41 protein-coding genes and 1 pseudogene (1 of these 42 running past the window's edge) are annotated in these 57671 nt (G+C 58.5%); 24 read left to right on the top strand and 18 right to left on the bottom strand.

Features of this window, described 5'->3' with window-relative positions; genetic code table 11:
- The 4 genes in view from AB1772_03060 to hypE are tightly spaced (at most 5 nt apart) and all read left to right on the top strand, a layout consistent with a single transcriptional unit that may run on beyond the window.
- A protein-coding gene (locus AB1772_03060; protein ID MEW5795318.1) for a carbamoyltransferase HypF crosses the window boundary here: on the top strand, nt 1–1270 show its 3' portion. It extends 1169 nt beyond the left edge of the window; 1270 of the gene's 2439 nt are visible here — the last part of the coding sequence; its start codon lies off the left edge, out of view; the stop codon is at nt 1268–1270.
- A 5-nt stretch (nt 1271–1275) separates the two neighbouring features.
- Complete coding sequence (locus AB1772_03055) at nt 1276–1530, top strand: HypC/HybG/HupF family hydrogenase formation chaperone (GenBank protein ID MEW5795317.1); 255 nt, start codon at nt 1276–1278, stop codon at nt 1528–1530.
- Complete coding sequence (gene hypD / locus AB1772_03050; GenBank protein ID MEW5795316.1) at nt 1527–2615, top strand: hydrogenase formation protein HypD; 1089 nt, start codon at nt 1527–1529, stop codon at nt 2613–2615. Before AB1772_03055 ends, hypD begins: the two co-directional genes overlap by 4 nt.
- On the top strand, nt 2612–3625 hold the full coding sequence (gene hypE, locus AB1772_03045; protein MEW5795315.1) for a hydrogenase expression/formation protein HypE: 1014 nt from the start codon (nt 2612–2614) through the stop codon (nt 3623–3625). Before hypD ends, hypE begins: the two co-directional genes overlap by 4 nt.
- Before the next feature lie 294 nt (nt 3626–3919).
- Here the strand turns inward: hypE and hypB are convergent, their stop codons facing one another.
- Nucleotides 3920–4588, bottom strand: a complete 669-nt coding sequence (hypB, locus tag AB1772_03040; protein ID MEW5795314.1) for a hydrogenase nickel incorporation protein HypB — start codon at nt 4586–4588, stop codon at nt 3920–3922.
- A 538-nt stretch (nt 4589–5126) separates the two neighbouring features.
- Between hypB and AB1772_03035 the strand changes: the two genes are divergently transcribed.
- Nucleotides 5127–6638, top strand: coding sequence for a c-type cytochrome (locus tag AB1772_03035; GenBank protein MEW5795313.1), 1512 nt, complete (start codon nt 5127–5129; stop codon nt 6636–6638).
- Nucleotides 6635–7654 carry a hypothetical protein gene (locus AB1772_03030; GenBank protein MEW5795312.1) on the top strand — a complete coding sequence of 340 codons (1020 nt, stop codon included), beginning with the start codon at nt 6635–6637 and terminating at the stop codon, nt 7652–7654. The genes AB1772_03035 and AB1772_03030 overlap by 4 nt, the downstream gene beginning before the upstream one ends.
- Before the next feature lie 254 nt (nt 7655–7908).
- Here the strand turns inward: AB1772_03030 and AB1772_03025 are convergent, their stop codons facing one another.
- Both AB1772_03025 and AB1772_03020 read right to left on the bottom strand, forming a co-directional pair.
- Nucleotides 7909–8571, bottom strand: a complete 663-nt coding sequence (locus tag AB1772_03025) for a thermonuclease family protein (GenBank protein MEW5795311.1) — start codon at nt 8569–8571, stop codon at nt 7909–7911.
- Entirely contained in the window at nt 8555–10963 is a 2409-nt protein-coding gene (locus AB1772_03020; protein MEW5795310.1) for an SMC family ATPase, read from the bottom strand. Before AB1772_03020 ends, AB1772_03025 begins: the two co-directional genes overlap by 17 nt.
- Nucleotides 10964–12134: 1171 nt before the next feature.
- Here AB1772_03020 and AB1772_03015 point away from each other — a divergent pair.
- The gene (locus AB1772_03015; protein MEW5795309.1) at nt 12135–14906 is read left to right on the top strand and encodes a GEVED domain-containing protein; all 2772 of its coding nucleotides are present in this window, start codon (nt 12135–12137) and stop codon (nt 14904–14906) included.
- A 540-nt stretch (nt 14907–15446) separates the two neighbouring features.
- A complete protein-coding gene (amrS, locus tag AB1772_03010) occupies nt 15447–16550 on the top strand; it encodes an AmmeMemoRadiSam system radical SAM enzyme (protein ID MEW5795308.1) in 1104 nt (367 codons plus the stop codon).
- Nucleotides 16551–16623: 73 nt separating this feature from the next.
- On the opposite strand, the gene AB1772_03005 is transcribed toward amrS, so the two are convergent.
- The 3 genes from AB1772_03005 to AB1772_02995 form a co-directional block, all read right to left on the bottom strand.
- Nucleotides 16624–17232 carry a PEP-CTERM sorting domain-containing protein gene (locus AB1772_03005; GenBank protein MEW5795307.1) on the bottom strand — a complete coding sequence of 203 codons (609 nt, stop codon included), beginning with the start codon at nt 17230–17232 and terminating at the stop codon, nt 16624–16626.
- A gap of 209 nt (nt 17233–17441) precedes the next feature.
- The gene (locus AB1772_03000) at nt 17442–17954 is read right to left on the bottom strand and encodes a DinB family protein (GenBank protein ID MEW5795306.1); all 513 of its coding nucleotides are present in this window, start codon (nt 17952–17954) and stop codon (nt 17442–17444) included.
- Nucleotides 17955–17977: 23 nt separating this feature from the next.
- Nucleotides 17978–19798 (bottom strand): M3 family oligoendopeptidase, encoded by a 1821-nt coding sequence (locus AB1772_02995; GenBank protein ID MEW5795305.1) that lies wholly within the window; start codon nt 19796–19798, stop codon nt 17978–17980.
- Between AB1772_02995 and AB1772_02990 the strand changes: the two genes are divergently transcribed.
- From AB1772_02990 to AB1772_02980, 3 genes are all read left to right on the top strand, one after another.
- Nucleotides 19797–20201, top strand: a complete 405-nt coding sequence (locus AB1772_02990) for a Smr/MutS family protein (GenBank protein ID MEW5795304.1) — start codon at nt 19797–19799, stop codon at nt 20199–20201. The genes AB1772_02995 and AB1772_02990 overlap by 2 nt on opposite strands.
- Before the next feature lie 584 nt (nt 20202–20785).
- A complete protein-coding gene (locus AB1772_02985; GenBank protein MEW5795303.1) occupies nt 20786–21415 on the top strand; it encodes a DUF47 family protein in 630 nt (209 codons plus the stop codon).
- Between the two features lie 2 nt (nt 21416–21417).
- On the top strand, nt 21418–22449 hold the full coding sequence (locus tag AB1772_02980; GenBank protein MEW5795302.1) for an inorganic phosphate transporter: 1032 nt from the start codon (nt 21418–21420) through the stop codon (nt 22447–22449).
- An 86-nt stretch (nt 22450–22535) separates the two neighbouring features.
- Here AB1772_02980 and AB1772_02975 read toward each other — a convergent pair whose 3' ends face one another.
- The gene (locus tag AB1772_02975) at nt 22536–23621 is read right to left on the bottom strand and encodes a restriction endonuclease, SacI family (GenBank protein ID MEW5795301.1); all 1086 of its coding nucleotides are present in this window, start codon (nt 23619–23621) and stop codon (nt 22536–22538) included.
- Nucleotides 23622–23633: 12 nt separating this feature from the next.
- On the bottom strand, nt 23634–24419 hold the full coding sequence (locus AB1772_02970; protein ID MEW5795300.1) for a DNA adenine methylase: 786 nt from the start codon (nt 24417–24419) through the stop codon (nt 23634–23636).
- Between the two features lie 762 nt (nt 24420–25181).
- Between AB1772_02970 and AB1772_02965 the strand changes: the two genes are divergently transcribed.
- Nucleotides 25182–27665: a sodium-translocating pyrophosphatase gene (locus AB1772_02965; GenBank protein ID MEW5795299.1), complete on the top strand. Its 2484-nt coding sequence runs from the start codon at nt 25182–25184 to the stop codon at nt 27663–27665.
- Between the two features lie 357 nt (nt 27666–28022).
- Nucleotides 28023–29072 (top strand): IS110 family transposase, encoded by a 1050-nt coding sequence (locus tag AB1772_02960; GenBank protein MEW5795298.1) that lies wholly within the window; start codon nt 28023–28025, stop codon nt 29070–29072.
- 287 nt (nt 29073–29359) lie between these two features.
- Here AB1772_02960 and AB1772_02955 read toward each other — a convergent pair whose 3' ends face one another.
- Genes AB1772_02955 through AB1772_02940 form a run of 4 tightly spaced genes read right to left on the bottom strand, consistent with a single transcriptional unit; the run spans nt 29360 to nt 30752 of the window.
- Nucleotides 29360–29665, bottom strand: a complete 306-nt coding sequence (locus tag AB1772_02955) for a hypothetical protein (protein ID MEW5795297.1) — start codon at nt 29663–29665, stop codon at nt 29360–29362.
- A complete protein-coding gene (locus AB1772_02950; GenBank protein MEW5795296.1) occupies nt 29665–30138 on the bottom strand; it encodes a sulfite exporter TauE/SafE family protein in 474 nt (157 codons plus the stop codon). The genes AB1772_02955 and AB1772_02950 overlap by 1 nt, the downstream gene beginning before the upstream one ends.
- 21 nt (nt 30139–30159) lie before the next feature.
- Complete coding sequence (locus tag AB1772_02945; protein ID MEW5795295.1) at nt 30160–30348, bottom strand: hypothetical protein; 189 nt, start codon at nt 30346–30348, stop codon at nt 30160–30162.
- Nucleotides 30333–30752 carry a TSUP family transporter gene (locus AB1772_02940; protein MEW5795294.1) on the bottom strand — a complete coding sequence of 140 codons (420 nt, stop codon included), beginning with the start codon at nt 30750–30752 and terminating at the stop codon, nt 30333–30335. Before AB1772_02940 ends, AB1772_02945 begins: the two co-directional genes overlap by 16 nt.
- A gap of 535 nt (nt 30753–31287) precedes the next feature.
- Here AB1772_02940 and AB1772_02935 point away from each other — a divergent pair.
- Both AB1772_02935 and AB1772_02930 read left to right on the top strand, forming a co-directional pair.
- Entirely contained in the window at nt 31288–34545 is a 3258-nt protein-coding gene (locus tag AB1772_02935; GenBank protein MEW5795293.1) for an amidohydrolase family protein, read from the top strand.
- A gap of 53 nt (nt 34546–34598) precedes the next feature.
- The gene (locus AB1772_02930) at nt 34599–35945 is read left to right on the top strand and encodes an oligopeptide:H+ symporter (GenBank protein ID MEW5795292.1); all 1347 of its coding nucleotides are present in this window, start codon (nt 34599–34601) and stop codon (nt 35943–35945) included.
- A gap of 91 nt (nt 35946–36036) precedes the next feature.
- Here AB1772_02930 and AB1772_02925 read toward each other — a convergent pair whose 3' ends face one another.
- Nucleotides 36037–36351, bottom strand: a complete 315-nt coding sequence (locus AB1772_02925; protein MEW5795291.1) for a hypothetical protein — start codon at nt 36349–36351, stop codon at nt 36037–36039.
- A gap of 448 nt (nt 36352–36799) precedes the next feature.
- Between AB1772_02925 and AB1772_02920 the strand changes: the two genes are divergently transcribed.
- A complete protein-coding gene (locus AB1772_02920) occupies nt 36800–37093 on the top strand; it encodes a hypothetical protein (GenBank protein ID MEW5795290.1) in 294 nt (97 codons plus the stop codon).
- Nucleotides 37094–37111: 18 nt separating this feature from the next.
- Nucleotides 37112–37639 (top strand): annotated as a pseudogene (locus AB1772_02915) (fatty acid desaturase).
- Here the strand turns inward: AB1772_02915 and AB1772_02910 are convergent.
- The 3 genes from AB1772_02910 to AB1772_02900 form a co-directional block, all read right to left on the bottom strand.
- Nucleotides 37577–37843, bottom strand: coding sequence for a hypothetical protein (locus tag AB1772_02910; GenBank protein MEW5795289.1), 267 nt, complete (start codon nt 37841–37843; stop codon nt 37577–37579). The pseudogene AB1772_02915 and the gene AB1772_02910 overlap by 63 nt on opposite strands.
- 69 nt (nt 37844–37912) lie before the next feature.
- Nucleotides 37913–38356, bottom strand: coding sequence for an SRPBCC family protein (locus AB1772_02905; GenBank protein MEW5795288.1), 444 nt, complete (start codon nt 38354–38356; stop codon nt 37913–37915).
- A 327-nt stretch (nt 38357–38683) separates the two neighbouring features.
- A complete protein-coding gene (locus AB1772_02900) occupies nt 38684–40990 on the bottom strand; it encodes a hypothetical protein (GenBank protein MEW5795287.1) in 2307 nt (768 codons plus the stop codon).
- Between the two features lie 241 nt (nt 40991–41231).
- Between AB1772_02900 and ettA the strand changes: the two genes are divergently transcribed.
- The 7 genes from ettA (at nt 41232) to AB1772_02865 (ending at nt 52420) form a co-directional block, all read left to right on the top strand.
- Entirely contained in the window at nt 41232–42911 is a 1680-nt protein-coding gene (gene ettA / locus AB1772_02895) for an energy-dependent translational throttle protein EttA (protein ID MEW5795286.1), read from the top strand.
- Between the two features lie 303 nt (nt 42912–43214).
- Entirely contained in the window at nt 43215–44639 is a 1425-nt protein-coding gene (locus tag AB1772_02890; protein MEW5795285.1) for an FAD-binding oxidoreductase, read from the top strand.
- A gap of 713 nt (nt 44640–45352) precedes the next feature.
- On the top strand, nt 45353–46279 hold the full coding sequence (locus AB1772_02885) for a hypothetical protein (protein ID MEW5795284.1): 927 nt from the start codon (nt 45353–45355) through the stop codon (nt 46277–46279).
- A 46-nt stretch (nt 46280–46325) separates the two neighbouring features.
- On the top strand, nt 46326–47972 hold the full coding sequence (locus AB1772_02880) for a hypothetical protein (protein MEW5795283.1): 1647 nt from the start codon (nt 46326–46328) through the stop codon (nt 47970–47972).
- Nucleotides 47969–49426: a hypothetical protein gene (locus AB1772_02875; protein ID MEW5795282.1), complete on the top strand. Its 1458-nt coding sequence runs from the start codon at nt 47969–47971 to the stop codon at nt 49424–49426. Before AB1772_02880 ends, AB1772_02875 begins: the two co-directional genes overlap by 4 nt.
- Nucleotides 49426–51048, top strand: a complete 1623-nt coding sequence (locus AB1772_02870; GenBank protein MEW5795281.1) for a hypothetical protein — start codon at nt 49426–49428, stop codon at nt 51046–51048. The genes AB1772_02875 and AB1772_02870 overlap by 1 nt, the downstream gene beginning before the upstream one ends.
- A gap of 37 nt (nt 51049–51085) precedes the next feature.
- Entirely contained in the window at nt 51086–52420 is a 1335-nt protein-coding gene (locus AB1772_02865) for an NAD(P)-binding domain-containing protein (GenBank protein ID MEW5795280.1), read from the top strand.
- 25 nt (nt 52421–52445) lie between these two features.
- Here the strand turns inward: AB1772_02865 and AB1772_02860 are convergent, their stop codons facing one another.
- Both AB1772_02860 and AB1772_02855 read right to left on the bottom strand, forming a co-directional pair.
- Complete coding sequence (locus AB1772_02860) at nt 52446–57029, bottom strand: FlgD immunoglobulin-like domain containing protein (protein ID MEW5795279.1); 4584 nt, start codon at nt 57027–57029, stop codon at nt 52446–52448.
- 414 nt (nt 57030–57443) lie between these two features.
- The coding region (locus AB1772_02855; GenBank protein ID MEW5795278.1) for a hypothetical protein at nt 57444–57671 on the bottom strand (228 nt) is incomplete at its 5' end.

The following is a 57671-nucleotide window of genomic DNA, read 5'->3' as shown; positions in this document are numbered from 1 at the left end:
AGAACCGATCTGTACCGATGAACACGACGCACTGCGAGAACTTGGCGCTATAGCCGATCTCTTTCTCATACATGACCGCCCGATCGCCCGGCCTCTCGATGACTCAGTCGTGCACGTGGTCATGAACCGTCCGTCGATTATTCGCGCCGCGCGTGGGTACGCTCCGGTGAGCGTCAGTATCGACTCTGCCGCGCCGCCTTGCCTGGCCACCGGCGCGCACTTGAAGAACACGATCGCGTTCACATCCGGGGCGCAGATCGTAATCAGCCAGCATATCGGCGACCTCTCCGGACCGAAATCACGTGTGGCCATGCAAGCGGCAATCGATTCATCGCAGAATCTCTACTCAATTAAGTTCCATCTGGCCGCCTGTGATGTGCACCCCGACTATCACTCCACCCAGGTCGCCGGGCGTACTGACGGCGATGCCCTCGCGGTGCAGCATCACTACGCCCACGTGCTGTCGTGCATGACCGAGCATGGCTTGACGCCGCCGGTGCTGGGTGTCTCATGGGACGGCACCGGGCTTGGTACGGACGGCGCCATCTGGGGCGGCGAGTTCCTCCGGATCACGGAGTCCGGTTTCGAGCGGATGGCCCATCTTCGAACTTTTCCTCTCCCCGGCGGCGACAAAGCGATCACGGAACCGAGGCGTTCGGCGCTTGGCGTTCTCTATGAAATCTGGGGCACCGAAGTCGCCAACTGTGGAGATCTGGCGCCCATTCAGCAGTATCCGGAGTCTGACCTCAACGTAATCCTGCGCATAATTGCACAGGACGTCAACACGTTTAAGACGTCGAGTGCGGGGCGCCTGTTCGACGCTCTCGCCTCGCTGCTGGGCCTGGCCCAGGTGAACACTTTCGAGGGCGAAGCCGCCATGCAGGTGCAGTTCGCCGCTGAGCGCAGCCGCTACTGCAACCCCTATCCGTTTACACTCGTGGTTCGCGACGGCGCCGCCATACTCGACTGGGAACCGATGGTGCAGGCGGCAATCGACGAACTGCGCAACAAGACATCGGCTGACACTATCGCCGCGCGCTGCCATAGCACGCTTGTGGAGATGATTGTCGCTGTGGTGAAGTCATCAGACATCAGATCGATCGTACTTACCGGCGGCTGTTTCCAAAATCGACTTCTGCTTGAACGCGCCGCGCAGCGCCTCGTATCATTGGGGAGGCAGGTCTACTGGCATGAGCGGGTTCCGACTAACGACGGCGGTATTTCTCTCGGCCAGGCGGCCGCCCTGGTGAACAAGATACGGAAAGTCTGATCGTTATGTGCCTGGCCGTACCTGGAAAGATCGTGAGCGTGGACAACGCCGATAGTATCGTGCGCAGCGGCCGAGTCGATTTCGGGGGCGTTATCCGAGAGGTCAGCCTGGCTTGTGTGCCCCAGGCCGGGATCGGCGATTACGTGCTGGTGCACGCCGGGTTCGCCCTGAGCGTGGTTGACCCGGAGCAGGCCCGTATTACGCTCGACTACCTGCAGGCTGTCTCCGGGGAAGCCGATTCTGCGCGGGAGCGAAGATGAAGTTTATCGACGAATACCGTGACCGCACGCTGATAGAACACTACCTGCGGGCAATCTCTCGACGGGCGTCTGGTACCTGGACAATTATGGAAGTCTGCGGCGGTCAGACTCACGCTATTCTGAAACATGGTATCGACCGCCGCCTGCCGCACACGATACGCCTCATCCACGGCCCCGGCTGCCCGGTCTGTGTTACGCCGAACGAGACAATCGACCAAGCGATCGAGATCGCCCTTCGTCCGGAAGTTGTCTTTTGCACTTTCGGGGACATGCTGCGCGTGCCCGGCGGCCTGACCGATCTGATGACGGCGCGGGCGCGCGGCGCCGATATCCGCATGGTATACTCGCCGCTCGAAGCAGTCAGCCTTGCCAGGGCTAATCCTGGTCGGCAGGTGGTATTTTTCGCGATCGGTTTCGAGACCACCGTCCCGGTAGTAGCCACCGCGGTCATGCAGGCCGCCGCCGAGCAGCGTCGCAACTTCACGATTCTTGCCGCCCAGGTGCGTATACCGGCGGCGATGACTGTCATATTGGGAACGCAGCCGCGCACAGTCGACGCCTTCCTCGCGCCCGGCCACGTGTGCACGGTCACCGGCGCAGGCGAATACGCTGACATTGTCGGGAAGTATCGCGTGCCTATAGTCATCACCGGCTTTGAACCGGTCGACCTGCTTCAAGGAATATACATGGCGGTCAAGCAGTTGGAACACGGTAAAGCCGAATTGCAGAATCAATACGCCCGTGCCGTCCGTGCAGACGGCAACCGGCTAGCAAAACAACGAATGGAAAGAGCATTTCAACCCACCGATCGCCAATGGCGCGGTCTCGGACTGATACCCGCGAGCGGCCTTGCGCTAAGAGAAGAGTACGCTGATTTCGATGCCGTGCGGCGCTTCGCCCCAGCCACTCGTGCTTCCAATACCAACGATACCTGTTGCGGGCAGGTATTGAGTGGCGCGATGAAGCCCCCCGCATGCCCTGATTTCGGTTCGCGCTGTTCGCCGGACACTCCAATCGGCCCGTGCATGGTCTCGTCCGAGGGCGCCTGTGCCGCGTACTACCGTTATCGGGAGTGCCAGGTGTGAACAACGACTCCCGCATCCTGCTCGCTCACGGCGGCGGCGGCCGCCTGTCCTGGCAGTTAATCCGCGAAATCTTCGTCCCGGCCTTCGGAGACACCGAGTTCGATGCCTCCCACGATGGTGTCATTCTCGAAATGCCTGTAACCCGCCTCGCCTACACTACTGATTCGTTTGTCGTGCGGCCGCTCTTCTTTCCCGGCGGAGATATTGGAAAGCTGGCCGTATGCGGTACCGTTAACGATCTCGCCATGTGCGGTGCTGAACCGCTTTATCTTTCCGCGGGTTTCATTCTCGAAGAAGGCCTGGAAATGGATGTGCTGCGTCGCGTGGTCCAGTCAATGGCCGAAACTGCTCGCCAGGCACGAGTGCGTATTGTCACCGGCGACACCAAAGTAGTCGAACGCGGCCAAGCCGATCAGATGTTCATCAATACCACCGGTGTCGGTTTGGTCGAACACACTCTAAGTATCGGCCCGAAGCAGATCAGGCCGGGCGACCGGGTTATTCTGAGCGGTGATATCGGCCGCCACGGGATTGCAGTCATGGCCTCACGGGAGGGATTGTCGTTCGAGACGACTATTGAGAGCGACTGTGCGCCGCTGAACGAGATAGTCTACCAACTCCTCATGGAAGGTGTCGAAATTCACTGCCTGCGCGACCTGACCCGCGGGGGCATCGCCTCGGCGCTCGTGGAAATTGCCTCAACATCGAGACTGCGCATTGAACTGCGCGAAGACCTCATTCCGGTGAGCGAGCCGGTGGCCGCGGCCTGCGAACTGCTGGGGTTTGATCCGATGTATGTAGCTAACGAGGGTCGATTCATATTGATGCTGCCGGAGGTTGACGTGTCCACGGCGCTTCAGATCATGCACCATCATCCCCTGGGCCGCGACGCGATCATCATCGGTGAAGTCAGCGACACACCAGACGGCCTGGTGACGCTGCGCACGCTCTCCGGCGCCGACCGCGTGGTCGAGATGTTCACCGGCGAGCAACTGCCGCGCATTTGTTAGTCTGTGACATGAATCCTCTGGTGGCCCAGCATTTAGAGGCTGTCTCAAAACCTCGATCTGTTGCGGCAGGTCTTGCTTCGGGCCCGACTCGCTCCGTGGGTCGGGCTCGAAGTGTGACCTGACGCCGTTGATCTGTAGCGGGTTAAGCGCGTCAGTTCACACTCCTTTTGCCTCATTCAACGGTCAAGGCAAAAGGGGCAAGAACTGACGCAACAGTAATGGCGTCTTTTGAGACAGCCTCCGTTGGATGGGGTACCGGATCACAACACGCAAACTTCTCCCCCCAACCGCGCGTCACCGCTTCTTCTTCTCGCCCGATGCCCTTACCAGCCACTCGTACCATACGGGCAGCCCTTCCCCGGTACGGCAAGACAACTCGAGTATCTCCAGACCGCCGTTGATCTGCCACGCGTTCTTCTTCACCCGATCCAGATCAAAATCCGACTGTCCCAGTAAATCGGTTTTGTTGATGATCATCACCGACGCGCGCCGAAACATCGCCGGGTACTTCAGCGGCTTGTCGTCCCCCTCGGTCGTGCTGATTAACACCACCTTCATATCCTCGCCGAGATCATAGCTCGACGGACACACTAAGTTGCCGACATTCTCGACAAAGAGCACGTCACACGCCGATAGGTCCATGCCAGCCATCGCCTGTTGTATCATGCGGGCATCGAGATGGCACGCCCCGCCGGTGACAATCGGCCGCACCAGGCGCGCCCCGGCGGCTTCGAGCCGACGGGCGTCGTTCTCGGTCTGCACGTCGCCTGCGATCCCCACCATCTTCAACCGTCCGCTCAGTTCACGAAAGGTTCGCTCCAGAAGGCTGGTCTTGCCCGACCCGGGCGAACTGACCAGATTAAGCGCCAGAATCCGTTTCTCGGCCAGAAGCTGCCGGATTTCGGCCGCTATTCGGTCGTTTTCCTTCAGCACCTTCTCATTTAAGTCTATGCGCGTGGTCATACGCGTGGGTTTCCTTCGGTAAGATACGATGTAACATACCTGTCGCCGACCCGTCTTGCAAGCGACTCGGAAGCATCACGCGCCCGCTGGTAGCCCACAGCTTGCTGTTGGTTGTTCGCATCTGAACAGAACTTCATTGTCAAAACCACGTCTCAGGCCAACGCGTTCGACTCAGGGGTTTTGACCTGCATTGCTCAACATTGCTGAAGTTGGCGCACGAGGACGTACACCAACCACAATCCCGATTGATCGGCAGGGCTCTGTCCCTGCCGCCCCGGATCACGGCAAGCTCGGATGCCCGCCTATCGCAATTCAGCGGATGGGCCACCTCCCACGCTAATAACATGGGCCTGCCCACGTACCACGCCGGCCCATACACCCGGCCCAGGTTTACCAGCAAAGTCGCCATAATAGACCAATTAAGTCTTGTAACATGCGACTCAATCCAGATGGTCTGCGCAAAGTAATCCACTTTTCCTTGACATCAGTATAGTTTGAATCGTACCATCTCCGAGCAACCTCTTACCGGAGGCGAGAAATGAATTACCCTTTCTGGGATATTGACATCGGTTACGGCTGGCTCATGGGCGGGATCGCCATCGTCCACGTCTTCATCTCGCACTTTGCCATCGGTGGCGGCCTTTACCTGGTTCTGGCCGAAAGCTCTGCGCGTAAACTCAATGACTCCTTTCGCCTGGAGTTTCTTCAGAAATTGAGCAAATTCTTTGTGCTGGTTTCGGTCGTATTCGGCGCCCTGACCGGGGTCGGCATCTGGTTCATAATCGGCCTCATAAATCCGGCGGCCACTGAGGTGCTGATTCACAACTTTGTCTGGGGCTGGGCGACCGAGTGGACATTCTTCGTTGTGGAAATCTCCGCCGCCATACTCTACTTCTATGGCTGGAAGACAATGTCCGCTCGGAACCATCTGATAATCGGATGGATATACTTCATTGCCGCCTGGCTGTCCCTGGTGGTCATCAACGGCATCATCACCTACATGCTCACGCCCGGCGAATGGCTGCAGACCGGGGACTTCTGGGACGGGTTTCTCAACCCGACTTACTGGCCGTCGGTCTGGTTCCGCACAGGGATCTGCATTATGCTCGCGGGGCTGTACGCACTGCTGGTTGCGTCGTTTTTCAAAACCGATCACTCTAAAACATCGCTTGTGCGCTACAACGCCGTGTGGGCGTTGGTTGGCCTGGCCATCATGTTCCCCACCTTTCGTTGGTATTTCAGCAACATCCCGGGAACGATCCGTGAGACCGCCGCCGAGGCGATGCCGGTCGTGACGGCCCGTATTAGTGAAGGCTGGTGGCTGGGCGGGGCTATCGCGATTATGATCATTCTGTTCGGGCTGGCTTTGCCGAGATTTTTCGGGCGGCCAGTCGCTGTTGTCGTCATGATTCTCGGCCTGCTCTGGTTCGGAGAGTTCGAGTGGATGCGCGAGGCTATCCGCAAACCATATGTCGTGCACGGGTACATGTACGGGAGCGGCATCGAAGTGGCCGAGTTGGAATCACTTCGGTCCGACGGCCTGCTGCCGCGGCTTGCTTATCGCACCGGCGACAACGGCGCCGATCTTTTCCGCCGGGCCTGTCGAAGCTGCCACACCATGACCGGCTACAACGCCCTGAAGCCCCGATTCGATGGAACCGACCAGGAGTTCATCGCGGCGATGATCCGTGGGGTCGGGGTGATGCGCGGCAACATGCCGCTCTATCCCGGCACCGAGACCGAATCACAGTTGATCGCGGTGCATATCTACAATCAAGTCGATAAACGTCCGCTGGGCGAAATCTACGGCCTGACTGGAGCGGAGCTTGGTCGTAAGGTCTACGATATTCGCTGCGGCAGTTGTCATGAAGTGGGCGGTTTCAACGACAAGTCGTCATCAATGGTAGGCCTTGGCGACGACGAGTATAACGATCTACTCGACATGGCCAACGATATCTCGGAGGAAATGCCGGCGTTTACGGCGCCCGACGAGGAGCGTGCCGCCCTCATCGAGTATCTGAAGACGCTCTCCCAAGGAGGCTCGCGATGAATGTCCCGTCGCACAACTTCCTGTCGGCCCCCTTATGGCTGATAAACGTCCTGCATATCGTGACCCTGTCACTCCACTTGATCGCGATGAACTTCCTCTTCGGCGGGCTGGCGGTGATCCTGCTTGGTCGCATCAAACAGCGCTGGCAAAATCCGGCCGTGCTTCGCTATGTAAAGCTGCTGCCGACCGCCATGGCGGCGACAATCACACTGGGTGTGGCGCCTCTCCTGTTCCTGCAGTTGGTTTACCATCGACAGGCCTACAGCGCGGGTATCGTCAGCGGCTGGTTCTGGCTGTTCATCATCCCGGTGGTTATTCTGGCCTATTATTTCCTCTATGGTGCAGCGTTTACCAAAACCCCGGAGAAACACAACGGCCGGTACCTGCTGGTCTCCCTGCTTTGTTTTGTGTACGTGTCGCTGGTTTACAGCACGGTGTTTGCGCTCGCGGAGAATCCGGAACTGTGCCGCACCGCGTACGCTGCGAACCCGGGCGGCCTGACGATCAACCCCGATATCGGTAGTTGGATCTTTCGCTGGCTGCACATGATCACCGGCGCTATCACGGTAGGGGGCTTGTTTGTCGGATGGGTAGGCAAGGATGACGATGCCGTTTACCGAACCGGAAAACTGTTCTTCACCTGGGGATTCGCGACCGCATCGGTGTTCGGCATGATCTACCTCTTCACGCTGGGGGAACACCTGCTGGGACTGATGAGAACACCGGCTATCTGGGCGTTGACTGTCGGGATCGTGCTCTCGGCGGGATCTTTACACTTCTTCTATAAGCGGCGTTTTGTCTGGGCCGGGATAATGGTCATGCTCTCGGTCCTAATGATGGTGTACACGCGCCACCATGTCCGGCTGCTGCACTTGGCCGATGAATTCGAACCATCGACCCTGCCCATTCGCACGCAGTGGTCGATCTTCCTGGTGTTTCTGGTCTGTTTCGTTGCGGCGCTCGGCCTGGTCTGGTATATGCTGAAGCTGTTTTTCGCCCGCGAACAGAACCAGTAGCCCCGCCGGCCCACCCGCTTGCGTTTGGGATTGGGTGCGTGGTGGACGTCCTCGTCTACCACGTTCGCTACGCAACACAAAACCTCGGTGTCCCACCCGCTTGCGGGTGGGACTGAGATGCGCCTCGCCCAAAGATTTCCGTGCACGGCGCGCCGACGGCGGGGACTCGTCTGCCCATGTATCGAAGAAAGATCTCGAAGGGGCAGACTGGGAGGTCTGCCGCCCACGATATCAGCCGTCGAACGGCCCCGAACCTACGGCTTGCAATTGCGGCAAGGCGATAGACCGGTCGCCAGACCTTCTTCTCGTGTCGGAAACTCCTGATACCGCCCCGGCTTGAGCTCACCGAGCGAACGACACCCCGGCCGGTGCAGCCGAAACGATCCCTGAGTATTGATATATCGCGGTTCCGGCTCGTGCTGTAGCGACCAGAGCCCGACTCGCCTTTCGATCGCCGACCGCTGCGCCGCCAGCAGCGTACGCACATATTCGCTGTTCAGCTCGTTGTCGTCGAACAGATACACATACCCGTAGCCGCTGTCGATTATCGTCCGATTGACGAATAACGTGTCGATATACATGTATCCCAGCAGCCGACCGTATTTATCGCGCCGCTGGTTGGCGTACTCGACTGAAGCCGTCCGGCGAAGCGCGAGTCGGGACAAGAGCCCGGCAGCCTGATCGTGAAACGGCTCGCTTTTCTCCGGAGTATCGATAGCCAAAAGCCTGAGCCGGTCCCCGCCCTGAAGTTCCATCGTGTCGCCGTCGAGAACCCGCACCACCACAAACCGATCCTCCGGTCCCTTCTCCGGCCCGATCTGTTCCACCAGGCGGAAGACCAGGATGAGCACGGCCACCACGATCACAAACGCGATCGAGACCAGCCGCCTGCGCGCCCGCTTAGACCGCTTCCCCATTTAACCTCACCTCGGACCATCCGCCCGGCTGCGGAACCAGTTCGACCAGCGTTTCCACCTTGTGCTTGAGCTCGTCAAGATGCGTGATTAGCAGCATCTGCGGGAAGCGCGCTTTCAGATTCGCCAAAGACTCGAAAATCAGGTCCCGGCGGCCCGCGTCCTGCGAACCGAAAACTTCATCTAATATAATGAAGGAGCTATCCAGCCCGGCCGACTCGGTCAACGCGAGCGAAATCGCCAGCCGAAGGCAGAGCGACGCCAGGTCCTTCTCGCCGCCGGAGAACCGGTCGATACCGAAGTATTCGCCGTTGTCCATGACCTGCAGATTGTAGTCTTCGTCAAGCTCCACCAGCGAGTACCTCCCGCCGCTCATCTCGACCATCAACTGGCTGGACAGCTCCGCCAGGCGGGGCCGAATACGGCTGATCGTGTATTTACGAAAATCGCCAAACAGGTTGACCAGCTTTTCGGCGTAGTACTGGTTGTCGCGGCTTTCCTCGAGCTGCTTGCCGATCTCCGCCAGTCGCGCGAGCTCTGCCTCTTTATGCGCGATATCCCGCCGCGTTATCTCAAGTTTGGTGACGATCTCCTGGTGCGCTCGATTCGCCTCATCTAACCGTAGTTGGGCCTCTCTCTGGCGATTCGCCGCCTCATCGTACGCCCGTTGATCGAATCCGATTGCCTGCAATTCCTGCTCGAGTTGCGCGACCTCCGCTTTCGCCTGCGACGCCTGCTCGGACGTCTTCGCAACCGATTCGACTAGTTCCGGCAGCGCCTTCAGCTCGCCCCTGAGTCCGACTACCTCAGTATTGATCGCCTCGAGCTTCTTCACCTTTTCGAACACCTCGCGATGCCGCACCGGATCAAACGCGGTATCCCCCAGCGCCGCCATCTGACCTTCGAGTTTGGTGATCTGCGACGTGAGTCTGCGACTCTGCTCGGCCAGCCGGTCGGCCTGTTCCTGCAGCCCCTTCAATCTGACCTCGTTTTCGCCACGCCGGCGGTCGAGCTGCTGCAGTCGGTCGAACTCTTTCTTCAGCGCAGCGCCCCTGTCAAGATGGGCCTGCAGATTCTGTCTGTGCTGGGCGCATGCTTCTTCGAGCGCCTCGAGTTCTTCCGCCAGGTGTTTCTGAATCTGTGGGAGATCGTCGCCGAACGGCCGATGGCACCTTTCGCAAACCGCGTCTGGCCCCACCTGCTTAATCGACTCCAACTGCTCGCGCAACTGGCCAGCTGTCTTCTCGTCGGCGGCAAGCAACGCCTTCTGGTTGGACCACTGCCTCCGCGCTTCCTCGAGATCGGCGCTGACATATTCAATCAGTGCCGCCAGATCAGAAGGGATTTCCTTCAAGAATTGCTCGACCACGTCGAGCGCCTTCCGAGCCTCGGCCACGTCCTGCTCGGTCTTGCTAAGTTCGCGCTTGTGCACGGCCACCTGCTCGTCCAGCGCTGCCCGCTGTGCCGCGGCTTCCCGACGGCGATTGAGGTTTTCGAGTTCGGCGCGAAGATTTTCCAGCGGGGCAAGCTCCGGCTCGAGGGCCGCCAACCAGTCTTTGGCAGCGGCCAGTTTTGTCTCGCGCGCCCGAAGCTCACCCAGTGCCCTCGCCAGATGCTCCGCGCTCTGGCGCGCCGCCGCCAATTGCGGCTGAAGCCGGGAGCACGCCGTTTGTTTCGCGTCGTGCTCCCGAGAGTGAGCCTGTGCCTGGGCATGTTCCCGCTCGGCCCGGTCGCGTGCTCCCAACGCGCCAACCTGCTGCTGTTCAAGCACACCAGCATGCTCCCGAAGCGCTTTCAGCTCGTCTTCTACCCGGTCGACCATCGCCACCTGCGGGCCGAGTATCTGGGCCGCCTGCTCGGACGCCTTGCGGTCGTCCTTGACCAGCTTGATCGCCCGATCCAGCCTGTCGATACCCAGCATCCCCGCCAGAAAGTCCCGCCGCTCGCCGGGGGTCTTATCTGCCAACGCATTCAGCTCCTGCTGCCGCGCCAGAAACGAAGTTCGGAAGCCGTGCCAATCCAGACCCAGCAACTGAGTGACGTACTTTTCGGTATCTACCGTCCCGGCCGATTCGCGCTCTCCGCCGCGGTAGAGCACCACCTCGCTTCGCTCCGTGCGCCCCACCAGACTCCGCTCCAGCCGATAATGCTCCCGCCCGATAGCGAACTCGAGCGCCACCTGGCAGTCGGCGCCCTCCTCGGCGTACGTGGATCGGATTTCCTCCTTGACCGAGCGTGCCACCTTGGTGCCGTAGAGCGCCCAGGCAATCGCCTCGACAATACTTGACTTGCCGGCCCCGTTCGGGCCGATGATCCCGATCACCTGGTCGGAGAACTGCAGCCGGGTCTGTCTGAGCACCCTGAAGTTATCGATTGCCAGCGAGTGGAGTCTCATATCCCTGCCCAAGAAGGGTGCGGGAGGGCGGGGGTGTCAAGTTGAAAGCCGGCCCGCACCCCCCCCAGACCGGAAAAAAATGCCAAAATGGTAACAAAATACCCTTGACAAATCAGCCCCCACGCGTATCTTGATTCCTGAGCGTGTTTGAGTTGTCGCTGAGCCCGAGAGCCCAAAGTGGTTTGGTGACGACGACGTAATTACTCTCTTCAGGATCTAAGCTCACTGCTAAAGACACAGCCTTGGTTTAAGGTTGGTGTGTAAGTATTGTCCGGAAGTCAGGTCGGAGTGATGATCTGGCGGAGGACGAGAAGGCACACAGTCCGAAGCCGAGTTTAGCAACTTCTTTCAAAATTCCATCTTCCTGCCCATCACTTTAACTGAGCGATTGCGAGAAGTTTCGCATGACCTCACTTGGAGGAAACGTCAACGATCGATCTGATCATTATGGGTTCGGAAGTTAAGAATTACACGACTAATATGAGCGACGTTACGGCGTCGGCTCTCAACTCCAGTTCCCGGAAGTAGCCCGTATGGACAGGACCAGAGTAGTAGTCTCGACCTTCCCTAGACAATATGAGGCTCCGTCGGGTTGCCGCATGACCGCCCTAACCGGCTGGTTTGGTAATCATGACGCTCTGGCGCAAGGTCCGGGTTATTTTTCAGGGTGGAGACCATACATGTTTTTACGACTATCGTGTTATTCATCGTCGGATTGGCTGACCCGTCAGAGGGTTTCCGATATACCTGCTGCCTGGTCGCGCGGTCAGCGACAGGCGGAACACACCGGTTTCGCGCCCTATTGGGCCGACCCGTCCGTTGCGGGAGCATTCCCGGAATGGTCGCTCGTCGGTCTGGTATGCGCAAGCGGTCGTGCTCCCCGGCAGTCGGTGGCCACTGTACCCTGGAGCACCACCACGCCAGTTGATATTGCTGGGTGGACGGAAGTGGTAATCCAAGAGGGACGCCATGTCCTCTTTGACGTCGATTTCGGCCAATGCGCCGAGGTAAACGCCAGCATCGACTGCGTGCCTTGCGGCGCCGATGGCGGCGCCTGCCGGCTCGAGTGTTGCGGTGGCGAAACCTCTGGCATCAACACCTGCGGGTGTCCCGGCCGGTCCGATTCGGATAACAGCAGATTTAGTTGTCTAAGCTTTAACGAGGTAACGAAATGACCAATCTAAGAAAGAGCTATGTTCCGGTTTTTGCTGTCTTGGCTCTGGCCTTTTGTATCATGATGATAGGTCAGGCCGCGGCAGATTCCAGAAAACTGGGACTCTCACGCATAACTGAGGACGAGTTCGGTGTTCCGCTTCCGTCCGAGGACGTTGTGGTCAAGGAAGCAGTGAAAGTGCGCGAGGGTGACCGCTTGGCGACCGACGGTCAGAGCTACCAGGGTGCCGTTCGTGGCGAACGCCCCAAAGCTGCTCTGTCCGCGAACGGCGGCGGCGACACCTACGCCCTGGCTACTGTGATCCCGGCGGTGCCGTACAGCGACATGGGTACGACCGTCGGCTTCGCCTATGACTACAACTCGTCGGAAGCCTGCCGGGCTGCGTCTGGCGGTGCTCATGGTGCCCCAGACGTCGTGTATTCCTACACGGCGGCTAGTGACGGGATGCTGTTTGTTTCGACCTGCCAGCCTGGCACTCTGCTCGATAGCAGAGTGTGGGTCGTCGAGTCAGTCAGCCTCACTGAAGTGGGCTGCAATGACGACGGCTGCCCGAGCTATGCCTCTGAACTGACCGCGCCTGTAAGCTCCGGCCTAACGTACTTCATCGTCATAGGCGGCTGGAACGCAGCCCAGGCGGACGTTTACGAACTTTTCGTAGACTTGTTCGCTCCGGGTACGGTTTGCGAGGCACCGCTCCCAATCCAGCTCCCGACTTCGAACATTCCCGAGACTGCCAGTTGGCCGGTCGATATGACCCTGGGCTTCTGCGGCTACCCGGATGCCACCGGTCTGAATGCTGGTGCATTCTACTATGAATTCACCGCTCTGGCGACTGGATTCTATACGTTTGAATTCTGCGATGACGGCACCGTGCCGAACACCGGCTTCCTGGGTATAGCCACTGGCGTCGTCTGCTACGCAGGCGCCACCTGCTACGGCTATACCGCCACCCCGGGTGAGGAATGTGCCGATGTCGGCCCATTCACCTGCGGCGCGGTTCTTCTTGCCGGTCAGACCACCATAATCGAGATCTTCGATTGGTGCGATGGCATGCAGGGCACGTTGACCGCTTCAGTGGCGGAGCTACCACTGTACAACGACGACTGCGCTGACGCTGAAGACCTCCTTGTCGGCACGGTAACCGACCACTTCGTTCACAACGTGAACGCCACTCGTGACGGCCCCGGAGTCGACCTGTGCGCCACCGCAGACCCGTCTGAGATTTGCGCTGACGTCTGGTACGTCTGGGAAGCCGATGCCGACGGTTATGCTCGGATCAGCTTCTGCGACGGCTCGGCCGATCACCGCTGCATGGTGTATGCCGGTGACGAGTGCCTCTCGGTCAATCCGAGAGAGTCGATAGCCAGCGGCTGTTCTGATGACGGTTGCGGTGTCGGCGGTGGCCCGCCGTTCGCCGAAGTACCCTGTCAGACCGGCGATCGGTTCTTGATTCGTATGGGCGGCTGGTTTATCGAGGGCGATCCTGACTACGGCGATTGCTCCGCATTCGGTATGGGCGTCGGCGAGCTGGATATCGAAGTCTTCCCGACCTCGATTCGTCCGGCCAACGACGGCTGCTCCGGCCTGGTGCCGGCGGTGGTTGCCGGCGATGGCTCCCTGACGTCCTTCACGGCTCAGACTACCGCCTGGGGCGGTTGGGACTGCCTCCCGACGCTGCCCCGCCCGTACGAGGTGAACGTCTGGTACGCCATCTCCACGGCCTACTGCGCTGATACCCTCGAGGTCAACATGTGCGGTACGATTGATGGCTCGCTCTACAACATACCCACGTCGTACGTGCCGATGTTTACCGGCTGCCCGTGCGACGGCGCCTATGTGACGTTCTACCCCGCTGTCAGAATCTTGTCGACCACGAGATGCCAGGCGTTTGGCTTCCCGACCACTCATGACAGGCAGTTTGCCTGGGTCTACCGGGCAGTGATTCCCGGTGATTATTACTGGGGTGCGGACCGGTACTCAATCGGCGGTAACGCCACGGGTGATCCTACCCCCTGGCACGTCGATGAATTCCGGGTGAACTTCAGGGCGATAGCAGCGCCTTGCGTGTACTGCGCGGCGTCCGGCAACCCGAACTCCTGCCCGCCCGTGGCTGGAGCTACCTGGATTGACCGTGTCACCTTTGCTGCGATTCAGAACCCTGCCCCGCCGGCCACCAGCGGCTGTATGGCCTATCAGGACTTCACCGCTGTGACGGGCGGCAAGGTTTATCGCGGCTTCGACTACACCCTGACCGTGCGTTACGGCCGGACGGGCGGCGGCGCCCTTGGCTCCGGTGACTCGATGGACGTCTGGGTCGACTGGAACCAGAACTCCGGTTTCGCGGCCAATCAGACCGAGACCTTCGAGCGCACCACCCTTAGCCGTGTCGGTCCCGACATGGTCGGTACGGTCAGCGTGCCCATGGCGGCTCAAGGCCCTGGCGGCGGCGCAACTGGTACCACCATAATGCGCGTCCGCATCGCCAACGCTGCTGACGGCGGCAACGCTCCGTGCGGCAACAAGACCTGGGGTGAAGTCGAAGACTACCTGCTGCAGGTCTATGATCTGGAGTGCGGTGACTTCAACATCGATGGCAACGTTGATGCTACTGACATCGCGTTCCTGTGGGCCTGGTACCAGGGTGCCGGCCCGGCTCCTGATTTCTATCAGAGAGCTGACATCGACGGTGACGGCTTCATCACTCTTGCTGACGTCGTCGCGCTGGTGGAAGCTGCCTACAACGGTGGCCCGCTGAACTGCATGCCGTAAGGCGTTCGGTTCCTCCGGCGTAGTGATGCCGGATGAGCGCAGAACCGAAGTCGTTCTGTGAATCAGCAACCCCCCGGTTTCGACCGGGGGGTTGTTTTATTATGCCGGTTTCGAACGGGGACTCGACCGGTGGCCCACCCGCTTGCGGGCGGGGGGTGAGACAACTGTAGGGCAGAATCCTGGGATTGTTCGCGTCAGCGAGCAATCGGCCATTCTGCCAATCGAGGTGGCCCACCCCTTGGGGAGTGTTTCCGTGGGCGGCAGACGTCCTCATTTCCGTGGGCGGCAGACGTCCTGAGGCTGTCCCATAGGTTGATTTGGGACGGCCTCTCCTCGTCTGCCCCTTGAAGCGACACCGGGCAGACCGGGAGGTCTGCGGTGCACCATAATGAGTCGTCTGCCGCGCACGCCAATGAGGGCTCCACCCCGCCCGAACACCTGCTCTTGACGTTTCGCCCCGCGCATACGTATCATAGGTAGAAGGACGGCAACTCGCGATCCCACCTGCGCCGGCGGCCCAAGCGCCGGAGGTCAGCCGTTATGGATGGAATCAAAGACACTGCCGATGATCGTCTGGTACCGGCCCGATACTGGTCCCGTCTCGATGACGGCCGGCTGCGGTGCGATCTCTGCCCTCGCGCCTGTCAGTTGAAAGACGGACAGCGCGGCGTCTGCTTTGTCCGCATGAGGCAGGGCGAGCAGATGCTGCTCACCACTTTCGGCCGCTCCACCGGCTTTTGTGTCGATCCCATCGAGAAAAAACCGCTCAATCACTTCTATCCCGGCAGCGCGGTGCTTTCGTTCGGCACCGCCGGCTGCAATCTCAAGTGCAAGTTCTGCCAGAACTGGGATATCAGCACTGCCCGCGATGTCGATCACCGCGCCGAGGAAGCCACGCCGGAGATGATCGCCCAGGCCGCGCGCAGCCTGGGCTGCCGCTCGGTCGCGTTCACGTACAACGATCCGGTTGTTTTCCTGGAATACGCGGTCGAAGTCGCCCGGGCCTGTCATCGGTTGGGGGTCATGACGGTTGCCGTCACCGCCGGTTACATCACGGCCGAGGCGCGCCCGGAGTTTTTCAGCGTCATGGATGCTGCCAATGTCGACCTGAAAGCGTTCACCGAAACGTTCTACCACAAGCTCTCCGGCGGACATCTGCAGCCGGTTCTGGATACACTGGTTTATCTCAAGCATGAAACCAATGTCTGGTTCGAGCTGACCAACCTGGTGATCCCGGGCGAGAATGACACCGACGAGGAGTTTGACGCCATGACCAGATGGGTGGTCAAGGAGCTCGGTCCCGATGTGCCGATACATTTCACCGCGTTTCATCCGGACTGGAAGCTGATGGACCACCCGCCCACGCCGCCGTCGACATTGTCACGCGCGCGGCGGATCGCGCTGGCCAACGGCGTCCGCTACGCGTATACCGGGAACGTTCATGATACGGATGGCGGGACCACTTCGTGTCATCAGTGCGGGGCGGCGTTGGTGGAGCGCGACTGGTACCACCTGCTGGGATGGAATCTCGATTTGGGCGGGCGATGCCGTCAATGCGGGGCGGCTTGCGCCGGACGGTTCGATCCGAAGCCGGGCAACTGGGGAGCGCGACGGCTTCCGGTCCGCCCGGCCGATTTCGTGTAAACCTCCGAGTGGCAACCAAAAAAAAGCGGCCGACCCGGGGGTCGACCGCTCATTAACTTCTATTGCTTGCGCTTTAGGCGTGATGGACCTTGCGATAAACTACTCCCGCCACCAGACCCAGACCCAGCAGGATCACTCCGGCCGGCTCCGGCACTGCGGAGTAAGCGTAGGTGTAATCCATCATAAGCACTGCCTCGTCGAGCCGTAGGTTAGCCTCGGCTGCGAAAACCTGCACTCCCAGGGAACCGCCGTTCCAGAACCCGGCCTGATCGACACTCGCAAGATCATAAATGCTGTTGTCATGCCAACGGTACTCAAGCGGGTCCCAATCCCAAGTATCCTCGATCGCGATCCGGTTGCCGCGAATATCCACGTATTCGCCGTCGATTTTGAGCTTGGCTCGGGTTACCGCATCGGGCGGAACCTGCAATCCGGGCGGAAGGGTATGCTGCCAGGCCAGCGACTGATCCAAACCGATCTCGTTGCCGATCCAGACGCCGTCGTAATAGGAATCCGGCTGGCTCTGGTAGAAATCAACCGTAGACACGTACATGTAGGTGTGGTTATCGAACGCGACATAGACGTCACGCGTGATGGTCTCGGTCATCAGGGGCACAGCGACCGCAGCCAGAGGCATGGCGAGTACTATAACGGTGGGGAGTAGCAACTTTGTCCTGAACACAACGAAGTCCAATCTTGGCTAATAGGTATACTTTGCTGGCTGGAAAGTACGCAAGATCAATGCCAACAGCCAGTGCGCTGTGGCACAACAACTTACTGCAACGCAACAATCGCTGTCGGGATGTCTTTGTTCATGCTTTGAGCAACTATATGCAGATACCTTCACAATCATGACATTTCCCGGTTTCTAATTGCCGTCATCTTTGTGGATCACAAAAGGTAATCCCCGCGAATCAGGGCCGAGATTTTTGCCAGGTGGTGGTCGTCATGTTCGGCCACGAAAAACGCCCCGTCGATCACCCGCATCGGCTGATTCAGCCTCGGGTAAAGGGCCGATTGTCCCGCTCCTTCGATTCCGAACGCCTCAAACTCGGCCACCAGTTTCGCCCGTTCGGCCCGAAAGGCATTGAGGATATTCCCGATAGAGTTGGCATTGTGGTTGGCCTCGGTAGTTGGGCGGTTTCTAATATCAGCGGGGCGGAGGACCTTGAGGCCGTTTCGGTAATCCGCCAAGCGCCCATGCCAGAGCGGTTCGAGATCCAGCAGATGGCCGACCTGCTCTTGGACCGACCATTTGTCGCCGGGTTTGCGTGTGAGAATATCCGGTGGCAGTCCGGCGAGTTTTTCTTCAAGCCTGGCCGGAGTGCCGCGGAGCCGTTCCAGGACGTTGGGGAACATCTCGACCGGCAGGCTGAATTCGAACTTGCGGTTGATCCAGAGCATAGCGACCACTCAGTCGTCAGTGACTACCTCACGTTTACGCCGGTCAGTTTGACAAACTCCGCCACATCCGCCAGCGCACGGTCGATGGCCGACTGCCAGAAGTCCTCGGTCTTCAAATCGACACCCAAATGCTTTCGGGCGACATCATCAGTGGACATACTACCGGTATCTTCAAGAAGCGCCACATACTTCTTCGCGAACGACGGTCCCTCCTTGCGCGCGCGATCATACACTCCCGTGGCGAACAGGTACCCCACCATGTAGGGATAATTATAAAACGGACGGTCGGTCAGGAAGAAGTGAAGCTTCGAGGCCCAGAAGAGCGGATGATACCCGGATTCGTCGAGCAGTCTGCCATACGCCTGTTTCTGCGCCTGTACCATGAGCTCGTTAAGCTGGTTGCGGCTGAGTACTCCCTTCCGGCGCTCATCGTAGAATGCACAATCAAACAAATACCGGCAATGTATGTCACACATGAGCACGTACGCCGACTGGAGTTTCTGATCGAGATACATCAGTTTCTCGCCGCGCTCGTCGGTCGATTGCAGGGCAGCGTCGGTTACCAGGAGTTCGTTGAAAATCGACGCCGTTTCGGCGAGCGGCATCGGGTATAACGTTGCAAAGAACGGCCGCTCCCTGAGCACGTGGTTGTGGTAGGCATGGCCCAGTTCGTGCGCCAGAGTCAGCAAGTTGTCATAGCTGCCGGCGTAGGTCATGAAGACACGGGTCTGCCGAAGCGGCCCGGTGCCGGTGCAGAACGCGCCCGCCCGCTTGCCGGGGCGGTCTTCGGCCTCGATCCACCGCTTCTCCGCAGCCGAACGGCAGAATTCGGAGAGCGCCGGCGAGAACGATCGGGTGTTGTCCACCACGAACTGAATGGCCTCGTCGAACGCGTAGATCCGTTCGGACGCACCCACCGGTGCGAATTCGTCGTACCAGGTGTACTTGTCGATTCCCAGCAGCGCCTTCTTGGCCTCGATATAAGGCAGCAGCTTCTGATTCTCCCGCGCGACCACGGCCCACATGGTGTCGAGAGCTTCGCGTGACATCCGCGCCTGCAGGAGCGGCTCGAACAGGACCGAGTCCCATTTACGCGCTTTGTACAGCGACAGACGGAACCCGGCCATCGAGTTGAGAATCATCGCGGCCAGGTCGCCGACCGAATCCCAGGCGCCGGTCAGTTTCTCGAACGCCAGCCTGCGCACGTTCCGGTCCGGGTCGGCTATCTTGGTGGCCAACTGGCCCATCGATATTCTGCGGGTCTGGCCGTCAACCGGAAACTCCGCCCTCAATTCTCCGGCCAGCTTGTCGTACAGGCGGTTCCAGGCATGATATCCGCTCACGGCGAGATCAAGCGCCAGCGTCTCCTGCTCGACCGGCATCTTGGACTTGGCTTCCTCGCGCAGTTCGTCGAGAAAGAACCGTATCGGGCTTAACTTCTCGGACGTAACAAGCTTCTCCCAGGCCGCGTCGGTTTGCTCAAGCGAGTGCGCCTCGAGAGCCGATTTCAACTTGTTCCATTCGGCGAACAACTCGTCGGCCACCGACTCGGCGGCAACAGCGCCCGAGTCGCTCACGTCCTGCGCTCCCAACATACCGGCAAACGACTTCACCAGTTTGGCATTCTCCAGGATTTCCTGCAGAAGCAGCATGAAGTCCCGCCATTTCTCTTCCGAGTCTGGCCCCAGCTTTTCGGGCAACTGCTGCAGCTGCCGTCCGGCGTCAGCTAAAAGGCTGCGGACTTTCTCGCAGAAGGCTTTGAACTGGGGCGAGCTGGAGCCGCCGGGGAAGATGGAATCGAGGTCCCAGCGCGGCGCCGGTGGGATTCTGACGGTGGTCGACATGGTCGTACTCCTGAAGGTCCAGTTGCACAATCTGTGTTCAGTCAGCTATATACAGCCGGGCGGGCGCAGAATCAAGTGCCGTGGGCTGTGTGAGAAACAAGCGGATAGCGAGTATCAGATGACCACCGATTTCGATCAGCCCGTTGAGTATCCGATCGACGGGACCCTCGATTTGCACCAGTTTTCTCCAAAAGAAACTCGGGAGGTTGTGATGAGCTATATCGACGAGTGTCTGAAACGCGGCATTTTCAATATCCGCATCGTGCACGGCAAGGGCAGGGGTGTGCAGCGAGAGATAGTGCACGGTGTTTTGAAACAGCACCCGAGCGTGGCTTCGTATCGCCATGAGCCAGGTACTGGCGGCGGCTGGGGTGCGACTGTGGTCGATCTGAAACCGAGCTAAGTCTGGTTCGTGACCGAACCGCCGAACTTCGATCGGCAGGCCTCCGCGCCTGCCGCGCGCGTAGGGCAGAATCCCTGGGTTGCTCGCGTCAGTGAGCAACCGGTGATTCTGCCATGAATGCCTATAGCAGAAACCGTCTGTGGGCTACCCGTTCGTGGTTGGCGTACGACCCTGTGCTCCAACTTGAATGCGAACATCCCACAGCAGGCCGTGGGCTACCGGTTGGTATTTCGCGCCTGGCGTACCTCCCGGTGCGCCAGGTCTTGGGGCCAACCGAATATATTGCGACTCATGAGGCCGTGGTGGACAAGAATATCTACCACGCACAAGAGTTGAGTCAGCGCCTAAGCAGGGCGCCCCAGCCCGACACGAGCAAGTCCAGGTCTATCGGACAGAGTCGCCCGACAGCACGCAGTGCGAGTGGCTTCTTCCGCAGTCCAATCGCCCCAGCCAAACCGATTGATTATTTCCCGAAAATGCCGTTGACCGCCGCTTGGTCATGTGTTACGCTTGGGGGACCCAAAGGTGTCGAAGCCAGGGCCACGACAGAGTAGACGGTCAGAGCAACTTGCTGCGGAGCTGATATGTTCAGGCAACTACTGCCCAAAACCACTAATTTCTTCAAGTTTTTCGAAGATCACTCCCGGTTGTCGGTGGAGGCCTGCCGGCATCTGGACGCTATTTGCAACGACTCGCACGAGCTGCATGTGCGAGCCAGCCGGATTAAAGCGATCGAGCACGAGGCGGATTTTATCACCCATACCTGTATCGACGCGCTTCACCGCACGTTTATAACCCCGATTGACCGCGCCGATATCCATCGGCTCATCACGCGGCAGGATGATATCATAGATTCGGTCGACGCAACCGCGTCGCGGATGATGCTCTATGACATGACCGACATGCGTCCCGAGGTCAAGCTGCTCACCGCCGGGTTGGTGCGGGCATCGTCCGATCTTGCGGAGGCGGTCCAGGGCCTGCACCGGATGAAGAAACAGGGGGAGGAAATCGAGCGCCTGTGCCGCGCCGTGTACGATGCTGAAAAGGAAGGTGATCAGGTGCTCAGGGCCGCCCTGGCCCGGCTCTTCAAAGAAGAGCGCGAGGCGGTGGTGCTGATCAGATGGAAAGAGGTGTTTGAACGCCTCGAAAAGGCCAGCGACCGATGTGAGGAGGTCGCCAATATCGTCCAAGGTATCGTGATCGAGGCCTCCTGATCTTGGATCCGCTCTGGCTGATCATAATTGCGACGGTTGCGATTGCGCTGCTGTTCGATCTGATAAACGGGTTTCACGACGCTGCCAATTCTATTGCCACGGTCGTATCCACGCGGGTGCTTAGCCCGCGTGTGGCGGTCTGGTGGGCGGCCTTTTTCAATTTCGTAGCGATGTTCGTTTTCGCTCCGCATGTCGCGGACACGATTGCCAAAATCGTCAAGATCGATGGCAGTGATTCGTTCTACGTTTATGTCGTTCTGGCGGGACTTATCGGAGCTATAGTCTGGGATTTGATCACCTGGTGGGTAGGCCTGCCGACAAGTTCCTCACACGCGCTGATCGGCGGTGTGGCGGGAGCCGGTCTGGCTTATGGGGGTGTGCACGTGATTCGCTGGGAGAATATCTGGAAAGCCGCGAAGTTCATTCCGCTTGCGCCACTGATCGGCCTGGTGGTTGGCTTTGCTATCATGATTGCCGTGTACTGGATCTTCCGCCAGTGGCGTCCGTCTGACATAGATAAGTTGTTTCGTAAAGGACAGCTCGTGTCGGCGGCGCTTTATTCGCTGGGACACGGCGGTAACGACGCTCAAAAGACCATGGGTATTATCATGGCGCTGCTGATCGCTGGTGGTGTTTTCAGCCCCGAGACGGAACTTTCTCTGGCGAATCCGCGCACGTTGTGGATCATACTTTCGTGTCACCTGGCGATGGGTCTCGGCACGGCCTTTGGCGGTTGGCGGATCGTCAAAACGATGGGGATGAAGATCACCAAGCTCAAGCCGGTGGGAGGATTCTGCGCCGAGACGGCCGGCGCGGCCACCCTCTTTATGGCCACCAACATGGGGATTCCGGTCTCCACAACGCACACGATCACCGGCGCCATCGTCGGCGTGGGTGCGACCAACAAACTATCTGGCATTAAATGGGGTGTGGCCGGAAGAATTGTCTGGGCCTGGGTGCTAACGATCCCGGCGAGCGCGCTGATTGCCGCGGGATGTTTCTATATTATTAAGGCGTTGCACGCGGGCTTCTGAATATGGCTTGACTAGTCAAGTACGTCGGTGGCGAGATCATAGAAGGCATCATGCGTGGCCCGGTCCAAGAGTCGTCAACACTGAGGTTAGGTCACAAGTCTCGATATCTGTTCGTTCCAAGCGACTTTGAGAGTAGAGGGAAAATCGGGAGCCTCAATGAATCCCACCAGAGTCCTACTGAAACATTTCCTTCCGCGGCTACCTAAGGTAGCTAGACTCATGATCAACCAATGTCTTATTTCTAAGAAGTTTACTTCGTGGCCCTGAGAAAAGTACTTACGAGCAAGAGACTTAGCCTCGCCCGTAACTCCCCCGGGTTTAATCAAGAATAGATAGTCTTCGATCTCAAGAGGGGCTATTTTGGTTGTGAAAGTGGCCACAATTCTTGGGCGGTCAACCTCCCGTTCAGTTACTTCGGCGGACATAAGTACTCGCCCATTTTCAGAAATCGTAATGTCGCCACCAACTCCTGCCGCTGCATCTGCAACATTTATGCCTTGAAAATCGATCTGCCAAGTCAAGTGGTAGTGCTCTTTGATCGCGGTGAAGGCAGAAAGCGCCAAGAGAGCGGGAAAGCGACCGCCACTCGGCTTACTAAGAAGTCCTTCGAACAATTCGTCGTATTGTTCAAGACTGATCCGCTGTAATCTAGTGACTGTGACAGCGGATTGCTCCCTTATGCGAACGAACATATGGAGGGTCGCGCGCAGCTGGAGATTGAGCTGTTTCTTGCTCGTCGATGAAGCCACGATATCGAGAAGTGATCTGAGTGCGTCATAACCTGTTTTGTCTCGGAGGCCGGTTCGGGTGCTTGCATCAAACCTTACGTTGCGTCGGAATACACTCAAGTACGGGCCGCGCGAACATGGAATCTGATTGTCATGAAGAAACGGGTTAACCACTCGTTCGTCCAGCGTTCTGCCGCTAAAAGCATTAGGACCTTGCTCCGCATATGGTAGGAGTATATTTATGCTACCGTCTATCAACTTCGCCAAGACACATCCGAGGAGAACCTCTCTGTAAGCCTGTGTATGGGAGGTGAATACGGCTTGTAGATGTGTTTGAATGTCGTTCGGAATCGAGAGAGCAACTCCGTCAATGATCTCTTTCGTGATACTCCTGAGGTTTGAGTCCAAGATACGACGGGCTCTCATGTAATCAACGCCGGGCATAACTTCCTGCGACTAGAAATTTGTCCAAAGAACTTCCTGTCGCAGAGCTTTGGTTGAGTGGCATTGTTTCGGGGGAGCATCACTGCGACACCAATTCCTGTATAACTGGTCCAGGAGATCGCATCGATAGCCGGATACAGCCACCATCCCCTTGCATCGCATGAGCAGTTCTGCGAGTTTAGTGTGCTCGTCATCTGACATTTCGTAACGATACGCCTTTGTGTCGCCACGCGAGCAGTGTACATAGGGAGGGTCACAGTAGAAGAGTGCCCCTGGGGCATCATATAACCTGATTATCTCAAGGGCCGGTCTGTTTTCGATTTGCACTCTCAGTAATCTCTCTGCAATATCAGCCAGACTGTCGACACTGCCCAACCAACGCGAGACCGCCCCCGACATGCCAGCCCGGCTTGTGTTTCTGCAGTTTGCCCACCGACCTAAAGATGCGGTCTGTGCGAGGCCAGTTCGTGCTTGCCTTGCTCTTACAAAGAACTTTCTCGCGCGCTCGAGCGACGACACGCGCTCGTTGGTGCTTTCCAGGGAGAGAGCGAATTCTTCGCGGGAGAAAGGCGTCAAGCCGATAGCCTCAATCAACTTAGTCTTCTTTGCTCGCAACACGCGAAAAAAGTTCACAACTTCACCATCAAGATCGTTGTATGTCTCCACTGGTGAAGGAGCTCTATTCAGGAGAACCGCAGCTGATCCGCCAAACGGTTCACAGTAGTGATGGCATTCCGGTAACAACGGCAGCAACCATCCCAGGTGGTTGAATTTTCCGCCGTACCAACCAAATGCTATGAGCCGCTTACTGTAAGATCGCGAGTTTCTTGTTACAGGTGAAGTCGCAGACCGCTTCGCTCTAGTCTGTGTGACCGTTACGTCCGCGAATACCTGCGTTTGTGCCAAGAGAGCTGTTTTTTCATTGTCCGATCGTCTTGTCATATGACCCCACAATGCTTGAATAACGGTAACAAGTCAAGTTTTCTTGCACTGTTCTTGCTGGGCACCCTTCCTCATTTGTCCTCTCTCTCTGTGGCCCGTTTACGGATTCCCCGCCAAGTTCAAAACACAGAATCTTCGGTAGTAAAATAAGACTTCTTCTAGATTGGCGAAGTCACTTTTGTGCCTTATTACAAAGGCATCTAACATTACTTCTTTGCTTCGACCGGAGAAGGGCAGCCGTGCCAACCACTGTGCTATGCTTCTGTCGGAAGGCCTTGGGGGCGTTCCAGATTGCCAGACGGGCTTAGGCACTTGCTTGGCGGCCAAAGAGTTTGTGAAAATAGTCACAGGTCGGGGGGTGCAGCCAGGTCAATGGTTTTTCCAGCAATCTCGTTGCGAGACATTGGGAAAGTCCAAGTAACAAATCCTCTTTGCACCATATATCACGCAATAAAGTGTTGCTTTTCTCTGGGACCTGTAGTAAACTTGGCCCACTCTGCCCGGAGCGTTCGGGCAATGGCGCCAATTGAAACGATGATGGTTTTACCAGAACTTGTCACCGGCTGAACAACCCCGCGTGGCGGTGTGGTACACGGAACTTAGTTAAGGAGAGTATCTATGAGCAGGTTGGGACTTGGACATCAGTTGTCGCGATGGTCATCGCTGGCGCGGCTGGCGCTGCCGGTCGTGCTGCTGATGGCGATCGCGTCCAGCAGCCAGGCCAGCGAGGCCGACATCGTGGTCCCCGATCTCAGCCAGGTCAGCTTCTTCGGGATGACCGGCTATAACTTACTGCTGACCGGCTTTGTGGTCTGTATTCTCGGCATGGTGTTCGGCTGGTTTGCCTACACCGGCCTGAAGAAGCTGCCGGTGCACAAATCGATGCGGGAAATCTCCGAGCTGATCTACGAAACCTGCAAGACCTACCTGCTGAACCAGGGTCGGTTTATCCTGATCCTGTGGGCCTTTATCGCCATAATCATGGTGGTTTACTTCGGCTGGCTCAGGCCGGTTGGATTTGGCAACCTGCTTATCATCATCCTGTTCAGCTTGATTGGTATCGGCGGAAGCTACTCAGTCGCCTGGTTTGGTATTCGCATTAACACGTTTGCCAATTCCCGCTCGGCGTTCGCATCCCTGGGCGGAGTGGCCTACCCGACCTATGCCATCCCCCTCCGGGCCGGTATTAGCGTGGGAACGCTGCTGATCTCCATCGAGCTTATCATAATGCTGGCCATTCTGGTCTTCGTGCCCGGCAATCTCGCCGGTTACTGCTTCATTGGATTCGCCGTAGGTGAGTCTCTCGGCGCTGCCGCGCTTCGTATCGCCGGCGGTATCTTCACCAAGATCGCTGATATCGGCTCCGATCTGATGAAGATCGTTTTCAACATCAAGGAAGACGATGCCCGCAACCCCGGCGTCATTGCCGACTGCACCGGCGACAATGCCGGCGATTCGGTCGGTCCCACGGCCGACGGTTTCGAGACCTACGGCGTTACGGGCGTGGCCCTGATCACGTTTATCCTGCTTGCGGTGTTGAATCCGACCATCCAGGTGCAACTGCTCGTCTGGATATTTGTCATGCGTATCATGATGATCGCCACGAGTATCGTCTCCTACTGGATCAACAACGCCATCGCCAAGGCAAAATACAGCAATCTGCCAAGTTTCAATTTTGAAACCCCGCTGACCACGCTGGTGTGGATCACGTCGATTATCTCGATCATCATGACCTACCTGATCTCCTACCTGATGCTGCCGGACCTTGGCGACGGTTCCCTCTGGTGGAAGCTCGCTTCAATTATCTCCTGCGGCACACTGGCCGGGGCGGTGATTCCGGAACTGGTCAAGGTGTTTACGTCGACCAAGTCCCGCCACGTCAAGGAAGTGGTAACCGCGGCACGCGAGGGCGGAGCGTCGCTCGATATCCTCTCCGGCTTCGTGGCCGGTAACTTCAGCGCCTACTGGATGGGGCTGACCATTGTCGCCCTCATGTCGATCGCCTGGGGTGTCAGTACCTGGGGGCTGGGCGATATCATGGCCGCCGCGCCGGTGTTCGCGTTCGGCCTGGTGGCATTCGGTTTTCTCGGCATGGGCCCGGTGACAATCGCTGTCGATTCGTACGGACCGGTGACCGACAACGCCCAGTCGGTATATGAGTTGTCTACGATTGAAACGCTTCCCGGCATCAAGGATGAAATCAAGAGAGATTACGGCTTCACGCCTGACTTCGAGAAGGCCAAGCTCTGCCTGGAGGAAAACGACGGCGCCGGGAACACGTTTAAGGCGACCGCCAAACCGGTGCTTATCGGCACCGCGGTGGTCGGGGCGACCACGCTCATTTTCTCGATCCTGCTCTTGTTGTCTCAACGTGCGGCGGGCATTACCCATGGCCAAATGGATATCCCTGGGATGGACCAAATGCTGCAAGCGAACGGTCACTTTTTCTCGCTGATCAACGCGCCCTTCCTGCTGGGTCTGATTGCCGGCGGCGCGATTATCTACTGGTTCACCGGCGCCTCGACACAGGCCGTTTCAACAGGCGCATACCGGGCGGTTGAATTCATCAAAGCCAACATTCGCCTCGATTCCGGCGCGGAGAAAGCGTCGGTCAAAGACAGCAAGCGAGTGGTGGCGATCTGCACCCAGTACGCTCAGAAGGGGATGTTCAACATATTCATCACGGTGTTCTTCACGACTCTGGCGTTCGCCTGTGTGGATGAGTACTTCTTTGTCGGATACTTGATTTCGATCGCAGCTTTCGGTCTCTACCAGGCGATTTTCATGGCCAATGCCGGCGGCGCCTGGGACAATGCTAAGAAGATTGTCGAGACGGAACTGCGCGAAAAGGGTACGCCGCTTCATGCGGCTACCGTTGTGGGCGATACTGTAGGCGATCCGTTCAAAGACACGTCGTCGGTAGCCATGAACCCGGTGATTAAGTTCACGACGTTGTTTGGCGTGCTGGCGGTGGAACTGGCGATAGAGTTGCCGAACACGACCCGGCTGTTTCTTGCGTTGGTGTTCTTCCTGATTTCAGTAGCCTTTGTATATCGCTCGTTCTATTACATGCGTATCAAGGGCAGCGAAAAGACGGCGTAGCTCCAATTTAGTCGCTGTCAGCGAGCCCCCGCGATCCATCGCGGGGGTTTTTTTATCGTTCTGTGGCAGCATCTCCACCTGACACGAACGAGAGGCCTCGTCCACGACCACCTCCACTCAAAAAGAATCTGGGTGGCCCACCCATTGGAGTCTGTCTCAAAAGTCTCAAAACGTTGCGGCCGAGCCTGGCCCCGACCGGATCCGGGGTCCTCGTCCACCACCAATCGGCGTCAGGTCACACTTCGAACCCGACCCGCGGAGCGAGTCGTGCTCGGAGCACGACCTGATTATATGAAAGCGCGCCTCCCTGACAGAAGGTACCTTTCTGTTGGTGAATTGAGAATAAGGAGGCGCGTGATGAGAATAGCCTTTGACAGCCACAAACGCTACACTTTTTGTTCGGTGGCGGATGATCGAGGTAAGGTGATAGCGGAAGCGCGGATTGAGCATGAGCAGGGAGCGTTGCGGCGTTACTTGATGCAGTTTCCATCGGGTGAGCCGGTGGCAGTAGAAGCGATGGGTTCGTGGTATTGGATTGTGGATGAGATTGAAGCTGCTGGCATGGAGGCTTGTTTGGTGTCGGCGCAGAAGGCGAAGTTGATGTTGGGGTGTGCCAACAAGACGGATCGGTTGGATGCACGGGGGTTGAACTTATTAGCTCAGGCGGGGACGTTACCGACGGTGTGGATACCGCCCGGGGAGTTGCGGGATAAACGGGACTTGACGCGGACGCGGATGATGTTGCGACGAACGGAGACGCGGTTTAAGGCCCGGATTCACGCGGCGCTGGCTCGGTATGCTTTGGGTCTGACCGAGGTTAGTGACATTTTTGCCAAGGGGAACCGCCCGTCGTTGCGGAAACAGATTGAAGGGTTGCCGGAGCAGACGCGCTATACGACGCTGGTCCAGCTGGACTATGTGGACCATCTGGAAGGCGAGATTGACCGGCTGGAGGAGCGGATTAAGACGGTGTTTGGCGGGAGCGCGACTTTGTCGCTGGTGCAAACCATGCCGGGGATTGGCCCGGTACTGGGACTGGTGATCACCCTGGAGGTCGGCGACATAGGACGTTTTCCCTCGGCGGCGCAGTACGCTTCCTATGCCGGCACAACCCCCCGGGTCCACGCTTCCGGAGGGAAAGTGCGCTACGGGCGGCTGCGTTCGGATGTCAACCACTACCTGAAGTGGGTTTACTGTGAAGCCGCCAACGTTGTTTCCCGGTGGCGGGAAAACTGGCCCGAGCGACACGTGTGCCGTCTATACAACCGGCTGCGGGCCAGGAAAGGCCACGCCAAAGCCGTTGGTGCAGTAGCACGGCACCTCGCCGAGGCCACCTGGTGGATCTTAACCAAGGAGGAAGCCTATCGCGAACCGGCGATCCGGCGCAAAACGTCAACCGGGGTATAAGCGCGTTTGCGTCATGAGTCCCTCGAGACTCGCGACCTGATTGCGACATACCCTTGGAAAAAAAATCATGCCGCGACGACGGCGAATAGATAACTCCGGCGTTTCAGCCCGACGCCCATCGCCAGGCTTCATGCAAATATGCCTTGACAACCGGCGCGCTTTCATAGATGACGCACAGATCGAGGTTTTGAGACAGCCTCATTGGGATGGGATCGAGACTCCTCACGCGCGAGATTGTCTGTCCAAGTGTGTGGGCCATCTCGCGGCGCCTATTGCCAGAAGCGTGCCTACCCCTTCTTCCTCAGCTCCGTCTGATGACTGAGGTTCATCACGCGTATCGCGACCAGCCTGCCGTTGTCATCATGGTATGCCACGCGCACAAGGTCATCGACCAGGGGCGCAGCGCCGAGGTCAGCGTCGCTCAGGTCGAACGTCAATATCAGGCCCGGCTGCCGCTCGTCTTCGATTTGCATGCTCCCGGCCGCCGTGTCAGACGCGATAACTTTTCCCTGCGCCACCAGGGCTGAGTCAACACAGCCGACCATGACCAGTGCCGCAACGGCGAAAACCGTCGGCAGAAACTTCTTGCTCATCACTCATCCTCCCGACCGAACACCGACCGGCTGCGATTGCGCGCCTCCGCTCGCTCTTTCAAAACCCCCCGGACCAGAAGCGAGATGATCACCAGACTGATGGCTATACCCGCGGTCAGAATCAGTATCGATGAGGGCGTTTGCAGTTCGAGCCGTTTGAGCAGCACCGAGGCACAGGCGATGTATATCGTCACGGCGAAAAGCAGCCGGATGGAATAGTCGCGCACGTACTTGACCGCGATTGTTCCCAGCTGCGCACCCACCGCCGCCCCGAGCAGCATCCACATCGCCGCCAGCAGGTCCACGCGCCCCTTGATGCCGTAGGTAAACGCCCCGTACGCGCCGGTGATCATCACCTCAAACAGGTCCGTGCCCACTGCTACCAAAGTAGGACAACCCACAAGATAGGTCAATGCCGGCATCCTGATGAAACCACACCCCACGCCGAGCACGCTCGCGACTATACCGGTCACTAGCCCAACCGGTACCGGCAGTCACATCGAACAGCGAATGCCGGAGGTCTTGAAGTTGATCATCGGCGGGATGTTGATCCGGTGCAGCCGCTGGGCGATTGTGAGATCACCAGTGTGGTGCACTGGCTGGCTGCTGTTGGCCCGTTTCTTGCGCGCGACATGCTTCAGATAATCATAAAGTACGTAGCTGCCGATCAGGAAGAGAAACACAAGTAGGTTTTGCGTATTACCGATTCCGCCAAACCCAGCCGTTCCAGGTACATTACCAGTTTCGCGCCCAGCTCCATGCCCAAAGTGGTGCCGATTATCATCGACACCGCCTGGGCGACGTCGACATTGCCAAACTTGCTGTAGCGGATAGTCGAGGCAATCGACTTCCCGCCCATGCGTGCGAGATCGGTGCCGATCGCGTATGGCATCGGAAACCCGAAGATATTCAGCGCCGGGGTGACGATAGTCAGCCCGAACAGAAACAGACTACTGTTATAGATGTCAGCGATCCACTTGAACAACCCGGCGGTCATGGCCCGCGTGTCGGCCACGTTATAGATCTTGGTCGCGGCCTTGCCGCCGCCCGCGGCGAGCGCGGAGCCTGTTATCAGCAGGGCCATCATGAAGCTCACCACGGCACACACCCGGACGCGAATTCGGCCGACCTGCCGTGTACAGTTTGTGAAATATCTCACGAACGCACGCTCCTTGTCGAATCTGAAAACAGGTCTTGAATTCTGCGGATACGCAGAGAGCACTTGGAATTCACAACCACACCAGTCGAATTATGATGCCGCCGATTGCACGGCGCCGTTATCGCCCTTTCATAGTTCGTTTTCGACGCCGAAATGGCAAGACTGTTTCGCCGTAACCTCAAGGGCGGGAACAAGGAAGGGCAGATGGGACGGTTCCGGGATGAGGCTGTGCCGGCGTCGCTGTCAAGCGACAATGTCATTGGCAGATCGCTTGGTGCATCCAATCCCCAGCACGAAAAAAGCATTTCACATTGAAACGGTGCGGCCTTGCTTCATGGTAGTTGTTTTTCGCGGGTCAGTGCCGTATTTTGTGACCCAAGATCACCAGAAACCTGCCTTTCTGAGCACACGACGAACATTGCTCCGTCGGGCAACAAGGACCTGATTCGCGAGGACCGACTCCATGCAAAGGCCGCTACCGCGCACTATCCTCGGACTCACCGCACTCCTAACTGTCGCCATTCACGCAGCATCAGCAGACACGATTCCGCCGACGCCAGAAGACTCCGCCAAGACCAAATGGGATGTCAGTGTCCCCCACGTGCCAAGCGACACCATCGAATTCGAAGCCAATGAGGGTACCTGGATCACGGTCGACGTGTCGCCCGACGGCCGTGAGATCGTGTTCGACATCCTGGGTGATATCTACAAAATGCCGATCACCGGCGGCGAGGCGACATTGTTGTCCGGCGGTCTGCCGTATGAGGTCCAGCCCCGCTTCAGCCCCGACGGCCGGAAGATCGCATTCACCAGCGATCGCGGCGGCGGCGACAATATTTGGATCATGAACACGGACGGCACCGACCGAACGCAAATCACGAAAGAGGATTTCCGCCTGCTGAATAATCCGGCATGGCATCCCAGCGGTGAGTATCTGGTCGCGCGCAAGCACTTCACCAGCCGACGCAGCATTGGAGCCGGCGAAATGTGGATGTACCGCGTGCCCGACGGTGGCGGCGGCGTGCAATTGACCAAGCGCAAGAACGAGCAGCAGGATGCCAATGAACCGGTGTTCTCGCCCGACGGACGGTATCTCTACTGGGCCGAGGACATGTCGAGCGGCGAGTATTTCGAGTACAACAAAGATCCGCACGGCACGATCTATGTCATCCGCCGTCTCGATCTGAAAACCAACGAAATCCGTGACATAATCCGCGTCAACGGCGGCGCCTGTCGCCCGCAGGTCAGCCCCGATGGCAAAACACTCGCGTTCGTTCGCCGGGTGCGTGGCCACTCGGTGCTGGCGCTGTTCGATCTGACGAGCAACCAGATCAGGCATCTGTGGGATGGACTCGACGAAGACCAGCAGGAAATCTGGGCGCTGTTCGGCGTCTATCCCGGTTTTGACTGGACCCCCGACGGCAAGAACATAGTCATCTGGGCCAAGGGTAAAGTATGGCGAGTGGATGTGGCCACCGGTACACCGTCAGAGATTCCGTTCCGCGTCAAGGTAAACCAGGTTGTCGCCCAAGCGCTGCGATTCCCGCAGACTGTCAGCGCGGACACATTCCCGGTCAAGGTCATCCGCTGGCCGCAAGTAACGCCGTCCGGAAACACGGCTGTCTTTCAGGCGCTCGGTTACCTGTATCGTAAGCCGCTTCTCGATGGCGCACCGGTCAGAATCACGCGCCAGACCGACCACTTTGAATTCGCCCCGGCCCTGTCGGCAAGCGGGAAGGAAGTCGTCTTCACGACATGGAACGATCTCAGCGGCGGCACGATTCGAATTCTCAATCTCGATACCGGCAGGGAGCGCCTCCTGGTGTCTGCTCCCGGCCACTACGTGTCCGCGCAGTTCTCACCTGACGGCCAATGGGTGGTGTATCATCGCGGTACGGGCGACGGTTTCCGCGGACGTGCGTGGGAAAACGACCCCGGCATCTACATTGTCGAAGCCGCCGGCAAGAGCGCGCCCCGCTTTGTTACCCGCGACGGCTCACTCCCGCGCTTTTCGAAAGACGGCAAGCGAATCTACCTGAACTCCAACGAGGGTGAAAAGACAACCCTGGTGAGTGTCGACCTGCTCGGTTCGGACCGCCGCGTGCACGCGCTCTCCGAGCGCGCGACCGAGGTCTTCTTGTCTCCCGATGAAAACTGGCTCGCGTTCGAGGAACTGTGGCACACTTATGTGACGCCGTTTCCGCATGTCTCCACACCGGTGGAGGTCGGCCCGGAGATGAAAAACCTGCCGGTGCGCAAGCTCTCCACCGATGGCGGCACCTACCTGAACTGGTCGTCGGACAGCAAGACTATCCGTTGGAGCCTTGGTCCGGAGCTGTTCAGCGCCGAGTTGGCGGAACTGTACTCGCCGGACACAACCAGGCAGTACAAACCTGCGACTGCGACTCTCGGCTGGGACGAGAAAGCTGACATCCCCAACACTGATCTGTATCTCGTGGGAGCGAAGGTCCTACCCATGCATGACCTGTCAATAATCGAAAACGGCGTTGTGCATGTGAAGAATAATCGTATCGAAGCGGTCGGCCCGCGCGATCAAATCACGATTCCGGCCGGGGCGAGAGTGATCGATGTCTCCGGTAAAACGCTGATGCCGGGCCTGATCGACATTCATGCCCACCCCTGGTCAAGCAATCAGGGAACCTACGCTCAACAAAACTGGTCCTACCTGGCCAACCTGGCGTTCGGTGTCACCACCATGCACGACCCCAGCAACAACACCGAAATGATTTTCGCCCCGGCCGAGCTCCAGAGGCACGGATCTATGCTCGCGCCGCGCATATTCAGCACCGGCACGATACTCTACGGCGCGGAGGGGAATTTCAAGACGGTCATCAACAAATACGAGGACGCGGTCAGCGCCATAAAAAGAACCATCGCCTGGGGCGCAATATCGGTCAAGAGCTACAATCAGCCGCGACGCAATCAGCGCCAGATGGTAATCAAAGCCGGTCACGAACTGAAGACCATGGTCGTTCCCGAAGGCGGCGCCACCATGAATCATATGATGACCATGCTGCTCGACGGCCACACCACGCTGGAGCATCCGGTGCCGGTGGCCCCGGTGTATGACCCGGAACTGCGCCTGCTGGGCAGATTCGGCACCGGCTACACCCCCACCCTCATTGTCGGCTACGGCGGTCTCTGGGGTGAAAACTACTGGTACCAGCACAGCAACGTGTGGGAAAACCAGCGGCTCTCTCGCTTTGTGCCGCGATGGATGGTGGATCCCCGGTCGATTCGCCGAACCATGGCGCCTGATTCCCAATACCACCATTTCGCACTGGCGCGCACGGCTACTGAGATGCTGCGCCGGGGCGGTAATGTCGAGCTCGGCGCGCACGGCCAGCTTCAGGGCCTGGGCGCCCACTGGGAGCTCTGGATGCTGCAACAGGGTGGGATGACTAATCATGAGGCGCTTCGCTGTGCCACCTGGATGGGAGCGCGCTGTATCGGACTCGATCACGAGCTGGGAAGTATCCAGCCCGGCCTGCTGGCTGATCTGATCGTGATCGACGGCGATCCCACATTAGACATAAGGCTTTCCGAGAACGTCTTGTATACGATGTTCAATGGGCGCCTGTACGATGCCGCCACGCTGGAGCAGCTCGAGCCGGAGCGCAAACCGCTTCCCGCCGGTCCAAACCTCGAAAACGTAGTCGGTGAAGATATCGGACATTCCTGTGTAGGCCCGGTAGAATAGCGCGGCGACAAACAGCAATTCGAAAATAACGTATTTGTGCGGAGACATAGACCATGGCTGAAACCACAGCAACTTTAGATGCCGCCAAGCGGGTCGATCCCGATTACAATCGTCACCCTCACGGATTCTGGTTCATCTTCTGGGGCGAGCTGGCTGAGCGGGCAAGTTTCTATGGTATGAGAACGCTGCTGCTGCTCTACATGATCAACCGGCTCGGTTATTCCGACGCCAACAGCGGCACGGTGACCCAGTTATTCACCGCCTTTTGTTACATCCTGCCGATAGTCGGCGGATATATCGCGGATCAGTGGCTGGGCAAGTTCAAAACGATCATCTACTTCGCCATTCCCTACTTGCTGGGACACATAATCCTCGGAACATTCAACAACGAGGTCGGCCTGTACACCGCGCTCTTCCTGCTGGCGGGAGGGTCCGGCACGATCAAGCCTAACATCAGCACACTCATGGGGCTCATGTACCAGAAGGCGGGCAAGTCGCACCTGATGACTCAGGCGTTTTCCTGGTTTTACATGGCGATCAATATCGGCGCCGCCGCCACAACCTTCACGCTACCGTTCATTCGCGATCACTATGGCTACAGCGCGGCGTTCATGGCCCCGACGATTCTCATGGCGGTGGCCCTCGCCGTGTTCTACATGGGGAAAAAACACTACCCGGTTGAGGAGATCAAACGGGGCAAGGACCGCCCGATCAAGACCCACGAACAGAAGATCGAGGACCGTCGGGTACTGGTGCGGCTCTCCGGTCTCTTCTTGATGATAGTTTTCTTCTGGTCGATTTTCGATCAGGCGCAGTCTACCTGGACGCTGTTTGCCCGCGATTATATGAATCTCGACATCAGCGTTTTGTCGTGGAAATGGCACATACCGCCCGATGCCATCCAGAGCATCAATCCGGTCCTGATCGTCCTCATGACGCCGCTGTTTGCGTGGCTTTGGGGAAAGTCGGACCGCAGCGAGAAATTCCGCCTCTCGTCGCCCATGAAAATGCTCCTCGGCTTCATCCTGGTAGTGCTGTGCATGGGCACCATGTCGATAGCCGGCTACCTGGGCGTGCAGTCCCGGATTACTATCCTCTGGGAGGTGGGAGCTTACATACTGATCACCATGGCGGAATTGTGCATATCGGTGGTCGGTTTGCAGTTGGCTTTCGAGGAAGCGCCCGAAAGGATGAAATCGATGATCACGGGTATATACCTGTTCACCGTGTTCCTGGGCAATATCCTGGCCGCCTGGTTTGCCCGCCTCTACACCGCCATGTCGCCCGGCAGCTACTTCGGCGCGATGACTATCATGATTGCGGTCGTGGCGGTCATATTCTATTTCATCGGGCGTAAGTTCGACCACCGGGTCGCCAGTGGGGCGCCTCGGACGGCATAGCGACCGAGACATAATAGGAAGATGTCTGGTTGTCTGACCGAGCGTCGTGCGGGCCGCGGACTCGGATTCGCGTTGCGGAGGATTGCTTCAGTTAACTCAAAATCCCGCGTGCGATCAGGTACGGCAGGATGATGTACAGCAGCGTATCGCGTATCAGATAGTAGATGACAATTGCCCCGACCAGCTTCCAGCCGTGGCGTTTGACAAGATAACGGAAACGCGCTGCTACCTTGCCGCCGAAGGAGCGCTCCGCGTTACCCGGAAGCGGCTCGCGCAAATCGCGGCGAAACTGGGATATTAGTTCCCGAAACCGATGCCAGGGGCGGCGAGTGGGTACAACCGCCTCCTCAGTGACGGTACGGTTTTCTATTGATATCGAATCATCGCCCACAGGTTTCATGCCCATCCACAATCATGTGTTGACTGTTCTCGTTCATTGTCTGTATCTAAATGAAAACAGCATCGTTTTGTTCCCTGTGAGAATAATGGACCGAACCAGTCGTGTCAAGCGGTGTTGCCCTGTCTGGGGGCGGCATGGCATCGGGGAGTCATGAAAAACGCCTTCCCGCTGATGTAATCAGGAGATTCGTCGATTCGCCGGCAGATTCCGGGACCTTAATGACGCTTTCGGTGTTTACTAAACAGAAGGCGGTCACTCGACTTCGATTCGCACGAAGCGATCCATTCGACCGGGCCGTCACCGGCAACCAATTCTAATCTCTCTTCTCCCTGCTCACCCCGGATGTTTTGTAGACTTTCCATAGACACGAATAACTCAGTGTGTTTCTGCCGCCGGCGCGGGATAGTCATCCGCGCCCACCCGGCCACCCAAATTCCAGTAAAGGACCTTCAGGATGAATAAAGCATATCAGGATGAAGCTACGCTCACCACTGATTTCAGCGTTTTGCGCCGAGAAATCGCGGTTTATCAGCGGCCGAGCCGTCTAAAGAGCAGTTGGCAACTGGGCACCACGCTAATCGCCTATGCCGCCCTGTGGGTGCTGATCTGGTTCGTGCTTCAGTACTCCATCTGGCTCACTTTGCCGCTGATTCTGCTGGCTGCCGGTTTTCTCATCAGGATGTCCATAATCTTTCATGATTGTGGCCACGGTTCGTTCTTTCGTTCACAGCGAGCCAATCATATCTAGGGAGTAGTCACCGACGTACTGACCTTCACCCCATTCAATTACTGGCGTGCCAATCACGCCCGTCACCACGGCACCTCTGGTAGCCTTGACAAGCGCGGGCAGGCGGATGTCTGGACTATGACCGTAACCGAGTACAAAAACGCGTCACTGAAAACACGGCTCCAGTACCGGATGTATCGCAATCCGGTAGTAATGTTCGGACTGGGGCCTCTTTTCGTATTCCTGGTCACCAATCGCGTGCCGCGAAGCGGATCCGGGAGGAAGGATCGCATGAGCGTCCACGGCACCAATACTGCGATAGCGGGCCTTGCCGCCCTGCTGATTTTGGCTGTCGGCATAAAGGCCTACCTCTTCATACAAGGCACTATCGTATACACAGGTGTGATGGCTGGAATCCGGTTGTTTTACGTTCAGCACAAGTTTGAAGGGGTCTACTGGGCCGACAGCAAGGATTGGGATTTCGTTCAGGCATCCGTAAAAGGCTCATCGTTCTACAAGCTGCCCGCAGTTCTTCGATGGTTCACCGGCAATATCGGATATCACCATGTTCATCATCTCAATCCGCGTATCCCCAATTACAATCTGCCTAAATGCCACCAAACTCTCCCCTTGCTGAGTGAGACCAAGCCGATCAAGTTGTTCTCCAGCTTCAAGTCGCTGCGCTACCGCCTCTGGGATGAGCGAAATAACAAGTTGGTGGGATTCCGGAGCATTCGCACCGGAACTGACTGCGGCAAGGTTGACGCTCATCGGCTCACACCCCGCCCAACAGGCGGGGCTGTAGCCGACCCCGTTTTTGTCACGTCATCTGGAACGGCATCAAGCCGGAAGAGCGGGCAACTCCAGGCTCCGCTTCATGTCTACCAGCAGCGCCACATAAATGCCGTGGCAAAACGGATAAACGGTAGCATCGTTCTTCTCCCAACTCGACGAGAACTGTACACGGGTGCCGTTCCCGGTGATCGCCGGCTCCACCGTGACTCGCCCGACATAAGAATCAACATCGGCTTTAGATACCGGCGATGGTCCATCGTCGATACTGTAGGCAAACGTGCGGCGCTCGTCGTCCAGTTCCAGAAGGGTCTCCCTAAAAGCTCCGTTGAGCACACGTTTGGATCCAGGTTGATCCCCTGGAATGTCGCCGACCGCCTCAATATCGGTAATTACATTAGGCGCCCAGCTCATATCATGGAAGTTACGGATCGACTTCCACACTCGCTCTATCGGCGCCTTTATTACGGTCCATTGGTTTGATTGTCCCACGCTGGTCTCCTTTCAAGGTACGCAGCGGTTAGTGTAAGACGCGGTTCGGATAGTCCGCAGTCTGTTGAGTCTTTTGGTATAACACCAAAACCGAGATATACATAAACATTTCTGGTCAAATTTCATGAACTCACTTACGGTCTCGGCGGGAGTCATTTCTTATCGGCCGCCTGACTCCGGAACTCAGCGCGCAGTCGTAGCTTACGTCCCATCGGCATTTCCGCCTAAGTGTCGATTTACCTCCGGCTGAGACTGTCGATACTCACGTCCCGGACCTACTCAGTCACGGAACGACTGTAATTGTCGAATGCGTGTACCGTAACCCAATCAATCGGTGGCCGCCAGAGTTGTCCTCTCCCGGATCGCCTGATGATTCTCGTAACCTCTCCTCACACCGTTCACCATAAAGTCGAACTTGACGTCTTTGTCCCGCGGATCCGAGGCTTTCACCACCAGTTTCGACGCCGTCAGCTTATCGACATACAGCATCGCCCGCACGGGACCACGCGGAGTCACCTGAGCCGTCAGGCCATCGCCGTTCGTTACCAGCGCGAAATCCTCCGGCAAGTCGATCTCGGCGACACCGTCTCGTAGCACGGCGCTCCCGCGGGTGTACGTGCCGGCCTCGTTACCCTCCAGCGCCACATAGATTATCTCCTTTGAATCGTCCCCGGGATGTGCCTGCACGAATGCTTTCGGGCCGAGTACCGTGAGGGCACCCGTGACAGTCAGATCAGAATTCACCTGAACGGGCTGGGCGAATGTCGACAACCCATCACAAGCTAGCCTGGTGCCCGTTGCTACAAGTAGTTCAGGCGAGGGCGCCATGGTCAAAGACAGATCAGTGGTAGCGTCGTCGTTGATATCCCACGTTGCCGAGTTGCGACAAACCACTGACCCGGTGCAGGTGAGCGTCCCGGAGACACTGAGCGTACTGCTGCAGGTGGTCGCGCCCGCGACGCTGCAACTGCTCCCGAAACTGGCGCCGTTGTCGCAGACAAATCCGGCGCTGCCGGTCACCCAGACACGCGCGCCGCCGGACGAGGTCACCGCGAAGTCGAGCGCGCCGTCGTCATCGATATCGCACAGCGCCAGGTGACCGCTCGGGTTGTCCAGATCGAGCGCCACCGCCCGATTCGACGATGGCCGGGTCAGGCTGATCGCGGTGGGGTTGGCGGCGAATTCCCTCGCGGTCGGCCCGGTCAGTTGAATGCCTTCGGCGGTGTACACCGCCGATGTTCCCGAAACATCCGGAACTAACACAAGCCCGCTGGTGCGGCTCAGCGTCACTGTAGTACTGGAGCTCAGGTCAACCAGGCTGACGTCATCGGCCGTACATATGAGCCTCTGATTTCCACCGCTCTTGATCAACTCCAGGTCATCGGCGGTGAGACTCCCCAGCGAATTCCCCGCACCGGTGATTTGCACACCATCCGAGCGTACTCGCGCCGTCTCCGCGATCGTGCCGTCGCGAAGATACAGTGTCCCACGGGTCGAACTGCTCGCCCCCAACTCAACCAAGTCGGTGGCGCCGCTCGTCACGGACAACCCCCTGCCAACAGTGAGCGGTGTGGCCAGTCGTACGGTTTCTGTCCCGTTATCAATGGTCACACTGCCAAAATCAGAGGAAATTCCCGTCTCATCCAGGGTCAGTGTCTGGGCTCCAGCTCCGGTAAATGTCAAGGTCCCACTTGAGATCGACACCAAACGCGGATCGGTAAACTGCACAAAGCCTCCGACATCAAGGCCATCCACCGAAACATCCGGGGACAGCGATAACACTCCCGCCTCTACCCTGATTCTGGCCGTATCAGTGCCGGAAATGAAGCGCATCTCGTCGGGCAAAAGCTCGCCTAAGGTCCCGCACGGCTCACACACCGTCCGCAGCTTCCCTGCCTCGGCCATGGTGTAGAAGAGTTGGTTAAATACGTCATCAGCGATAAGCACATACGGCTCCCCAGCCGGCGGCAGCGGCGGCAGTGCCGAAATCAGATCAACGCTCTGGCAGATGAGGTGCCCTTGACCCGTGCACATCGCCTCGGCCCCGCTGGCGTAGTAGATACAGAACCGATCGGCTGCCATCTCAGCCGAATCCTTGTCGCCCGCGCCACGATCAGCGATTATCGAGACCGACAAATCGGTCAGCCTCAACCGCTCCTCAACCCAGGGCGTGACAATGGATTCGCCGCTGAGCAAAATCGATCCCGGGGCCGACGTGAAATCGCCCAGCACTCGTGGGGTCACCATGCTGTAGGGAACCGAAGCCAGCGCGATTCGTGGATCCAGCTCAGGATCGGTGTCGATCGTGATTCCCAGCCATCTGTTGGGGCCATCGAACAATCCGTCGGGAAGCGGTACCTCGCTACCGATTACGAGACTCAGAAGTCCCGACTCTATCGTGATCGGCGGATGGGGCTCCGTGTACAGAAGGTTGGTGAGCGATATCGACGTCGGGTCGTCCCAGATCCGAATAGTGACGTCGACTGTCCCGTCGATAGGGTTGCCGGAGGCGTCAGTGACCAGCCCTTGATACGAAATCAGCGCCGGCACGCCTGCGGCCGTCAGGCTACCGACAGTCGCTAGCGACCAGGCAACCATTGCCCCCACAACTACCAAAGTCCTTGTGTGACACATGGTTAAACTCCTTTAATGTTAAGTTCTGCCGACGCGGCAAGGCGCGCTGACGGCTTCGAATCGGCTTTGCGTTAGGCGTATTAACTCCGAGGATATACGGAGGGAACTTGGCATGATGGAGAAAAATCGTGCGGCTCCCCGGACCACCCCGGACCTGCCTTTACCATCTCCGCTTGCCGATTTTGTCGCGGTATGTTAGTCTTGCACCCACGAAAATCCACAATCCCTGGAGAGTCAGACCATGGCCGAGAAATTCATCTTCCACATGTACCGCGTGAACAAGTTCTACGGTCAAAAGCAGGTATTGAAGGATATCAACCTGGGATTCTTTCCCGGCGCGAAAATCGGCATAGTCGGCGAAAACGGCTCCGGCAAAACCACGGTACTGCGCATCATGGCCGGCCGCGACAATGAGTTCCAGGGCGAGGCCTTCATCACGCCCGGCTACCGTGCCGGGATGGTCGAGCAGGAGCCGGAGCTTGACCCAAACCTGACTGTGCGGCAGACAATCGAGTCGGCTTTCGGTGAGATCAAGGGATTGCTCGACGAATACAATCGCCTCGCCGACAGCCTGGCCACACCGCTGGACGACGATCAGATGCAGAAGGCAATGGATCGGATGGGGGTGCTGCAGGACAAAATTGACACGATGGATGGCTGGAATCTCGATCAGTCACTGAAAATCGCCAGCGATGCGCTCTGTCTGCCTGATGACGACCGTCTGGTGGGAACTCTCTCCGGCGGTGAGCGGCGGCGCGTGGCCCTCTGCAAAGCGCTTCTGGAACGACCCGACCTGCTGCTGCTCGACGAGCCAACCAATCATCTCGATCCCGAAACTATCAACTGGCTCGAGGAGCAGCTCAAGGCGTATCCGGGGACGGTCATCATTGTCACTCACGACCGCTACTTTCTCGACAATATTACCGGCTGGATACTCGAACTCGACAGCGGCCAAGGAGTACCGTGGGAAGGGAACTACACATCGTGGCTGGAACAGAAACTGGCCAAGCTGGCCGCGGCAGAGAAGAAAGACACCCCCCGGAGTGAGGCTTTGAAACGCGAGTTGTCCTGGATACGGATGAGTCGCGGCGAGCGCAACGAACTGTCCCGCGCTCGCATTCGAGAGTACGAGCAACTGGTGGCGCGCGAGACCGCCGCGCAAAAGGGAGACGGCACGACCATTCAGATCGCACCCGGTCCGGAGCTGGGGAACCAGGTGATAGAGTTCCATGACGTTGCCATGGGCTACGATCACCAACCGCTCTTTGAACACGTGACCTTCAATGTTCCGAGGTCGGCGGTGGTCGGGTTGGTCGGGCCTAACGGCTCAGGTAAGACGACCCTGTTCAAGTTGATTACCGGGGATCTCAAGCCCGTAGAGGGAAAAACGGTAATTGGATCGACCGTGAGGCTCTCGGTAGTCGGCCAGGAGCGTGATGATCTGGGCGACGAGCTAACGCTGATAAGCGAAGTCGGCGGCGGGCTGGAAGAGGTCACGGTTGGTAACCGTACCATGCCGATTAGGCAATACCTGGCGCTGTTTGGCTTCAAAGGGGCGGCCCAGCAGAAGAAATCGAGCGAGCTTTCCGGCGGCGAGCGCAATCGCTGTCACCTTGCCAAAGTGCTCAAGACTGGCGGCAACGTGCTGTTGCTTGATGAGCCGACTAACGATCTCGATGTCAATACGCTGCGCATGCTCGAGGAAGCGATCATGCAGTTTTCCGGCTGTGTGCTGGTCATAAGTCACGACCGGTTCTTCCTCGACCGAGTCTGCACCCACCTGCTGGTTTTCGAGGGCGAAGGCCGGGTGCGGTGGTACGAGGGGAACTTCTCGTCGTACCAGGAGTGGCGCAGCCGCGAGCTTGGCGACCGCCTTTTCGAAAACCGCCGCAACCGGTATCGGACACTGGTGAGAGCGTGAGATAATGTTGCGCGACGCGACACCTGGTCAAGCGGGCGGCCAATCGTCAGCCGTTGGAAAAAAACTCTCACGGAATACTGGGCTCAAATAAACCAGTTGGTCACCACCGTATAGTTTCTGCAAGTTACGAGCGGAGCTTCGCCCGTTTCCTTCGGTGGTCCGTACTCGCGGTTGCCCTGCCGAGCACGCACCCGCTAGCATACCTGCGATGTGGTGGGTCGAGGTGTAGTTCGTTATAACCGCGCCCGCGTCTCTTACTCCCACGCAAACCAAACAACGAGTTTTTATTCAAGCGAGGATCACATGAGCGCAATGACCATTAACCAGGCGAAGGGCGGCTCGATAAAAGTAGAAGTCGCCGCTGTCGAGAAGTTACGGGGCTCCTTCCGGGGCAAAATCATGCAGCCGGGCGAGCCGGGCTATGACGACGCCCGCGCGATCTGGAACGCGATGATCGACTGCAGGCCGGCGCTGATCGCCCGGTGCGCCGGTGTGGCCGACATTCGTAAGGCGGTGGAATTCGCCGCTCAACACGGCCTTCTGACAGCTGTTCGCGGCGGCGGCCACAACATTGCCGGTAATGCGATATGCGACAACGGCATGGTGATAGACCTTTCCGGCATGAGATCGGTACGTATTGACCCGGAAGCACGCGTGGCTCATGTCGAACCGGGCGCTACGCTGGGCGACTTCGATCGTGAGGCCCAGGCGTTCGGGCTGGCCACGCCGCTCGGGATCAACTCAACTACCGGTGTCGCAGGCTTGACCCTCGGCGCCGGATTCGGATGGCTGTCTCGCAAGCATGGCATGACTATCGACAACCTGCTGGCGGCCGATGTCGTTACTGCCGACGGCCGGTTTCTTCGTGCATCTGAGAAGGAAAACTCGGACCTCTTCTGGGCTTTGCGTGGCGGCAGCGGCAATTTTGGTATCGTCACGAGATTCGAGTTCCGCCTTCATCCGCTGGGACCCGAAGTATTCTGCGGTCTCGTAGTGTATCCGCTTGCCGAGGCTGACTCCGCCCTGAAGAAGTATCGGGAGTTCGCGAAGAAGCTGAGCGATGACACCGCCGTGTGGGTGGTTCTCCGCCAGGCGCCGCCGTTGCCGTTTCTGCGCGACGATGTTCACGGCAAGGAAGTGCTGGTGTTCGCGCTCTTCCACGCCGGCAATGCCGAGCAGGGCCTGAAAGCAATTGACCCGGTACGCAAGTTCGGTTCGGTACTGGGCGAGTTCATCGGCATGCAGCCCTACACCTCCTGGCAGGGCGCTTTCGACGCCCTGCTCACGCCGGGAGCGCGCAATTACTGGAAGTCGCACAACTTTACGGACATCAACGACGCCGCAATCGACCTCGCTATACGCTATACCGCGAAGCTGCCTACGCCACAGTGCGAGATTTTCTTCGGGCAGATTGGCGGAGCCACCACACGCGTTTCCCCCGACGCCATGGCGTATTCTCACCGCAACGCCATTTACGTGATGAACGTGCACGGGCGTTGGGAGTCCCCGAACGACGACACCCGGTGCATTGAATGGGCGCGGACCTTTTTCCGCGAGATGACTCCTCATGCCACCGGCGGGGTGTACGTAAACTTCCTGACCAGTGACGAGTCGGATCGTATCGGGGCCGCCTACGGTCCACATCTTAAGCGGCTGCAGCAGATCAAGATGAAGTACGATCCGGAGAACTTATTCAGCGTGAATCAGAACATTCGCCCGTCGGCGTAGCTGACGGGCCGCGGCAACACGGGGCGTGACCGGCCCGGTAGCCCACCGGTTCCGCACTCGGTGACCTACCGCGCTTGTACACTCGGTGCCCTATCCCCTTGCGGGTGGGATGGAGATAGCTCCCGCGAAAAGTGCGGTGTCGGGTTCCCCGCCTGATTCTGTGGGCGGCACACGTCCTCGTGTGCCCTATTGTCCGACGCCCCACCCTCCCGGTGGCCCTCCCGCTTGCGGGTGGGATGGAGACCCCTCGCGCAAAAATGACCTCGGTGGCCCACCATTTATGGTGGGACTGAGATGCCTCTCGCACGAAGAGCTGCCCTTCGCCGGCAGATGAGGGCATCTGCCGGGCACAGACACAAAGCCGTCGGCGGATGAGCCTCGGCGCCCCACCAGTTTGCGGGCGCGATGCTTGTGGGCGGCACTCGCCCTCGTTCTGTTGTGGGCGACACATGTCCTCGTGTGCCCCATTGCCCGGCGTCCCAACCGCATCTTGCCCTGGCTCAAAGCGTTAGCGAACTGCGCAATTTTCGATAAGCCACCCTTTCATCTGAATTATCAACCATAGAGGACCGATAATATCCTTGTTGTCGGTCGGGCCGTGCGCGCTCGCCGCTGGGCCAGACCTTACTCCCGGGTTTTAGCTTGTTGTCTTTGGATCACTAACTCTGTTCCTTTGACATCGCCGCTAACGCGGACTGATAGGTAGCCGTAGCGTGATCTCGTCGGACATGATCTCAACCCAGGAGACTGTGGCGCAGGACTCTGCTCGTGACGGCAGGCGACGACTGCTCTGGATCGTGTATTTGCTCTCGTTCGCCATCCTGGTCTGGTTCTTTGTCGAGGGTTTTGACTATTACATGACACCGTACACCGAGCGCCCTCACCACCCGGATTATCGCGGGCTCCGTCCCGCCGGATCGCGCGGTCTCGCCTACGGAATCGCCGGATCGGTCATGATGGTCATGATGCTGGTCTACTCGCTGCGGAAACGCACCCGCCTGCTGGGACGCTCGCTCCCCCTGCGCCCGCTGCTCGACTTCCATATCTATCTGGGCATTATAGGGCCGCTTTTTATCGTCCTGCACACCTCGTTGAAAGTACAAGGACTGGTGGCTGTCAGTTTCTGGTCGATGGTGGCCGTGGCGGCCAGCGGGTTCTTCGGACGTTATCTCTATCTACAGATACCGCGCAACATTGCCGGCAAGGAACTGACTCTGCAGGAAATGGAACAAACCAGCGCCGATACCGCCGGCAACCTCAAAGCGCGCTTCAAGCTCGACGACATCACCCTGGGGCAGGTTGACGCATTGTTCGAAAAGCGGCTCATACCACGGGGCAACGCTACCTTCGCGGCGATTCTCAGTCTCATGATCGATGACCTGATACGCCCTGTGGTTAAGAGCAAACTGCGACGTCAACTGTTAAAGATCGTCTGGCTGCCACGCGATCAGTTTCGCGATCTATTCGAAACGTCGTTCACGCGCGCCCTGCTTCGACGGCGCATTCACCTGTTGGGACAGGTGCAGCGACTGTTTCACTACTGGCACGTGATCCACAAACCGTTCGCCATTATCATGTATTTCATCATGGCGATTCATATCGGTATCGCCATTTGGACCGGGTATGGCTGGATCAGTTAGTCATAATCACATGTGCTTCCGTACAGTGAGTGCAATAGCAGTGCTGATGGTACTCGCACTGCCGCAGACTACCCGGGCGCAACTGTCACCGGGGGATTTACACCAGTCCCATGCCTTCCTGGAGGGAGTGCAGAACTGCAATCGATGTCACGGCACGGATGCGCACTTAATTGCCAACAAATGTCTCGAATGCCACTCGCTTATTCGCGACCGCCTGAACGCCCGCACCGGCCTTCACGGCAGTCAGAACTATCGTGAATGCCAGTTGTGTCATGTCGAGCACCAGGGGCGCGACTTCGATCTGGTATGTTGGAAAAATGGTCATGAAGGTTTCAATCACGCCCACACCGGGTATGCCCTTGACGGCAAGCACGCCTCGCTTGAGTGCCGCGCCTGCCACCGGGAGACGTACATTCCTGACCGGTCAGCTCTCGCGCGCGACAAGATAACGCTGAGCCGAACTTATCTCGGTCTTGATAAGGCCTGCAAAAGCTGCCACTTCGATGAACACCGCGGCCAGGTATCGACTGACTGCGCAAACTGCCACACCACCGCCGCCTGGAAGCCGGCATCCGGGTTCGATCACTCCCTGGCCGGGTATGCGCTGCTGGGGAAACATCTCGAGGTCGCCTGTGACAAGTGTCACCTCGTGCAGGTGGACAGTCGCCCCGAAGACGACGGCCGGTACATGCATCTTAGACCGATCGCCCACGATCTCTGTACCGATTGCCACTTTGACGTTCACAAGGGCAAGCTGGGCAGTAATTGCCGTAACTGCCACAACCCCGACGGCTGGCATGTGACTGATCGCGCGAAATTCGATCACAGCCGCACCCGGTTTCCCCTTCTGGGGCGGCATGCTTCCGTCACCTGCGACAAGTGTCATGCACCGGAGAAAAAGTCTCGCGAGCTTAAGTTCGGAGCCTGTCTCGATTGCCACTCTGACTTCCATCGGGGAGAGTTTGCCTCCCGCCCGGCCAAAGGCGCCTGCGAGGAATGCCACACGGTCGCGGGTTACAGTCCGGCGACATTTCTGATGTCACAGCATGAAAGCACTCAGTATCCGCTCCGTGGCGCGCATCGCGCGGTGCCCTGCCTGGCCTGTCATACGAGCCGGGACGGCGAACAAAAAGCGCTTGTTTATCACTTCAAGTTCAGGTCTACCAGATGCTTGGATTGTCATCGCGATCCCCACCGTGGCGAGGTCAATAAGTACGTAGCCGCCGGCGGTTGCGAAACCTGCCATGGCGTCGAATACTGGGCACTGGTCAGTTTTGATCATAGTCAAACCCGGTTTGCGCTTGACGGAAAACACGCCGCGGTCGCCTGCATCATGTGCCACAGCACGGGGACGCCGGCGCGTGGGGAAACGCATCTGACCTTTGTGGGTGCGTCAAAGCAGTGTCAGGACTGCCACCGCGATGTACATCGAAGCCAATTCGCCGCGTCCCTGACCCACCTGACCGATTGCTCCGGCTGCCATACCTCCCGAAACTGGAAGGCCGAGAAGTTCGATCACAACCGAGGCTCGCGCTTTGCGCTCGACGGAGCTCATAGGCACGTTGCCTGTGGCCGATGTCATGTACCCGCCATGGTCGACGGCGAGCGGTTCGTGGCATACAAGCCGCTCGATACGGCGTGTGTCTCCTGCCATGGAGCGAACCTTTCCCTGGAAAGCGAGAAGAAGTCATGAGTAAAGCCCCCCTTATCCTCATGTTGCTCCTCTCGAGCTTTGTAGGAGTAATCCTCAGCCAGACATCCACGAAAAACCCCCACGGGCAGATCAAGTGGGATTGCCAGAGCTGCCATACGTCGGAATCCTGGACCGAACTGCGCGACACGCTGGCGTTTGACCACGATGAAACCGGTTTCCACCTGACCGGCGCACACGCCTCGGCGCAATGTATCGGTTGTCACAAAGATATGGTGTTCAGTCATGTCGGAGTAGATTGCCAGGATTGCCACACCGACCATCATCAGGGGCAACTCGGACCCAATTGCCGGAGCTGCCACACACCGCGTGACTGGCAAAGCCGCAAGAACGTGCTGGAGCTGCACGCTCAGAAAGGGTTCGCGCTTACGGGGGTACATGCGGTAGCCGACTGCGAGGCCTGTCACCGGGGGCATGACCGCCAGGAGTATGCCGGCGCGACGGTCGACTGCGAGGGTTGCCACGCCGAGGCGTTTGCCGCCGCGACCGAGCCGAATCACCAATTGGCCGGGTTCACCATGCGCTGCGAGCAGTGCCACCACGCGGCATCGGGAACCTGGAATGATGTCACTTACACGCATCCGTCCGGGTTCGCTTTGACCGGCGCCCACAAGCAAATCGAGTGCAAGTCCTGCCATGCCACGACTTTTGCGGGTACGCCGACCAATTGTTACGATTGCCACAGCGCCGACTTTGCAGCTACGACCGACCCGAACCATGTCGAGAGCGGTTTCACTCCGCAGTGCGCGGTTTGTCATTCAACCGCCGGCTGGGAACCGGCGCGGTACGATCACAACGCCACCGGCTTTCCGCTCACCGGAAGGCACCAGACCATCGCCTGTGTCTCGTGCCATGCAACCACATACGCCGGCACGCCGGGCGACTGTTATTCCTGCCACCGGACCGAATACGATGCTACGACAAATCCTAATCACGCGCTTGCGGGATTCAGTCAGGATTGTGCGACCTGTCATACCACTATGGCGTGGCTTCCGGCTACATTTGACCATAACGCCACGCCATTCCCGCTTACCGGCGCGCATATGACGGCCGCCTGTGGATCGTGCCACGCTACCGGGTATGCCGGCACTCCTACCGCCTGCTTTGCCTGCCACCAGACCGAATACGACGCCACCACGAATCCGAACCACGCCGCGGCCAATTTCCCCACCGACTGCACGCCCTGCCACAGCACAACCAACTGGACCACGGTCAACTGGGATCACGACGCGCTGTATTTTCCCATTTACACCGGCGCCCACGCCGGGAAATGGGACGTCTGCTCCGATTGCCACGTCCAGCCGGCAAACTTCGCAGTGTTTGAGTGCACCGGATGTCACCTGCAGTCGGAAACCGACCCCAAGCACTCGGAGGTCAACGATTATCAGTATCTAAGCAGTGCCTGCTACAACTGCCATCCACAGGGGAAACATTGATGAGGAACGGTACGATACTCATCATCGGTGGGGCGGTGTTGCTCGGTCTGTGTGCACCGGTAGCTGGTGCCACGACATTTGAGATCAAATACCTGTCGGCCGAGAATGTCTATCTCGGCGGCGGGCGGGCCGATGGATTAGTGGTGGGTGACAGGCTGGTTACCGTCGATGCCGGCAACTGCCGCACCGAACTCGAGATCGTGTTTGTCGCGGATCATTCGGCATCGTGCGCGAAACTTTCCGACAACTGCACGCCGGCAGTCGGAGACAAAGCTGTGCTGGTCTCCAAGCCCTCCGCCGATACCGCTCCATCAGCCGTCGATACAACGCTGGCCGAGGCCGAACGGGATACAACCGCAATTCCACAGCCGGTGGCTCCGAGAAGCTTTTCCCCTCGCCAGGCTCCGACAATAACCGGCGGGGTTTCGTTGCTTTTCAATCACTGGGCCGATCAGAGCAGCACCAATCTCGGTTTCTCCCAGACCACCGCTCGACTCAACCTCAAGGTCCGCCGCCTGTTCGACCGGGATATTACTTTCAGCCTGCGCACCCGGGGGCGTTATGATCAACGTCAGCGAGCATACTCATCTGCGGTATCTCGTCAGGCATGGGAGAATCGCATATGGGAGTTTTCGCTGAGCTATGATGCTCCCCTGGCTCGGCTGAATTTCGGCGCCGGCCGCATTCTGCCGCGGCGAGTGTCCAGTGTCGGCTACCTCGACGGATTACTGCTCGAAACCCGGGCAACTGAGAATCTGCGTGTCGGTCTGTTCGGCGGCTCGGAGCCTCACTGGGCGTATGCCAATGACCGTGTCTCGGTCAACCGGGCCGGCGTCTATCTCAGCGTGATCAGCCCTACGGGCGGAGGTCTAATTCTGGAACAGAGTATCGCCGCGGTCGGAGAATATCACGCCGGCACAGTGAGCCGCGAGCTATTCGCCTTACAGGGTCGAATTAGTTCCGGCAGCCGGTGGAGTATCTATCATACTGCCGAAGTCGACATAAACCGTCGCTGGCGCAGAGACGCCGCCGGCAAAAGCCTCAGCCTGTCCAGCCTCTACGCCGGAATCAACTACCGCCTGTACAATTCAGTTCGATTTGTAGTCAGCTACGACAATCGCACCAATTATCGCACCTATGAAACCAGAACGGTGGTCGACTCCCTCTTTGACGACCACCTTCGCCAGGGTGTACGCACCCAGGTCGATGTGGCGCTGCCATACCAGGTGCGAGCGTCGATCGGCTACGGCCTGCGCAAACGGTCGGGCGATCCGGACCAGACCAACAGCTATTCCCTCTATCTGAGCCGGGCCGGACTACTCGGCTTCGGCTCGACTATCTCGGTCCACTACGCAGCCTTTCAGGGGCCGTTTGACCGCGGCGACAACTACTCCACCCGCGTGACTCGTTCGGTTTCTCGCAGGTTACAACTGTCGCTCGGCTACGGTGGTTATCGCTACCGGGCGGAATCGTCGGACTCGTACCGTAGAAGCAACTGGTTTGAGATCGGCGCGCAGGCCGATTTGTCGCGGCGGCTGTACTTGGGCGGTTCGGCGGAATTCGACAGCGGCGACGATATCGACGGCACTCGTGTTCAGACCGAGCTCGGCTATCGGTTCTGAGGGCTGAACTCGATTACGGCTCAACGGTAGAAGCGATATGCAGCAGTTTCTCATTTGGCTTGGCGTCATTCTACTCGGTTTGATTATCCTCGTGCCCTATGTCCGGCGCTTTCGCCGCCAGCAGCACACGACTGCCGAAAGAAAGAAAGAGGCGCGGGCCCTGGGGATCGACCGGCCCCGGTCACAGTATCCCATGATCGACCGATCGGTTTGTATCGGCTGCGGGTCGTGTGTGGCGGCCTGCCCGGAGGGCGACGTCCTCGGCGTGGTCTGGGGTGTGGCCGAGGTCATCAACTGGGAGCGGTGTGTCGGCCACGGCTACTGTGAGACCGCCTGCCCGGTGGGAGCGATGAAGGTGGGCCTGGGCGATGTCACCTCCCGCCCCGATATCCCGATCCTGAGCTCCTGCAATGAAACCGGCGTGCCGGGCATATTCATCGCCGGCGAATTGGGCGGCCTATCGCTTATTCGCCATGCGGTCGCTCAGGGCAAGATGGTGGTCGACGAAATCGCCGGACGCCTGCACGGACCGTCGCATGACGACTTGTACGACATAGTCATTGTCGGCGCCGGTCCGGCCGGACTCACCGCGGGACTGGCCGCAACCCAGCACCGGCTCAAGTACATGCTGCTCGATGCCCGTGATGTCGGCGGCACTATCCTGCACTACCCGCGCCAGAAGCTGGTGATGACTCAGCCGGTCGATATTCCGCTCTACGGCCGACTGACCAAAGAGGAGTACTCCAAAGAACTGCTTTTGGACATCTGGCAGGCGATCACCGAGCAGTTCCGACTCAACGTGCGAGCCGGTGAATGTGTCGAGTCAGTCACGTGGAATGGGAGTGCGTTCGACGTGCGCACCGTATCGAATTCGTATCTGGCCCGATACGTGGTGCTGGCGATGGGGCGCCGCGGCACGCCGCGCAAACTCGAGGTCCCCGGCGAGGAACTGGCCAAGGTAACCTATCAGCTAATGGACGCGCAGTCGTATCAGGGCAAGAGAATGCTGGTGGTCGGCGGGGGCGACAGCGCAGTCGAGGCTGCGGTCGGCCTGGCCAGGCAGCCCGGTAATGATGTGACCATATCCTACCGCAAAAGCGGTTTTTTCAGAGTGAAGAAGAAAAACGAAGAAGCCGTCACGCGCATGATCGCCGCCCGCAAACTGAAGGCGCTGTTCGAGTCGCAGGTGGTCGAGATACGGCCTGAATCAGTGCTGCTGGGAACACCGCCAGGTCAGGTCGAGCTACCGAATGACTTTGTCATCGTGCAGATCGGCGGCCTGCCACCATTCGACATGCTCAAGAAAATGGGAATCGCCTTCGGCGGCGACACGCGCAGCTTCCGTGAATTCGACTTTGCCCTGAAAACCTGAGCGCTTCGACCCAAGGGGCCACTCGCTACTTCAACAGCATCATCTTCTTCGTTTCCAGATGTTCGCCGGCGCGGAGCCGGTACAGGTAGATACCGGTCGCCACACGGTCGCCAGATTGATTCAGCCCATCCCACTCCACGCGGTGTACTCCGGCCGCCCTCGGCTCGTCAACGAGGACACGCACGATTTGCCCCAGCAGGTTGAGCACGTCGAGGCGCACGCGCTCGGCTCGCGCCAAGCTGAATTCAATCACGGTCCCGTTGTTGAACGGATTCGGATAGTTCTGCGCCAGACCGATGTGGTCGGGCAACAGCACGCCGCCCGGGCCCTCATCGATCGATGTCAACTGATCGCTTGTAAACGCCGCATAGTAAGAGTGACTGCCCTTGGATATGCTCGTGTAAACAACATTGGCAGAGGTATCTACCCAGCCGCCGACCAACTCCCACCTGCCTTGGCTTATGTTCCACTGATAAACGCGAATCCGATGCTCTTCGTTCTGAGGCGGCGGCGCACTTTCGACACCGGCCGGATTGTACGTGATCGAGAAACCAAGTGGCTCACTGAAAGTGGAATCACCTGAAACAGCCACCGCCTGGACGCCGCTCACCTGCAGTGCACCGCTCACCACGCCGTTCTGCGACGGCGGATACGCGCATGATGTGAGAATGACTGTGCGGTCGCTGACTGCTGAGTCAAGTTCGAGGCGGGTTGTCATGTCCAGGCTGAACATCGTGCGAGCGCCCTCACCTCCCGGTTGTCGCTCGATACGGAACTGAACAGGCACAAAAAACGTCTGGGAGGCGAGGTCCCGAGCGCTAATGAGGAGCTCCCCTTCAGATATATTCGTATCGTTCGGCAAAGTCGCGAGATAATGAAAAAACCCATCTCCATTCATTTGACCGGACCAGACAGTAGCGCTGTCCAACGCAAGAAAGTACGACGGTAACCCAGGGAAATCGAATATATAGTCAAGCCGCAGATCGATGGAGTCCCCTCTCGGCATCAGCGTGAAAAGCATGGGCAGGTTTCCCTGAACCGCAGTGAGGTTCACAACGATGCTGTCACCCATGGAATCGCCTAACCTGATTCCGCCGCTCAACCACTCGACCTGCGACTGAACTGTCGCCACGGCCGGCGCACCGGGTACTTCGATACGAAGTGCCGATGAGGCCAGTATGCTGTCGCCTGTGCGCACACCTAGTACATAGATCCCGCCGTTACTCGACGTCCCACCCTGCGCAATCATTGTTTGCGACGGCATTTTCATGTGATGGACCGCGGCCCGAGGGACCGGCTGTCCGCTGCGCGGATCGCGCACGGTGACGAGCCTATCACGGCCCACGCGCGGCGTGGAAACGACATTGAACTCGATCAGCCGCCCGACATCGTAATCGAGGCTGGTCGCATTGTCGTTGGGGCCGAAGAAGAACGAGCGGGCGGCCAGGCCCGGCTGTTCGGCGGGCTTAATAATCGGCGAATGGACTCCGCCGTATTCCTTCTGCCAAACGAACTCAAAGTGATCCCAGCAGGAGCGGCCGTAAGCGCGCCATTGCTCGTTATTGCGGCAAGCCACATCAATGTACTGCAGCGACCAGGACATTTCGCTGCTCGCTGCGCCGTGGTGGGAATACTGGGAATCCATGAAACCGTACCAGCTCATCGGCGCACAGCGACGGGTGGATACGCGGTACTCATCCAGGAATCCGAGCACATAATGTCCCAATTCATGGGCGATAGTTCGGAAGTTCGTTTCGCCGTCGGGCCGCATCGGCCATTCGATCACAGTCGAATCGACGCTCAGATCCACGCTCCCGAACCAGCGACGGCAGAACAGCACCCGCGCGTTGGCGTCAGTTCTGTAGATGCCGTCCGCTGTAGCCTCCGGCTCCAGCGCATTGGTCGCGTAAATCCGGACGTCGGCCAGACGCCACAGAAGCGAGTTGTTGTATATCCAGACCGTGTCAAGCCGGAGCTGGCCGTCGGTCACGTCGTAGAGGTAATTCGACGCGTTCCGAAAAGCGGCGGACAGATTACTGATATAGGCCTCGTCGGCCTCCCACTGAATGCCCACGATCAGGTTCACCGCAATCGTAGAGTGATTCAGCTTGACGATCTGCAGCGGCTCATCGGTCAGTTCATCGTAAGACATGGCGTACGTGGCCTGGTCGAAAACTGCGTTATCCAGGTACACCGTGAACGCATTGGTAAGTGCCCCGAGCGTATTACGCGCTTTGGGGAGGCTCGCCAGTTTCTTCGACACTTTGATCGAATCCCCTGTCGCGATACCACCCTCGGCGAGGAGCTCGCTTAGATCGATAATGCCGCCGGCGTCAGACATGACGGAGTCGAGAAGCACTTCCGTGAAGCTGGGCCGGTCGTTCGCCACTTTATAGACACTGAACCAGGTGTTGGCAATTGGGGCATCGAAAGCGTCGATCACGATCAGCCGCTTGGCCGGCCAACAGGGGGAGAACTCCGACGTGTTGTCGTCCCAGTCGGTCGCGGTGGCCGTAAAGAACTTGCCGATGAGCGAGACCAGGGATGTGGCCGACTCGAATTCCGCCACTCCATCCGCATTGGTGGTCACCTGGGTGGTCCAGAGCGAGAGCTCCCCCTCGCCGTATCCCGACTGATCACAGCTGTCATTGATATAGAACTCGATCACGTAGCCGGTGGTCGGCTCCGCAACTATGTGACCATAGAAGTACGTCAGGCCAGCCTTATTGAGGACCGAGTCCAGGATCGGAAAATTCACGAGCTTGTTCGGTCCAATGTCAGGATCGAGCGAATCGTTGGGGGTCACACCCGGCGGAAGCAGGTCGATTCCGAGCCCCCCATTGCCGTACATGATATTCCGCCTGATCGTGTTCCCCTCGCCCGAGACAACCAGCACCCCTTCGCGCAGGTTGTAGGCGATCACGTTGGAGAGATCGGGATCGGCGTCGCCAATCCTGTTCTGCGAGCTGTTCTCGATGACAATACCGCCGTAGTTGCCCGCACCCGGGTGGCCTGATACATCCGGACCGATCGTGTTCTGCAGAACAACGGCGCTGTCGGCATTCAAGAGACTTATGCCGTAGCCGTCAAAATTGTTGATCGCCAGCCCCCGGATTTCGCAGTCGTCGGCAGACACCGTCAGGGCTTTGGCCGACAACCCGCCGCCATCGAGCCGTACCCGATGCAGGGTCGGCTGCGTGGTGGCGTCGAGTGTCACCGGCGTAGTTATTTCCGGCAGTTCCGACTGCACACCGATCGACGGTACCCCCGGCACCGGGATACGAAAGATGATAGTGTCTCGGTTGGCCGCCTGGTTCGCGTGCTGAAGAGCCGCTCGCAGCGTGCATTCCTCCTCGCCGATCACATTGTAGCCGCCGCTCCAGCACTTGCCGTCGTTCGGATTCGAGTCCGGCGCGTCGCCCTCCGAGTTCACCACCACGCCGGTGATGTCCGGCATCAACAGGCAGGGATAGAGAAAGAAACCGTTTCTATAGGCGGCGACAATCGAGCCGTTGTCGCTGATACTGAGTGCCGCCACGATATTTCCGTTGAGCGTGGGGCCACCGACTGCGCCGGGAAAATTGGTGACGAGGGTATTCAGATTGTAGGTGGTATCGCCGTCGTAATAGAGGGCCGTGACCTGCGACGAGCCACCTGTTACCCACGCGCCCACAACTTCACCGTGGCCGTTCACACCGTACGCTTCGCTCCAGGCGGTGTTGGCGAAAACTGTCCCGTGGATGTCGATCTTGGAGCCGTCATAATACCGCCAGGCGTGCTTCATGTGAGTGGTTCCCTCGTTGTAGTCCTCGTACCCAACCACATGCCCGGAGTCGCTGATGTCGTAAGCAACAGACGTGTACCCCCCAGCAAAAAGAGGGATTTCGAGCAGGGCGCCGTTCTCTCCAAAGAACGCGCGATACTGCCCGGTATACGGCGATACCCGCAGTTGCGCCGTGCCGCAGATTTGATTGCTGTTGTTGATGCGTACCGGCAGATCGCGGTACCAAACTGAATCGGGCGGATAGCCGGGCAGCGTACCGGCCACCTCGATCAGGCCGTTCACCCAGAGGACCGGCCGGCTGTGATAGCGCATGAAGCCAAGGTCATCGGGGCGCGACCAGGCCGAGTGTCCGGACACGACGCCGGCGTCGTTGATATCGAAAGCGGTTGCCCGTTCGCACATGAGCAGACCGTTGAAGGCAATCCAATGGGCGCTATCGAATGGGAGAAGTTCCGAGACCGCGTCGTCCCAACTGAACCCGTGCACATGATAATTGCTGAAAATGTACCCGGCGATGTGCCCCCGGTCATTTATGCCGAAGGGAATGATATCCCTCCACACCTTGAACGTGTCCGGAGGTGGCGGCAAGGCCGGTTGTGTCAGTCTACCGGCCGACCAGACCCCGGTTCGCGGAGCCAACGAGTATGCTTCGAGCACAACTTGGTATTGATCATTGATTCGTGGGAAGGCGAGCGGGCTGTACCAGGTCGAAAAGACCGCGGTGGTGTCTTTGATGCGATAGACCTTAAACCCCGGCTGCGCCGCTGCAGTTGCCGCCAGCGCACATAGCGCCATCATCATTATGCCGGCCGACTTCACTTGCATACTGGTGACCAATCTGACGATCGGTGGATGTATTTCAACGACAGTTCACGTTTCGGTTCGCAGCGCCACGCCAAATCAACACTGAATAGTCGCCCGATCCGATCCATGTTAGCTACGGGGACATACGCGATGAGACAACGAGGCTGACAGCTATATTTGTACGGCCAGATAGCACTGCGCCTGGTCCTGCCCACCTGAGGCGGAGGAGACCCGAGGCCGGCTGCTGGTGGACGGGCACGATCACCAGCCACGTGTCGTAGCGGGCAGCCCACGGCTCGCTGTGGTGGGACCGCTTGAGCGAATGGAGCTGAAGGCGGGTCCGCTTGGAACCCGCCACGGGTCGCAGAATCGCCAGTCGCTCGCCGCCGCGAGCGACCCGGGCATTTTAGACCCGCCATTGCTGCCCTGCGAGAGTTACTCACAGCTTCTTATGTGCCGTCGCTTCCCCTGTTGCGCCCGCGCTGCCAGCACTCGCACCACCCGCGCCGCCGCTTGCGACGGTCGTCGTGTTGTTTGTAAGCGTCGTCGTGCTCGAGGCTGACTCGACAATTCCGATAGACGGTCCACCGCCTCCGCCTCCACCAGTGCCGCCGACCCGGCCCGCGCCACCGTTTCCGCCTCTTCCACCTGCGCCTCCCCAGG

This window comes from Candidatus Zixiibacteriota bacterium, assembly GCA_040752815.1.
In the GTDB taxonomy this organism is placed as follows: Bacteria; Zixibacteria; MSB-5A5; order GN15; family FEB-12; genus JAGGTI01.
Note: the sequence above shows the minus strand (reverse complement) of the source record. Positions and strands in the feature narration are given on the sequence as shown.

Bases quoted from the DNA above. Each gene is read 5' to 3' on its own strand.
- AB1772_03055 (MEW5795317.1), top strand. From the start codon at position 1,276: ATGTGCCTGGCCGTACCTGGAAAGATCGTGAGCGTGGACAACGCCGAT.
- hypD (MEW5795316.1), top strand. From the start codon at position 1,527: ATGAAGTTTATCGACGAATACCGTGACCGCACGCTGATAGAACACTAC.
- hypB (MEW5795314.1), bottom strand. From the start codon at position 4,588: ATGACCACGCGCATAGACTTAAATGAGAAGGTGCTGAAGGAAAACGAC.
- AB1772_03035 (MEW5795313.1), top strand. From the start codon at position 5,127: ATGAATTACCCTTTCTGGGATATTGACATCGGTTACGGCTGGCTCATG.
- AB1772_03030 (MEW5795312.1), top strand. From the start codon at position 6,635: ATGAATGTCCCGTCGCACAACTTCCTGTCGGCCCCCTTATGGCTGATA.
- AB1772_03025 (MEW5795311.1), bottom strand. From the start codon at position 8,571: ATGGGGAAGCGGTCTAAGCGGGCGCGCAGGCGGCTGGTCTCGATCGCG.
- AB1772_03020 (MEW5795310.1), bottom strand. From the start codon at position 10,963: ATGAGACTCCACTCGCTGGCAATCGATAACTTCAGGGTGCTCAGACAG.
- AB1772_03015 (MEW5795309.1), top strand. From the start codon at position 12,135: ATGACCAATCTAAGAAAGAGCTATGTTCCGGTTTTTGCTGTCTTGGCT.
- amrS (MEW5795308.1), top strand. From the start codon at position 15,447: ATGGATGGAATCAAAGACACTGCCGATGATCGTCTGGTACCGGCCCGA.
- AB1772_03000 (MEW5795306.1), bottom strand. From the start codon at position 17,954: ATGCTCTGGATCAACCGCAAGTTCGAATTCAGCCTGCCGGTCGAGATG.
- AB1772_02990 (MEW5795304.1), top strand. From the start codon at position 19,797: ATGGTCGTACTCCTGAAGGTCCAGTTGCACAATCTGTGTTCAGTCAGC.
- AB1772_02995 (MEW5795305.1), bottom strand. From the start codon at position 19,798: ATGTCGACCACCGTCAGAATCCCACCGGCGCCGCGCTGGGACCTCGAT.
- AB1772_02985 (MEW5795303.1), top strand. From the start codon at position 20,786: ATGTTCAGGCAACTACTGCCCAAAACCACTAATTTCTTCAAGTTTTTC.
- AB1772_02975 (MEW5795301.1), bottom strand. From the start codon at position 23,621: ATGCCCGGCGTTGATTACATGAGAGCCCGTCGTATCTTGGACTCAAAC.
- AB1772_02965 (MEW5795299.1), top strand. From the start codon at position 25,182: ATGAGCAGGTTGGGACTTGGACATCAGTTGTCGCGATGGTCATCGCTG.
- AB1772_02960 (MEW5795298.1), top strand. From the start codon at position 28,023: ATGAGAATAGCCTTTGACAGCCACAAACGCTACACTTTTTGTTCGGTG.
- AB1772_02955 (MEW5795297.1), bottom strand. From the start codon at position 29,665: ATGAGCAAGAAGTTTCTGCCGACGGTTTTCGCCGTTGCGGCACTGGTC.
- AB1772_02940 (MEW5795294.1), bottom strand. From the start codon at position 30,752: ATGATGGCCCTGCTGATAACAGGCTCCGCGCTCGCCGCGGGCGGCGGC.
- AB1772_02935 (MEW5795293.1), top strand. From the start codon at position 31,288: ATGCAAAGGCCGCTACCGCGCACTATCCTCGGACTCACCGCACTCCTA.
- AB1772_02930 (MEW5795292.1), top strand. From the start codon at position 34,599: ATGGCTGAAACCACAGCAACTTTAGATGCCGCCAAGCGGGTCGATCCC.
- AB1772_02925 (MEW5795291.1), bottom strand. From the start codon at position 36,351: ATGGGCATGAAACCTGTGGGCGATGATTCGATATCAATAGAAAACCGT.
- AB1772_02920 (MEW5795290.1), top strand. From the start codon at position 36,800: ATGAATAAAGCATATCAGGATGAAGCTACGCTCACCACTGATTTCAGC.
- AB1772_02910 (MEW5795289.1), bottom strand. From the start codon at position 37,843: ATGAGCGTCAACCTTGCCGCAGTCAGTTCCGGTGCGAATGCTCCGGAA.
- AB1772_02900 (MEW5795287.1), bottom strand. From the start codon at position 40,990: ATGTGTCACACAAGGACTTTGGTAGTTGTGGGGGCAATGGTTGCCTGG.
- ettA (MEW5795286.1), top strand. From the start codon at position 41,232: ATGGCCGAGAAATTCATCTTCCACATGTACCGCGTGAACAAGTTCTAC.
- AB1772_02890 (MEW5795285.1), top strand. From the start codon at position 43,215: ATGAGCGCAATGACCATTAACCAGGCGAAGGGCGGCTCGATAAAAGTA.
- AB1772_02880 (MEW5795283.1), top strand. From the start codon at position 46,326: ATGGTACTCGCACTGCCGCAGACTACCCGGGCGCAACTGTCACCGGGG.
- AB1772_02875 (MEW5795282.1), top strand. From the start codon at position 47,969: ATGAGTAAAGCCCCCCTTATCCTCATGTTGCTCCTCTCGAGCTTTGTA.
- AB1772_02870 (MEW5795281.1), top strand. From the start codon at position 49,426: ATGAGGAACGGTACGATACTCATCATCGGTGGGGCGGTGTTGCTCGGT.
- AB1772_02865 (MEW5795280.1), top strand. From the start codon at position 51,086: ATGCAGCAGTTTCTCATTTGGCTTGGCGTCATTCTACTCGGTTTGATT.
- AB1772_02860 (MEW5795279.1), bottom strand. From the start codon at position 57,029: ATGCAAGTGAAGTCGGCCGGCATAATGATGATGGCGCTATGTGCGCTG.